The sequence below is a fragment of the Nitrospirota bacterium genome (genome assembly GCA_040757335.1).
In the GTDB taxonomy this organism is placed as follows: Bacteria; Nitrospirota; Nitrospiria; order 2-01-FULL-66-17; family 2-01-FULL-66-17; genus JBFLXB01.
The window spans coordinates 1-56,973 of sequence record JBFLXB010000019.1; the positions used below are offsets into that span (position 1 = coordinate 1).

63 protein-coding genes and 1 riboswitch (1 of these 64 only partly in view) are annotated in these 56,973 nt (G+C 62.7%); of the genes, 13 read left to right on the forward strand and 50 right to left on the reverse strand.

Annotation, left to right across the window (positions count from 1 at the left end; translation table 11 throughout):
- Positions 1-1,450 (forward strand): NAD-dependent DNA ligase LigA (gene ligA, locus AB1451_10790; GenBank protein MEW6683392.1); only part of this gene is annotated, 1,450 nt, incomplete at its 5' end.
- A 134-nt stretch (positions 1,451-1,584) separates the two neighbouring features.
- Entirely contained in the window at positions 1,585-2,634 is a 1,050-nt protein-coding gene (locus AB1451_10795) for an ABC transporter substrate-binding protein (GenBank protein MEW6683393.1), read from the forward strand.
- A gap of 10 nt (positions 2,635-2,644) precedes the next feature.
- Here AB1451_10795 and AB1451_10800 read toward each other — a convergent pair whose 3' ends face one another.
- From AB1451_10800 to AB1451_10815, 4 genes are all read right to left on the reverse strand, one after another.
- Positions 2,645-2,935 (reverse strand): hypothetical protein, encoded by a 291-nt coding sequence (locus AB1451_10800; GenBank protein MEW6683394.1) that lies wholly within the window; start codon positions 2,933-2,935, stop codon positions 2,645-2,647.
- Between the two features lie 15 nt (positions 2,936-2,950).
- Positions 2,951-3,472, reverse strand: a complete 522-nt coding sequence (locus AB1451_10805; protein MEW6683395.1) for an NUDIX hydrolase — start codon at positions 3,470-3,472, stop codon at positions 2,951-2,953.
- Between the two features lie 4 nt (positions 3,473-3,476).
- Positions 3,477-4,406, reverse strand: a complete 930-nt coding sequence (locus AB1451_10810; protein MEW6683396.1) for an aldo/keto reductase — start codon at positions 4,404-4,406, stop codon at positions 3,477-3,479.
- Positions 4,407-4,469: 63 nt separating this feature from the next.
- Positions 4,470-5,222: a hypothetical protein gene (locus tag AB1451_10815; protein ID MEW6683397.1), complete on the reverse strand. Its 753-nt coding sequence runs from the start codon at positions 5,220-5,222 to the stop codon at positions 4,470-4,472.
- Between the two features lie 116 nt (positions 5,223-5,338).
- Between AB1451_10815 and AB1451_10820 the strand changes: the two genes are divergently transcribed.
- Positions 5,339-6,223 (forward strand): DMT family transporter, encoded by an 885-nt coding sequence (locus AB1451_10820; protein MEW6683398.1) that lies wholly within the window; start codon positions 5,339-5,341, stop codon positions 6,221-6,223.
- 143 nt (positions 6,224-6,366) lie between these two features.
- On the opposite strand, the gene AB1451_10825 is transcribed toward AB1451_10820, so the two are convergent.
- The gene (locus AB1451_10825) at positions 6,367-6,702 is read right to left on the reverse strand and encodes a hypothetical protein (GenBank protein ID MEW6683399.1); all 336 of its coding nucleotides are present in this window, start codon (positions 6,700-6,702) and stop codon (positions 6,367-6,369) included.
- A 384-nt stretch (positions 6,703-7,086) separates the two neighbouring features.
- Between AB1451_10825 and AB1451_10830 the strand changes: the two genes are divergently transcribed.
- The 8 genes from AB1451_10830 to AB1451_10865 all read left to right on the forward strand — a co-directional run bounded on the left by AB1451_10830 (position 7,087) and on the right by AB1451_10865 (position 17,718).
- On the forward strand, positions 7,087-7,380 hold the full coding sequence (locus AB1451_10830; GenBank protein MEW6683400.1) for a hypothetical protein: 294 nt from the start codon (positions 7,087-7,089) through the stop codon (positions 7,378-7,380).
- 133 nt (positions 7,381-7,513) lie between these two features.
- Positions 7,514-10,975 carry a methionine synthase gene (metH, locus tag AB1451_10835; protein MEW6683401.1) on the forward strand — a complete coding sequence of 1,154 codons (3,462 nt, stop codon included), beginning with the start codon at positions 7,514-7,516 and terminating at the stop codon, positions 10,973-10,975.
- 48 nt (positions 10,976-11,023) lie between these two features.
- Positions 11,024-11,404, forward strand: a complete 381-nt coding sequence (locus tag AB1451_10840; GenBank protein MEW6683402.1) for a hypothetical protein — start codon at positions 11,024-11,026, stop codon at positions 11,402-11,404.
- Between the two features lie 110 nt (positions 11,405-11,514).
- On the forward strand, positions 11,515-12,354 hold the full coding sequence (locus tag AB1451_10845) for a hypothetical protein (GenBank protein MEW6683403.1): 840 nt from the start codon (positions 11,515-11,517) through the stop codon (positions 12,352-12,354).
- 50 nt (positions 12,355-12,404) lie between these two features.
- Positions 12,405-13,085, forward strand: a complete 681-nt coding sequence (locus AB1451_10850; protein MEW6683404.1) for a hypothetical protein — start codon at positions 12,405-12,407, stop codon at positions 13,083-13,085.
- The gene (locus AB1451_10855) at positions 13,082-13,714 is read left to right on the forward strand and encodes a hypothetical protein (GenBank protein ID MEW6683405.1); all 633 of its coding nucleotides are present in this window, start codon (positions 13,082-13,084) and stop codon (positions 13,712-13,714) included. Before AB1451_10850 ends, AB1451_10855 begins: the two co-directional genes overlap by 4 nt.
- A 14-nt stretch (positions 13,715-13,728) precedes the next feature.
- A complete protein-coding gene (locus AB1451_10860; GenBank protein ID MEW6683406.1) occupies positions 13,729-15,186 on the forward strand; it encodes a hypothetical protein in 1,458 nt (485 codons plus the stop codon).
- A gap of 111 nt (positions 15,187-15,297) precedes the next feature.
- Positions 15,298-17,718 carry an Ig-like domain-containing protein gene (locus AB1451_10865; GenBank protein ID MEW6683407.1) on the forward strand — a complete coding sequence of 807 codons (2,421 nt, stop codon included), beginning with the start codon at positions 15,298-15,300 and terminating at the stop codon, positions 17,716-17,718.
- Positions 17,719-17,890: 172 nt separating this feature from the next.
- On the opposite strand, the gene AB1451_10870 is transcribed toward AB1451_10865, so the two are convergent.
- Both AB1451_10870 and thiC read right to left on the reverse strand, forming a co-directional pair.
- Entirely contained in the window at positions 17,891-18,703 is an 813-nt protein-coding gene (locus tag AB1451_10870) for a sulfide-dependent adenosine diphosphate thiazole synthase (GenBank protein MEW6683408.1), read from the reverse strand.
- Positions 18,704-18,772: 69 nt separating this feature from the next.
- Positions 18,773-20,701, reverse strand: coding sequence for a phosphomethylpyrimidine synthase ThiC (thiC, locus tag AB1451_10875; protein ID MEW6683409.1), 1,929 nt, complete (start codon positions 20,699-20,701; stop codon positions 18,773-18,775).
- 121 nt (positions 20,702-20,822) lie between these two features.
- Positions 20,823-20,929, reverse strand: a riboswitch (TPP riboswitch).
- A 170-nt stretch (positions 20,930-21,099) separates the two neighbouring features.
- Here thiC and AB1451_10880 point away from each other — a divergent pair.
- Together AB1451_10880 and AB1451_10885 are read left to right on the forward strand one after the other, a co-directional pair.
- A complete protein-coding gene (locus AB1451_10880; protein MEW6683410.1) occupies positions 21,100-22,107 on the forward strand; it encodes a Fe(3+) ABC transporter substrate-binding protein in 1,008 nt (335 codons plus the stop codon).
- A gap of 130 nt (positions 22,108-22,237) precedes the next feature.
- On the forward strand, positions 22,238-23,893 hold the full coding sequence (locus tag AB1451_10885; GenBank protein ID MEW6683411.1) for an iron ABC transporter permease: 1,656 nt from the start codon (positions 22,238-22,240) through the stop codon (positions 23,891-23,893).
- Between the two features lie 14 nt (positions 23,894-23,907).
- Here AB1451_10885 and AB1451_10890 read toward each other — a convergent pair whose 3' ends face one another.
- The 43 genes from AB1451_10890 to nusG form a co-directional block, all read right to left on the reverse strand.
- A complete protein-coding gene (locus AB1451_10890; GenBank protein MEW6683412.1) occupies positions 23,908-25,071 on the reverse strand; it encodes a PQQ-dependent sugar dehydrogenase in 1,164 nt (387 codons plus the stop codon).
- Between the two features lie 240 nt (positions 25,072-25,311).
- Entirely contained in the window at positions 25,312-25,755 is a 444-nt protein-coding gene (rplQ, locus tag AB1451_10895) for a 50S ribosomal protein L17 (GenBank protein MEW6683413.1), read from the reverse strand.
- Between the two features lies 1 nt (position 25,756).
- Entirely contained in the window at positions 25,757-26,797 is a 1,041-nt protein-coding gene (locus AB1451_10900) for a DNA-directed RNA polymerase subunit alpha (GenBank protein ID MEW6683414.1), read from the reverse strand.
- 51 nt (positions 26,798-26,848) lie between these two features.
- Complete coding sequence (rpsD, locus tag AB1451_10905; protein MEW6683415.1) at positions 26,849-27,475, reverse strand: 30S ribosomal protein S4; 627 nt, start codon at positions 27,473-27,475, stop codon at positions 26,849-26,851.
- 12 nt (positions 27,476-27,487) lie between these two features.
- Positions 27,488-27,874: a 30S ribosomal protein S11 gene (gene rpsK / locus AB1451_10910; GenBank protein ID MEW6683416.1), complete on the reverse strand. Its 387-nt coding sequence runs from the start codon at positions 27,872-27,874 to the stop codon at positions 27,488-27,490.
- Between the two features lie 63 nt (positions 27,875-27,937).
- Complete coding sequence (rpsM, locus tag AB1451_10915) at positions 27,938-28,315, reverse strand: 30S ribosomal protein S13 (GenBank protein ID MEW6683417.1); 378 nt, start codon at positions 28,313-28,315, stop codon at positions 27,938-27,940.
- A 156-nt stretch (positions 28,316-28,471) separates the two neighbouring features.
- Positions 28,472-28,585: a 50S ribosomal protein L36 gene (gene rpmJ, locus AB1451_10920; GenBank protein MEW6683418.1), complete on the reverse strand. Its 114-nt coding sequence runs from the start codon at positions 28,583-28,585 to the stop codon at positions 28,472-28,474.
- Between the two features lie 13 nt (positions 28,586-28,598).
- Positions 28,599-28,820 carry a translation initiation factor IF-1 gene (gene infA, locus AB1451_10925; GenBank protein MEW6683419.1) on the reverse strand — a complete coding sequence of 74 codons (222 nt, stop codon included), beginning with the start codon at positions 28,818-28,820 and terminating at the stop codon, positions 28,599-28,601.
- An 8-nt stretch (positions 28,821-28,828) separates the two neighbouring features.
- The gene (gene map, locus AB1451_10930; GenBank protein ID MEW6683420.1) at positions 28,829-29,581 is read right to left on the reverse strand and encodes a type I methionyl aminopeptidase; all 753 of its coding nucleotides are present in this window, start codon (positions 29,579-29,581) and stop codon (positions 28,829-28,831) included.
- Complete coding sequence (locus tag AB1451_10935) at positions 29,578-30,234, reverse strand: adenylate kinase (protein ID MEW6683421.1); 657 nt, start codon at positions 30,232-30,234, stop codon at positions 29,578-29,580. Before AB1451_10935 ends, map begins: the two co-directional genes overlap by 4 nt.
- A gap of 2 nt (positions 30,235-30,236) precedes the next feature.
- Positions 30,237-31,550, reverse strand: a complete 1,314-nt coding sequence (gene secY / locus AB1451_10940) for a preprotein translocase subunit SecY (GenBank protein ID MEW6683422.1) — start codon at positions 31,548-31,550, stop codon at positions 30,237-30,239.
- Positions 31,551-31,564: 14 nt separating this feature from the next.
- The gene (rplO, locus tag AB1451_10945; protein ID MEW6683423.1) at positions 31,565-32,023 is read right to left on the reverse strand and encodes a 50S ribosomal protein L15; all 459 of its coding nucleotides are present in this window, start codon (positions 32,021-32,023) and stop codon (positions 31,565-31,567) included.
- Complete coding sequence (gene rpmD / locus AB1451_10950) at positions 32,023-32,262, reverse strand: 50S ribosomal protein L30 (protein ID MEW6683424.1); 240 nt, start codon at positions 32,260-32,262, stop codon at positions 32,023-32,025. Before rpmD ends, rplO begins: the two co-directional genes overlap by 1 nt.
- Entirely contained in the window at positions 32,262-32,771 is a 510-nt protein-coding gene (gene rpsE, locus AB1451_10955) for a 30S ribosomal protein S5 (protein ID MEW6683425.1), read from the reverse strand. The genes rpmD and rpsE overlap by 1 nt, the downstream gene beginning before the upstream one ends.
- 12 nt (positions 32,772-32,783) lie before the next feature.
- Entirely contained in the window at positions 32,784-33,152 is a 369-nt protein-coding gene (gene rplR / locus AB1451_10960; GenBank protein MEW6683426.1) for a 50S ribosomal protein L18, read from the reverse strand.
- A 40-nt stretch (positions 33,153-33,192) separates the two neighbouring features.
- Positions 33,193-33,729 carry a 50S ribosomal protein L6 gene (rplF, locus tag AB1451_10965; protein ID MEW6683427.1) on the reverse strand — a complete coding sequence of 179 codons (537 nt, stop codon included), beginning with the start codon at positions 33,727-33,729 and terminating at the stop codon, positions 33,193-33,195.
- A 3-nt stretch (positions 33,730-33,732) separates the two neighbouring features.
- The gene (gene rpsH, locus AB1451_10970) at positions 33,733-34,131 is read right to left on the reverse strand and encodes a 30S ribosomal protein S8 (GenBank protein ID MEW6683428.1); all 399 of its coding nucleotides are present in this window, start codon (positions 34,129-34,131) and stop codon (positions 33,733-33,735) included.
- 71 nt (positions 34,132-34,202) lie between these two features.
- The gene (locus tag AB1451_10975) at positions 34,203-34,388 is read right to left on the reverse strand and encodes a type Z 30S ribosomal protein S14 (protein ID MEW6683429.1); all 186 of its coding nucleotides are present in this window, start codon (positions 34,386-34,388) and stop codon (positions 34,203-34,205) included.
- Between the two features lie 25 nt (positions 34,389-34,413).
- Positions 34,414-34,977 carry a 50S ribosomal protein L5 gene (gene rplE / locus AB1451_10980; GenBank protein MEW6683430.1) on the reverse strand — a complete coding sequence of 188 codons (564 nt, stop codon included), beginning with the start codon at positions 34,975-34,977 and terminating at the stop codon, positions 34,414-34,416.
- Between the two features lie 2 nt (positions 34,978-34,979).
- Positions 34,980-35,339 (reverse strand): 50S ribosomal protein L24, encoded by a 360-nt coding sequence (rplX, locus tag AB1451_10985; protein MEW6683431.1) that lies wholly within the window; start codon positions 35,337-35,339, stop codon positions 34,980-34,982.
- A complete protein-coding gene (gene rplN / locus AB1451_10990; protein ID MEW6683432.1) occupies positions 35,340-35,708 on the reverse strand; it encodes a 50S ribosomal protein L14 in 369 nt (122 codons plus the stop codon).
- Complete coding sequence (rpsQ, locus tag AB1451_10995) at positions 35,705-36,019, reverse strand: 30S ribosomal protein S17 (protein ID MEW6683433.1); 315 nt, start codon at positions 36,017-36,019, stop codon at positions 35,705-35,707. Before rpsQ ends, rplN begins: the two co-directional genes overlap by 4 nt.
- Before the next feature lie 23 nt (positions 36,020-36,042).
- Positions 36,043-36,249, reverse strand: a complete 207-nt coding sequence (gene rpmC / locus AB1451_11000; protein MEW6683434.1) for a 50S ribosomal protein L29 — start codon at positions 36,247-36,249, stop codon at positions 36,043-36,045.
- 2 nt (positions 36,250-36,251) lie between these two features.
- Positions 36,252-36,668, reverse strand: a complete 417-nt coding sequence (gene rplP / locus AB1451_11005; protein ID MEW6683435.1) for a 50S ribosomal protein L16 — start codon at positions 36,666-36,668, stop codon at positions 36,252-36,254.
- Entirely contained in the window at positions 36,661-37,335 is a 675-nt protein-coding gene (gene rpsC, locus AB1451_11010; GenBank protein ID MEW6683436.1) for a 30S ribosomal protein S3, read from the reverse strand. The genes rplP and rpsC overlap by 8 nt, the downstream gene beginning before the upstream one ends.
- The gene (gene rplV / locus AB1451_11015) at positions 37,325-37,723 is read right to left on the reverse strand and encodes a 50S ribosomal protein L22 (GenBank protein MEW6683437.1); all 399 of its coding nucleotides are present in this window, start codon (positions 37,721-37,723) and stop codon (positions 37,325-37,327) included. The genes rpsC and rplV overlap by 11 nt, the downstream gene beginning before the upstream one ends.
- Positions 37,724-37,753: 30 nt before the next feature.
- Complete coding sequence (rpsS, locus tag AB1451_11020) at positions 37,754-38,041, reverse strand: 30S ribosomal protein S19 (GenBank protein ID MEW6683438.1); 288 nt, start codon at positions 38,039-38,041, stop codon at positions 37,754-37,756.
- Between the two features lie 6 nt (positions 38,042-38,047).
- The gene (rplB, locus tag AB1451_11025; GenBank protein MEW6683439.1) at positions 38,048-38,872 is read right to left on the reverse strand and encodes a 50S ribosomal protein L2; all 825 of its coding nucleotides are present in this window, start codon (positions 38,870-38,872) and stop codon (positions 38,048-38,050) included.
- A 144-nt stretch (positions 38,873-39,016) separates the two neighbouring features.
- The gene (gene rplW / locus AB1451_11030) at positions 39,017-39,367 is read right to left on the reverse strand and encodes a 50S ribosomal protein L23 (protein MEW6683440.1); all 351 of its coding nucleotides are present in this window, start codon (positions 39,365-39,367) and stop codon (positions 39,017-39,019) included.
- Positions 39,364-39,978, reverse strand: coding sequence for a 50S ribosomal protein L4 (gene rplD / locus AB1451_11035; GenBank protein ID MEW6683441.1), 615 nt, complete (start codon positions 39,976-39,978; stop codon positions 39,364-39,366). Before rplD ends, rplW begins: the two co-directional genes overlap by 4 nt.
- Before the next feature lie 260 nt (positions 39,979-40,238).
- Positions 40,239-40,877 carry a 50S ribosomal protein L3 gene (gene rplC / locus AB1451_11040; GenBank protein ID MEW6683442.1) on the reverse strand — a complete coding sequence of 213 codons (639 nt, stop codon included), beginning with the start codon at positions 40,875-40,877 and terminating at the stop codon, positions 40,239-40,241.
- Entirely contained in the window at positions 40,874-41,188 is a 315-nt protein-coding gene (rpsJ, locus tag AB1451_11045; protein ID MEW6683443.1) for a 30S ribosomal protein S10, read from the reverse strand. Before rpsJ ends, rplC begins: the two co-directional genes overlap by 4 nt.
- A 166-nt stretch (positions 41,189-41,354) precedes the next feature.
- The gene (tuf, locus tag AB1451_11050; GenBank protein MEW6683444.1) at positions 41,355-42,545 is read right to left on the reverse strand and encodes an elongation factor Tu; all 1,191 of its coding nucleotides are present in this window, start codon (positions 42,543-42,545) and stop codon (positions 41,355-41,357) included.
- Positions 42,546-42,728: 183 nt separating this feature from the next.
- Entirely contained in the window at positions 42,729-44,810 is a 2,082-nt protein-coding gene (fusA, locus tag AB1451_11055; protein ID MEW6683445.1) for an elongation factor G, read from the reverse strand.
- Between the two features lie 67 nt (positions 44,811-44,877).
- Positions 44,878-45,351 carry a 30S ribosomal protein S7 gene (rpsG, locus tag AB1451_11060; GenBank protein ID MEW6683446.1) on the reverse strand — a complete coding sequence of 158 codons (474 nt, stop codon included), beginning with the start codon at positions 45,349-45,351 and terminating at the stop codon, positions 44,878-44,880.
- A gap of 63 nt (positions 45,352-45,414) precedes the next feature.
- A complete protein-coding gene (gene rpsL / locus AB1451_11065) occupies positions 45,415-45,786 on the reverse strand; it encodes a 30S ribosomal protein S12 (GenBank protein MEW6683447.1) in 372 nt (123 codons plus the stop codon).
- A 154-nt stretch (positions 45,787-45,940) separates the two neighbouring features.
- Positions 45,941-50,092, reverse strand: coding sequence for a DNA-directed RNA polymerase subunit beta' (gene rpoC / locus AB1451_11070; GenBank protein MEW6683448.1), 4,152 nt, complete (start codon positions 50,090-50,092; stop codon positions 45,941-45,943).
- A 229-nt stretch (positions 50,093-50,321) separates the two neighbouring features.
- Positions 50,322-54,290 (reverse strand): DNA-directed RNA polymerase subunit beta, encoded by a 3,969-nt coding sequence (gene rpoB, locus AB1451_11075; protein ID MEW6683449.1) that lies wholly within the window; start codon positions 54,288-54,290, stop codon positions 50,322-50,324.
- Positions 54,291-54,390: 100 nt separating this feature from the next.
- Positions 54,391-54,780: a 50S ribosomal protein L7/L12 gene (gene rplL, locus AB1451_11080; GenBank protein ID MEW6683450.1), complete on the reverse strand. Its 390-nt coding sequence runs from the start codon at positions 54,778-54,780 to the stop codon at positions 54,391-54,393.
- Between the two features lie 30 nt (positions 54,781-54,810).
- Positions 54,811-55,341 carry a 50S ribosomal protein L10 gene (rplJ, locus tag AB1451_11085; protein ID MEW6683451.1) on the reverse strand — a complete coding sequence of 177 codons (531 nt, stop codon included), beginning with the start codon at positions 55,339-55,341 and terminating at the stop codon, positions 54,811-54,813.
- 277 nt (positions 55,342-55,618) lie between these two features.
- Positions 55,619-56,311: a 50S ribosomal protein L1 gene (rplA, locus tag AB1451_11090; GenBank protein MEW6683452.1), complete on the reverse strand. Its 693-nt coding sequence runs from the start codon at positions 56,309-56,311 to the stop codon at positions 55,619-55,621.
- Between the two features lie 19 nt (positions 56,312-56,330).
- Complete coding sequence (gene rplK / locus AB1451_11095; protein MEW6683453.1) at positions 56,331-56,756, reverse strand: 50S ribosomal protein L11; 426 nt, start codon at positions 56,754-56,756, stop codon at positions 56,331-56,333.
- Positions 56,757-56,956: 200 nt separating this feature from the next.
- Positions 56,957-56,973, reverse strand: partial view of a transcription termination/antitermination protein NusG gene (gene nusG, locus AB1451_11100; protein ID MEW6683454.1) — the end only. 517 nt of this gene lie beyond the right edge of the window; 17 of the gene's 534 nt are visible here — the last part of the coding sequence; the start codon falls outside the window, past its right edge — the gene reads right to left on this strand; its stop codon occupies positions 56,957-56,959.

The following is a 56,973-nucleotide window of genomic DNA, read 5'->3' on the forward strand; positions in this document are numbered from 1 at the left end:
TGCCGAACTCAACGAGCGGCGCCTCGCCGCGGGCGAGGCGCCGTTGGCGAACCCCCGCAACGCCGCGGCCGGCGCGGTCCGGCAGCTCGATCCCAGCGTGACTGCGGAGCGTCGGTTGAAGTTCATGCCCTACGGCGTCGGCGTGATCCAGGGGCGCGAACCACGCACCCACTGGGAAAGTTTGGAGCTCCTCAAAGCCCTGCGATTCCCGGTGAGCCCCCACAACGAGCGTTTGCCCGATTTGGACGCCGCGTGGGCGTTCTGTCAAAAATGGGAGGCGCAACGCGACGACCTGGACTACGACACCGACGGCACGGTGATCAAGGTTGACGACGTGGAGCTGCAGCGCGAATTGGGCGAGGTGTCGCGACGGCCGCGCTGGGCGATCGCGTATAAATTCCCCGCGGAGGAGGCCACCACGCGCGTGATGGACATCATCATCAACGTGGGCCGCTTCGGCGCGTTGAACCCGGTGGCGATGCTGGACCCCGTCAAGGTGGGCGGCGTCACGGTGCGCAAGGCGACCCTGCACAATGAGGACATCATCGCCAAGAAGGACATCCGGATCGGCGACTGGGTGGTGGTCCGGCGCGCCGGCGAAGTGATCCCCGAGATCGTGAAGGCGATTCCCGAACGGCGCACGGGCGAGGAACGCCCGTTCGAGCCTCCGGCCGCGTGCCCGGTGTGCGGCGGAACCGTGATCCGGCCGCCCGGCGAGGTCTCGTCCCGTTGCGTCAACGCCGCGTGCCGCGCGCAACTCGAACAGCGCGTCAAACACTTCGTGTCCAAGGGCGCCATGGACATCCGTGGCCTGGGCGAGCAATGGGCCCTGCGTCTGCTCGACGAGGGCTACATCACGGACGTGGCGGACATTTACGGCCTGACCAACGCGCACCTGTTGAAGCTCGAACGCGTGAGAGACAAGACCGCGACCAACCTCCTGGCCGCGATCAACGAGAGCCGCAACCGCCCGTTTCCGCGCGTGGTGTACGCGCTCGGCATCCAGCAAGTGGGCGAGGTCACGGCCGAGAAACTCGCGGAGACGTTTCGGACCATGGACGCCCTCATGAATGCCGGCGAGGAGGACTTGGCCCGGGTCCGGGATGTCGGCCCAGTCACCGCGCGCATCGTGCGCGCGTTCTTTGACGAGCCCAAGAATCGCGCGTTGATCGAGCGGCTGAAGGCCGTGGGCCTGCAGATGGCCTACGAATCAAAGGCGGGCCCGCTCCTCGGCAAAACGTTCGTGTTGACCGGCTCGTTGGCGTCATTGACGCGAGGCCAGGCGCAAGAAAAAATCCGCGCTGCTGGCGGCAGCGTGGCTGACGCCGTCAGTCGAAAGGTGGACTACGTAGTCGCGGGCGAGGACCCGGGATCCAAGCTGGAAAAGGCCAAGAAACTGGGGATCAGAGTCATCGACGAGACCGAGTTCCTCACCCTTCTGTCGCGGTAGCCCGGTGTGCGTGTCCGTCACCGTTCAGCAGATCGGGTTACGTGAAAGGGCATTGCGAGCGCATCCCCTGCAGCTTGCTGCGGGAGCTTCAATCCCCTCGACGGAAAACGTCTCACCTGTCACAAGGAGATCGCGTGATTGATCGTTTCGTCGTCCGAAACATCTTATTGCCCACATTGGCCATTGCGGCCACGGTCTTTCCGAGCGCGCTTCACGCCGCGTCCACCGAGCCGCCCGTCAAAATCCGGGTGGGACATTTCCCGAACATCACCCACGCCCAGCCGTTGATCGCCCAGACCAATGGGTGGTTCAGCAAAGCGCTGCAACCCGACGCCGTAGTGGAGTGGAAGATTTTCAACGCCGGTCCTGCGGTGATCCAGGCATTGTTTGCCAATGAGTTGGATCTTGCGTATATCGGACCCGGCCCCGCGACCAACGGCTACGTCAAATCCAAAGGCAAGCTCCCCATCGTGATCGCGGGCGCAGCCGACGGGGGCGCCGCGCTGGTCGTGCGGCCCGATGCGGGAATCCGTTCTCCGGCTGATTTTCGCGGAAGACGAATCGCCACCCCCCAGATCGGCAGCACGCAGGACATTGCGTTACGGGGGTGGCTCAAGCAACACGGTCTCGCCCCCAAAGAAAAAGGCGGCGAGGTCACCGTGGTGCCGTTCGCCAATCCCGATCAACTCACGCTCTTCCGACAGGGCCAGATCGACGGGGCCTGGGCCCCGGAGCCGTGGGCGGCGCGTCTTATCCACGAGGGTGGCGGAACGATCTTCCTCGATGAGCGCGAGCTGTGGAAAGACCTCACGGGCGGGAAGTTCTCGACCACGGTCCTGGTCGCTCACTCCAAATTTCTCCAAACACATCCGGAACTCGTGCGGCGATGGGTCGCGGCGCACGTGGAGCTCACGACCTGGATCAACGATCATTCCGACGAGGCCAAATCGCTCGTCAACGAGGAGCTCAAACGCATCACCGGCAAACCCCTGCCGCCGGCAGTGTTGGACGCGGCGTGGGCGCGGGTCAGATTCACGTCCGACCCGATCAAAGCATCGATCGCCCAATCCGCGCGATGGGCGTTCGAGCAAGGGCACTTGGGACGCAAGGAGCCCGATCTCTCCGGGCTCGTGGACACGCGCTGGCTGCCGGCAGAAGCACCGGCTTCTCAACCCAAGAAGTAACCGCCGAGGCTTAGGGTGGGGTGACACCGAGGCTCTCGATCACTTTGCCGGTCGTCTTACCGGGCTTAGCGACATCAGAAGGCTCCGCTAACCAGGGACCGAGCAACGCCCACACCGCGCGGTGCTTGCCGATCTCAGCGTCGCGCTGCATCAAGGTTCTGAGCCGGGCGCGCGCCGACGCCATGTCCGGATTGTGGGCGTCATCGAGCAGCAGGAGAAAGTGTTTGATCAACCCTTGGACCTCGGCGCCCTCATCTCGCAGCGAGGTCAAAAACGCGTCTACTTCGTAATTCGTGACCATAAGCGACAAACTCCTTTACGATGTCCGGTTCTTCACGTAATCCGTGAGGGCTTGTCTGGTGCTGGCAAAGGCTAAGTCATCCCACGGTAGACGATTCACGGCAAAGGTCTTGGCCTCCAACGCTTCGTCCCCCGCCATCAGGCGCCCTCCGGTGACGCGCGCGGCGTAGACGACCACCACGACCGGATATTCGCGGTACGAGTAGGCGCCGAGCAACCCGTCGGTGCTGACTTCCAGCCCGACTTCCTCCCGCGTCTCCCGTGCGGCCGCCTCTTCCAAGGTCTCCCCGCGATCCACGAACCCGCCCGGGAACACCCACTTGCCGTACCCGGGTTCGATGCCGCGTTTCAGCAACACCAGTCCGCCGTCGTGGGAGACGATGGTTCCCACCGCGACCTTGGGATCCAGATACACGACCCGCCCGCACGCCGTGCAGACCGGACGCGGCCTTTCACCCGGTCTGGGCGACTGCACCGCCAATCTGCCGCCGCAGGCCGCGCAGAACGTCACCCCGCGTTGAATCTCGTCCCACCCCACCTGGCTACCCCTCTCGTTGTACCGTAACGACGCGAGCCAGATCCCCGTCGCCGAGGTACGGCGGATCACTGGCGCGCACGAATTCTTCGATCTGTGCCGGCGTCTTGATCCCCGGGATCACCGTGGACACCAGCGGCGACGTGAGCACATAGCGCACCGCCGCCTCCGCCAGGCTCGCAATCTTGCCGCGCACCAGGAATCGGAATCCCTCGACTCGTTGAAGCAATGCAGCGAACTGCTCCGGCGTCCACCGCGTGGCGCGGTGGTCCATGGCGTGAAAATGCGCGCCGACCTTGTACTTACCCGATAGAAGGCCGTACTCGATCGGCGTCCGCACGATCACACCAATGCCTGTGCGCTCGACCATGGGGCCGATCTCGGAAAGGATATGAGGCCGCAAGAGATTGTGGACTAATTGCAGCGTGGCCGCGGTCCCTCGCGTCATCACCAGCCGCGCGGATTCCGCGTCGCTTACCGAAACACCGTAGTGGCGGACCAATCCGCGCCGCTGAAAGTCCTCCACCACTGCAAACAGCTCGTCGCCCTTCAGGAGATCGACGGAAGGATTGTGCAGCTGGTATAGATCGATGATCTCGACTTTGAGGCGCTTGAGGCTGGCTGCCACAGCGGCCTCAAGATGCTTGCGCGAGAAATCCTTGACCAGTCCCCGAGCCACGTCGTACCCGCCCTTGGTCGCGACCGCCACCTTGCCAGCCAGGCCCGACAACACTTCGCCGAACAACCGCTCACTGCGGCCGTCGCCGTACATGTCCGCGGTGTCAAAGAACGTGACGCCCAGATCCAGCGCCCGCTGAATCGCGGCCACGGATTCGCGGTCGTAGGTGGGCCCATAGTCCCGACCGCCGATGGACCAGCCGCCAAACCCGATTTCACTGACGCTCAGACCGGTCTTGCCTAGCACGCGATAACGCACGGCCATCCCTTTGCGATGCCGTACTCTAGCACGTGATTTTCAAGCGGTGCAACGAACCGACAGCTAGGGGCTGGTGATCTGGATGGTCACTTCCGACCCCGCCGCTTCAGTGCGATCAATCACCGCCACGTAGTATCGGCCGGTCTCGGTCGCGCTGAAAGCAATCAGGCCACCTGGCTCCGCTACGTCGAAGAAATCGTCGTCCACCGACGGGATGAGCGAGGCGAATGTTTCGGTCGCCCCTCGGATTGTCGTTACTCTGATGGTGTAGTCCGCGCCGCGGATCGCGTCAAACACGAATCGCGCGGTCTCGCCGGGAACCAGCGCACGCGGAACCGGGAAGTCGTTCACCAAGAGGCGGGTCGTGCCCGGGATGGGATCGAGGCGCTCGTCGTAGGACACCACGCGGACCGTGTACTCGGTGCCTCCATGATTGCCGCGGTCAGCCACCGCGATGTAGGCCACCCGGTCGGTCGCGGTGAATGCCAGGCCCGTAGATGACCCCACGTCCACCATCGCGTGCGTCACGGGATCGATGATCGGCGACAACGAGACGTAGGTATCGGCGCTCCCGGAGAACACCCGGGTCAGCACGAAGTATTGATGCCCCGGAATCGTCGTGAACCGCCACGCGTGCGCTTCATTCCGGCCAAGGTCGGCGTCGGCGGGCCGATCATTGATGAGGACCTCGCTGCCTGCCGAGAGATCCCAACACTCACCCGATGGGCACGGCACCACGAGGACGGGTTCGACGATCGCCCCGCATCCGGCCAGCACCGCCGAACCAAGGCCCACCAAAATACGCGGCACACCCATCAGCCCCTCCACAGCCATCGGTGTCGTCAGCCGATCAGACGGGCCATGCCCTGAAATATTCACGCCGGCGACGCGCTTTGACTTTGGCCCATCGGCGTACTACGATGCGCGCTCGCATGCCTGCCGACCGCGCGACACACCGACTCGGGATGGTCTTGATGCTCGCGGCCGCGGCGTGTATCGGCATCCAGGGGTTCTTCGTCAAACTCGCCGGCCGGGAGATCGACCCCGTCACGCTGGCCTTTCTGCGCTTTGCCGCGAGCTACGCGCTCACGCGCGCGGCCATGACTGCGAGTTGGGTGGAGATCCGCCCGGGCAATCTGCGCATCCTCTGGATCCGCGGGGTGCTGGGCGGCATCGGAAGCCTGCTGCTCTTTCTGGCGGTCACGCACACGCGCCTGTCTAACGCCATTGTGCTGTTTTACACCTATCCGGTGTTTTCAGCGTTGATTACCCGCGTGTTGCATGGGACCGACCTGTCGTTGGCCGTGGTGGGGGCGTTTGCCGCGTCGTTCGTGGGCGTGTATTGGATCGTCCAGCCGTCGTTCGACGCGGTTGCGGCCGGGGACGTTTTCGGGTTGCTCGCCGCGCTGACAGCGGGCGGGGCGATCGTGTCGCTCAAAGTCTCGCGATCCACGGAAACCGTGTGGACCGTGTTCCACTATTACAACATCGCGGGGATGCTGGTCACGGGCCCCCTCCTACTCTGGCATTGGACCACACCGACGCTCCAGAGCCTCCCGGTTCTGCTCGCCGTGTTGGTGTTCTCGATCTTGGGGCAACTCGGCACCACGTACGCCTACCGCTATACCACGGCGGTGGAAGGGGGAGTGCTGTCCATGTTCGGCGCCGTGGTGGGCAGCGCCCTGGGAATCGGCGTGCTACACGAGTCGGCCACCCCACACTTCGTGGCCGGGGCCCTGTTGGTGCTGCTAGCGGGGATCTATTTAACGGTCCGGGGGACCGAGGACAAGAACAGCAGAATCACGCATCACAGGTAAGACCGTATTATTCGACTCTGTGGGGGGCTGCTCAGAAAGCTCCAGCTGCAAGGCCGCAGCGAGGAGGAAACCGGAGCGTACGGGGTGGTACGTGAGGATTTCCGACGAGCGAGAACGCCGCAGATGGACTTTCTCAGCAGCCCCTAATGCTGGATCTTCATTTCGACCTTCGCATCGCCCCGCTTGATGCCGAACACCTGCCCCACGGCTTCGTCCGAGGAGTCCACGGTGGTGAGGCGCGGCTCGATGCCGCGGGAAGTCAGATCCGCTTTCAACGCATCGCCGAAGGATTTGCCGATGACCATCTTGCAGTCAGCGACCGCCTCGAGCAGGGTCTTGTCATAGTAGCGGATCGTACGAAACACGACCTCGTTGCCCCGCATGTCGTAGACGACCACCAACGGCGGAGCGTCGGCAGAGTCTGCCACGCTGCAGTCGTCATTGGCGGCGACCGCCACCTTCTGTTCGACGTCACTCATCGTCCCACCCCCGACTCACGCCAACGTTGTGTAGTAAGACCGCTGAGATAAAGCGGTTATTTACTGTGCTCCGCGCCGTCAGGCGCTGTCAATAGCGCCAAAGGCCACTCTGCACATGGCGCAGCATAGTCAATTTCACGTTGCCATGCAACCACCCGATGCATCTCCATGGCACCCCGGCCCCGGTCCGGGGCCTTCCTCCCCATTTGCGCCCACTCTTGAGGACTTTTTCCCCAACACTTTACCCTACCACGACCCCATCTCCTGATGCAGTTGGATTTTATGGGCATTTCCTGTGGACGGAAACCGGGCTTGTGCCTTGCATGAGTTCAATCAATAGCTTCACCACCCTTCACGCGTGACGCTCGTCACAGGAGTTTGCTCATGATTCGCACGGTGCTTCCCTCTGTTGTGGCGGCCATGGCCACCCTTTTCGTGGCGCTCCCGATGGCTGCCGGCGCGGCCGCTGACCCTGCTCCGCTCGCCCCCAAACGGCTGGTGGTGGATTCGGTGTCGGCTCCGGTGTTGTCCATTGACCAGGCGGCTTTGCTGGTCGACATCGTCCTGGTCCCGGACGGCGACTACCAACCAGTGCATCCCGATTCCCTGGGCAATGCGGACGAAGCCCAATCGCCCGCATTGCCCGACGCGACGGGCGAAGAGACCGACAAGCCTTAGCAGCCCGGCTCTTCCGCTGCGGCGCTGGTTTCGCTACAATCTCTCGCGGCTCCGTGCTCGCAGCGCCTTGCATCTGGCCCGTTCGCGAACAGGCTGAATAGACGCCCCGGTTCTCCTCTGTTATCATGCGGACATGACTATCCGACACTCCACTGACCAACTTCGCGAACTGCTGGCCCGCCGTATCCTCGTCTTGGATGGAGCGATGGGTACCGTGCTGCAGGGCAAGAACCTCACCGCTGCTGATTTCGGGGGGGCGGATTGCGAGGGGTGCAACGAGCACCTGAACTTGACCCGGCCCGACGTCGTCACCAGTGTGTTCGAGGCCTACCTCGACGCGGGCGCGGACATCGTTGAGACCAATACGTTCGGCGGCACGCCCATCGTGCTCGCGGAGTACGCCTTGGCCGAGAAAGCGCGCGAGATCAACCGCGCCAGCGCCGCGCTCGCGCGTCGCGCTGCGGATTCGCGGTCGACCGCCGACAAACCGCGGTTCGTGGCGGGCTCGATGGGTCCCACGACCAAAACCATCACCGTGACCGGCGGGGTGACTTTCGATCAACTCGCGGACTCGTTCGCGGTGCAGGCCCGGGGCCTGATCGAGGGCGGCGTGGATCTGCTGCTGCTCGAGACCGCGCAGGACACGCTCAACCTCAAAGCCGCAGCCATTGGCATTGCCCGCGCGCAGGAGACGCTCGGATCGCGCGTCCCGCTCATGGTCTCGGGCACCATCGAGCCCATGGGCACCATGCTGGCGGGTCAGGGCGTCGAAGCCCTCTACACCTCGCTCGAGCACCTCAACCTGTTTTCGATCGGACTGAACTGCGCAACCGGACCGGAATTCATGACCGATCACCTGCGCTCGCTCGCAGGTATGGCCACCTGTTTCGTGTCGGTCTATCCCAACGCGGGCCTGCCCGACGAGGAAGGCCGCTACGCGGAGACGCCGCAAAGCTTGGCCGCCAAACTCGCCCGCTTCGTGGACGAGGGGTGGGTGAATATGGTGGGCGGCTGTTGCGGGACGACCCCTGCGCACATCGCCGCGATCGCCGCCATGGTCCAAGCGAAGCGCCCGCGAACACCGCAACGCAGCCTGAGGCCCGCAGTGTCCGGCATCGACTTCGTGCCCATTGAGGACGACAACCGCCCGCTGATCGTGGGCGAGCGCACCAACGTGATCGGCAGCCGCAAGTTCAAGGAATTGATCATCGACGGCAAGCTCGAAGAAGCCGGGGAAATCGGCCGCAACCAGGCCAAAAACGGCGCGCAGATCTTGGACGTGTGTATGGCCAACCCGGACCGCAACGAGTTGGCCGACATGGACGCGTTCATCAGCATCCTGACCAAGAAGGTCAAACTTCCGCTGATGATCGATTCCACGGATCACGTGGTGATCGAGGCCGCGCTCAAGCGCTGCCAGGGCAAGTGCATCATCAACTCGATCAACCTTGAGGACGGCGAGGAACGGTTCGAACACGTCGTACCGCTGATCAAGCGCTACGGCGGCGCGGTGGTGGTGGGCTGCATCGACGAGGACCCGCAGCAGGGCATGGGGGTCACGCGCCAGCGCAAACTGGAGATTGCGAAGCGGTCGTACGATCTGCTGGTCAACAAGTACGGTCTGCCGCCGCGCGACATTATCTTCGACGCGCTCGTCTTCCCGGTCGGCACCGGCGACGCCAACTATATCGGTTCGGCGATCGAGACGATCGAAGGCATCAAGCTGATCAAGGCGGCGCTGCCTGAAACCAAGACCATCCTGGGAATCAGCAACGTGTCGTTCGGTTTGCCTCCGGCCGGTCGCGAGGTGCTGAACGCGGTGTATCTCTATCACAACGTCAAAGCCGGGCTCGACCTGGCGATCGTGAACGCGGAACGGTTGGAGCGCTACCCGTCTATTCCCGAAGAGGAACGTCGCCTGGCCGAAGACCTGATTTTCTGGCGTGGCGATGATCCGGTAGCCGCGTTTGCCGCGCACTTCAAAGGCAAGCAGACCAAGGTCCGGGCAACCGCCGCGGATCTGCCGTTGGACGATCGTTTGGCGCGGTACATCGTCGAGGGCTCGCGCGACGGACTGGTGGCGGATCTCGACGAGGCGCTCAAGACGCGCGCGCCCCTGGAAATCATCAACGGTCCGCTGATGACCGGGATGGACGAGGTGGGCCGGCTCTTCAACAACAACGAGCTGATCGTGGCCGAAGTGCTGCAGAGCGCTGAAGCGATGAAGGCCGCGGTGCGCCACCTGGAACAGTTCATGGAAAAGTCCGCGACCGCGTCCAAAGGCAAGATCCTGCTCGCCACGGTCAAAGGCGACGTGCACGACATCGGCAAGAACCTCGTGGAGATCATTCTGGGCAACAACGGCTACGAGATCGTGAACCTCGGGATCAAAGTGGCCCCCGAGGTGCTCATCGACGCGTACCGCCGCGAGAAGCCCGACGCGATCGGGCTCTCCGGGTTGCTGGTCAAGTCGGCCCAGCAGATGGTCATCACCGCGCAGGACCTGCGCGCCGCTGGCATCGAGGTTCCCATCCTGGTGGGCGGCGCCGCCCTGTCGAACAAGTTCACGGCCACTAAAATCGCACCCGAGTACCCCGGGATCGTCCTGTACGCCAAGGACGCCATGAGCGGACTGGATCTGGCGAACCGGCTCTCCGACGACCAGGAGCGCCAAGCGCTGATCGCGCGGATCCGGGAGGAGCAACAATCCATGGTCCGGGGGGCGAGCGTGTCCAAGCCAGCCGCCACAGTCACGACCGCAGTACCCCCGCGCTCGGCGGTCCGCCGCGACGTACCGATTCCCCCCGCGCCCGATTACGACCGCCACCTGTTGCGCAACGTGCCGCTCGGCGAGGTGTTCGCGTACATCAACCCGATCATGCTCTACGGGAAGCACCTCGGTTTGCGCGGGCAGATCGACAAATTGCTGTCCGAGAAGGACGAGAAGGCGGTCAAGCTGCATGAAACCGTCGAAGCCCTCAAAACCGAAATCCTGGAAAAGAAGTTGATGGCCGCCCACGCAGTGTGGCGGTTCTTCCCCTGCCAGGCCGATGGTGATGACCTGGTCCTGTACGATCGGGTTCGGCCCGATCGCGTACTGGAGACGTTCACCTTCCCCCGCCAGGCAGCGGGCGAACGGCTGTGCCTCGCGGACTACTGCCGCGACCGGGACTCCGGCCAGCGCGACGTGATCGCGCTCTTTGCGGTCACCTGCGGGGTCGGGATCCGGGAGCTGTCGCAGCGATGGAAAGACGCGGGCGAGTACCTTCGCTCGCACGCGCTGCAGGCCATCGCGGTGGAAGGCGCGGAAGGGTTGGCTGAGTGGCTGCACCGCAGGTTGCGGACGTCCTGGGGGTTCCCCGACCCGCCCACCACCACGATCCACGACGTGCTCAAGAACAAGTACCAGGGCGTTCGGGTGAGCTTCGGCTACCCCGCCTGCCCCAACCTGGCTGACCAGCGCAAACTGTTCGCGCTGTTGCAGCCGAAGGACATTGGCATTGAACTCACGGACGGTGATATGATGGACCCCGAGGCTTCGGTGTCCGCCCTGGTATTTCACCATCCCGAAGCCAAATACTTCCGAGCGGACTAACGGGCGACGAGCGTGCGCGGAATCGGATCAACGTCGAGGAATATCCCGGTGTTGTCGACTGTTTTCCGAGTCATGGGGTCGTGTATCCGACGAATTACCTCTCCGTTGGCCGCGCGAAGGCGCTTCCGCGCCACCGCCGCGGTCCTGCTTCTTGCCTACTTTGCGCTCGCAGGCGAGGCGATCCATTGCCAGTACTTCCCCACCGCGCACAACGAACACGCCGACCACTCGACCACGCCGGTGCCCGCCACGGACCACGCGATCCATTGTCTGGTGGCGAATCACGCGGGATCCGCCGCTGTCAACGCCGACGGGTCCGCGCCGCTCCCGACCCTAACCCCCAACGTCCGCATCCTCTCGGACGAAGGACCTTCGCTCGTCTCGCACCTGGTCCGGCTCACGCCGGTCCGCGCACCGCCCGTTAGCTAACCCTCAGACATTCTCCATTTCGTTGCCGTAGGGCTGCAGTGCTCGCATCGTTGTGCGCGAGCGGCGGTCCGTTGAATTCATACTTTTCTTGATCGGCAAAGGAGAAGCCCATGCAGGGAAGGGTGATCGGCACGGCCGCACTGGTAATTGTCCTGTCCGTGTTTGGCCAGGAGGCATTTGGCGCCCACATTCTCGAGCCATTGAACACCGAGATCGCCGCGACAACGCCGCGCGGCCGCATGTTCGGGCAGATCGTCTACGATTACGCGAAGTTCGAAAACGGAACGACCGTCAAGACTCACTTGCTCCCGGTGGAGTTTGAGGTGGGCGTTGGCGAGCGTACCCAACTGAATCTGGAAGGAGTCATCGTCCTCCGCGAGGACACCGCAGGGGTCGATGAAAGCGGGGTCGATGAACTCGCCTTCGGCGTCAAGCAGCGCTTTTGGGACGAAGGGCGTGTCGCGCCGGATATGGCGTTCGAGGCCGAATACGTCCCGTCGGCGGGGCTGACCGGCAACCACAAAGCCGTCGCCGCCACGCTGATCCTCTCAAAGAACGTGACGCCGCGATTCGTCCTGCACGTGAACGGCGGGTACGAACTGGAAACCGAGCGGGAAACTGAGATCGAAACCGCGCCCGTGGGCATCGGCGGAGAGGACGTGGTGGTTGGCATCGCAGAGGAAGCCCACAACGAAGCGATCTGGTTCTACAACGTGGCGCCCATGATCAAGGTCATCCCAGACAAGCTGATGGTGTTGGCGGAATTCAACGGCCGCACCCCGGCGTCCGGCGATACCGTGATGGTCGTCGCGCCGGAGATTATTGCGGTGCTCCAAAGCGACACGTTTCTCGCGCTTCAGAACGTCGCGTTCAAGTTCTCCGTGCCGTTCGGGCTGAATGACGAGTCGCCGGACATGGGGTTCCAATTCGGGATCTCGAAGTTGTTTTAACGCTCGCGCGGGTGGGCGCAAACGCGCCCACCCGTCAATGGAGAACAACCATGCAGATCACCACAAAAGCCGGATTGATCGCCGTCCGGTGGGCCATGTTGGCGGTCATGCTCGCGGCGACACCGGTCGCCGCCCACGAGATCGTGGGGCAGGTCACCCCCTTGATGATCCACATGAAGCGGGCGCTGCTCCTCGCTGAAAACGGCAAGGCGCAGGAGGCGGTGGCCGAAGCCCGCGCCGTGTACGAGGACTTTGCCCATGAGATGGGCATGGGGATGACGATGGAAGGCGCGGGCTTGAAGAGCACCGCCGCGCAGATCGATCGAACCTTTGGCACACGGTTGGGCGAATCCCTGGAGCAGTCCCTTCAACGGAACGACGCTGACACGTTGAAGAAGACCATCCAGGAACTCGCCCTGCTGCTGATGATAGAGAAATTCAACGCGCTCCAAGCGAGCTTCGGCAAAGACACGGTGACGCTCGACACCCAGCGGACCATGTTCTGGCTCGGCCGAAACTACTTCTCCTATCTTCTTGAACCTACGCTCGCCGCCAAGGATCCGATCGAAGAGCAGCGCCTGGACCGCATGCTGGACGTCATGTTGTATCGGCTCGAAGACGGAGAGCACCAAAGTTTTCTCGATGCCAGACGAAACTTGCTGGGAGGGATTACCACGGCGTTTCGCTTGACGCTTCCGCAACAAGCCTCGGCGGGAATTCCTCGCGGATGAAGATCACGCCGAACGATCCGCAAACCTCCGTTGATCGGACCGGAGGGCTCAAGCTCCCCTCGCCGTGGGTGATCCTCGCCTGCCTGGTCCTGTTCGGTTTCGGGGAGACCGCGGGCGCGGCGCTGGGCGGACTGCCCAAACCCATTATGGACGTTGCCCGCGCGCAAGCCGTGACCCGGCCGGAAGTCCACGGCCTGTCCGGCGTGCCGGACATCGATCGTGCCATCATCGAAGGCGTGCAGACCGAGGTGCTGGCGCGGGTCCATACGTTTCATCTTCACGGTCACGGCCTGGCCATCGTGGTGTTTCTGCTGACCTTTATCGTCACGAACACCGGCTTCACGCCTCGCGTCAAGACGCTGCTCACGACACTGACTTGCCTGGGCCTGCTCTATCCCTTTGGCTGGCTGACCATGGCCTTGGCAGTGCCGGTGGCCGGGAAGGCGGAGGCCTTCCGCATCGCGGAACGTTGGTTTTTTATCCCCTTTGGCGGGGCGTTCTTAGTCGGGGTGTGGTTCATCGTATTGGCCTACACCGTCCACTGCCTGCGACGGAATGAAAAGCCGGCCCAACCTGTCTTGGAGGGAGGTGAGACTCAACCGTTTGAAAAACCGAATAAGACTCCTTAGCGGGAGGGCCGCTTTTGTGTAATTGGAAACCCCGCGTCCTCCTGGCGAGTTGGATCGCGGTGTTCGGGTTTAGCCTACTGGCTGCGTCACGGGTGGAAGCCATTCCGGCCTTTGCCCGCAAGTACGACATGGATTGTAGCCATTGCCACGTGATGGCGCCGAAACTCAACAAAGTCGGCAACAAGTTTCACGACAACTTCACGCTTAAGGAGGCCGTTGCCGACCTCTCGGAAGAGATGCGTGATCGCATCAAGTCAGAAGACCCCGAGGATATCCACCCGGCGTACTGGCCCGTGTCGATCCGCGTGGCCGGGGGCTACCAGTACAACAAACGCGACAACCAGGCAACCGACAACGGACTGGAGACGATCACTACCCGGACGTTCGCGCTGACGCGTTTCGAAATCCTGGCCGGCGGCCTGTTTACGCCGGGAATTTCATACTATCTGACCTATTACCCGGAAGCCCTCAACGTGGGCCTGCCAGGCCAGCCGCCTGTTCACGCCCATCCGGGCGCGACCTCCGGAACAGCACAGGTGGGGGCCCTGGGGTTCGCATGGGTGCGGTTTGCCGACATCTTCGGCCAATTCAGCGAAGCCGAGGATCACCCGCATGACGACGCGGCCGCCGATGAACATCCCCACGACGCCGAGGCCGAGCAGAAACACGAACACGGTCAGGATTTGATCTTCGGCAGCCACGAGCTGCACCTGACGCTCTCCGGCCATCATCGGCTCACCAATGCTCCCTACCTCGCCTATCGGTATGACCCACGCTTCTCCCTAAACTCCTCCGAGGGATTCCAGCTCGATGCGCCGCAACTGGGCGCGTCGCTGGACGGCGCGACCCCGTGGTTCGGCTACGCGGTCTCGGTGTACAACGGCACCACCAGCTCAGCCGACGACAACCGCGCGCTGGATGTCTTTGCCACCGTGACCCAGGAATTCGGCGATCAGCGCTTTGGCGTCTTCGGCGTGCGGGGGATGGCCCCGACGAGCTTCGTGACCACCGGGGGCGGGACCACTCCGATTGCCGGGACCGGCAAGGATAACGCGGCGTTCTATCGCTTCGGAGCCGACGCCGATCTCAACTTCGGCCCGTTCAATCTGATGCTATTTGCGTTGTACGGGCAGGACGACAAGGATCTGTTCGGCACATCGTCCGCCACGCAGGACGCGAAGTACTACAGCGGATTCATCGAGGGTGACTACATGCTCGAGTCGACCCGGACGATCGTGCTCGGACGCTACGACCTGATCCGCAACCTCGAACAGGGCATCAGCACCAACCCCAAGCAGCGCGGGGACGCCGATGCCCTCACCCTGGCCGTGCGGCGCGATCTCGTCCTGACGAGCCGCGTCAACCTTCAGTTCCAGTTGGAGGCGAACACCATGCGCACGAAGGCCACGGCCCTGGGTGACAACGATCAGACCTCGAACACGGTATTTGCCGGGTTGGATTGGTCGTTTTGATGAGTCTGTTGCCGCAAAACACGAAATATTTCACCATTGGGTGATCGCTAAGCCCAAGGATATTAAGGAGTTTTGACGATGGCGCGATTGTTGCTGTGTGGAGTGCCTGGAATGACCAGAGCACGGTGGCAGAGCTCAGCAGTCGCGGTCTTGGGCGCGCTACTCGCGGCGTGCGCAACAGACAGCGCACCCGTTGGAACGCTTTCCGGAAGCAGCGGGCTGGTCACCTCGGGAGCCAGCACGCTCAACGGGACTGTCGGGGTCCAATACCCCAACGTCACGTTCTCGGTCGAGGACAGCACCCCTGGCGCTCTCTTTTATTGGACGGTCTCGGGATCGTTGCCTCCCGGCCTCACGGTGACACCGGCCAACAATGCCACGCTTTCGAACACGTTGGTCCTCTCCGGCACACCCACGACCGCGGGTCAGTTTCCGTTTCAGATTACAGTACACACGTCTGATCATAGCCTGCTGATCTCCGCAGCTTCCCAGGTGGTGACCATTGCGGGCGCGGGTGGATCGCCGGTCGTGATCGCGTTACCGTTTACCTGGATCGTCAATGTGGCCGACGAGGAGATCCTGGGTGTGATCGGGGGACAGCCGCTCTACACCTGGTCTGCGACAAACTTGCCGCCCGGCGTGACGCTGAATCAAACCGAGGGGAAGCTCTCCGGAACCGTGACGTCGGTAGGTTCGTATCCGATCAACGTCACGGTGACAGACTCGGCAGGTAATCAGGGCAACGGAACGGTGACGCTCACGGTGATCTCCCTTGCCACGTACCAAGGAACGTGGACCGGAATTGTCCAGGGCGGCCCGTTTACCGAACAGCGGCTGAGCCTGTTGCTCAATCAAAGCGGTCTGGCCGCGCAAGCCACACTCGACGGGCTGATCCTCGCCAGCCCCAGCCAACCGCTCCAGTTTACCTATGACACCACGCCGGGGTTCGTGGGAATCAACAAGTTTATTAGCCAGATCAACTGGCACCTGGTGTGTCTCTTAAACGATGCCACTGGGGATCTTGACTGCGCCGTGCATGATGGTTTGGGTGGCAATTCAGTCAATGCCACCGCAGTGCTCAAGAACGTGAGCCAAGCCAGTCAAGACACCACGGTCCCTACGGTCGCGAGTACGACCCCCGCGAATGGAGCAACGGGCGTCACGGCGAGCCAGGTCACCGTGGTGTTCAACGAACTGATGTCTGGAACCGGAGGAACCGCGATCACCTTGAGCGGTGGGTCCGGAACCGTAGGAATCCCAAGCTACGCTGACACGACCACTGATCCGGCCTCGCGCACGCTGAGGATCCCGCTTTCGGGACTTCAGGACAACACGTCGTACACCGTCACATTGAACCCTTCGGGTCAAACGGGATTCTTCGATCTCGCGGGAAATCCGCTGGCCACAACTTCGATCTCGTTCACGACCGCGGCGGTTGTCGCGAACAATCCGCCGACCGCAAACCCAGACAGCTACACGACGCTCCTCGGCGCTCCACTGCAGATCACGCTCGAAGGGTCCGATCCCGAAGGGGGAGCGCTCACGTATACGGTTGTGAACCCGCCAGCGACAGGCACTCTGACACCAAGCGGCACGACCACAACCGGGGACCGGACGTACACGCCCGCCGTGGCCGGCCCGGTCAGCTTTACGTTTATTGTGACCGATCCCCTTGGCAGCCAGTCGTCGCCGGCGACAATCAACATTACCGTCCAACAGCCCCCAGTCGCCCAAGCTCAGGGGCTCGCCATTATGCAGAATACGTCGGCGGCGATCACCTTGGAAGGCACAGCGGAACCAGGCGCCACGATCACGGCTTACACGATCGTGCCTGGAAGCGGCCCCACCAACGGCACGCTCGTGCCGGGGGGAAGCGGCAGCTCGCACACCTATACGCCCAACACCTCGTTCATCGGGACCGACCGCTTCACGTTCACCGTGACGGACTCGAGGGGTCTGGTCTCGGCGCCGGCCACGGTCACCATCGTCGTCAGCCTGACCGAGCCGCCGGTCGCATTCGACCAGACGATCATTATTGGGCGACGCACGGGCACTGTTGCGGCCCAATGGGCCATCTTTCTGAGTGGCAGCTCATCGGCGGTGCGGTTCAAGATCGTCAGGTGGCCCACGTACCAGGACTACAACTACGTGGGAATATGCGGCACCACTACTGACCCCACCATCCCTCAGGATGGGCCCTGTTCTGTCATGGATTATGTGGGGGGCCGGACCTACCAAACCGGCTGGACTGCCATCGACGGCGGGACAAGGAAGCCCACCGTGACGCCCGAAGTCGGCACATCGTCAGTAGTGGACCTTCAGCTTGCAAGCGGACTGCCGTCGCCGCAATCCACAGGCAACATCACCGTCACGGGATCGCCCTATGCCGTCGTGTATACCGCCACGATCTGTCACTTCCAGGACTTCTCTCAGGATTCTTTTGATTTTGTCGCCATTGACGCAAATGGCGTGGAATCCGCACCGGCAACTGTGACGATTCTTCCCCGAAACCAATGCGTCGGCACCCACTAATATGCGAATGCCTGCCAACTAGATCGTAGTTGAAGCGACCAGGTTCCACCGAAAGGCCGCCTAACGGATTGTGAATAACGATTGTTTCCGACGATTACGCGACGACCGATTCGCACGTGCGCGAAGGCCGGTGGGCAACACGCTTCATTCCGGAAGTGACGGGCGGGCGATGTTATCCGCGGCTGGTGGCTGGCTGGGCCGCCAGTTTGGCTGAGATTTGACCGGCGCCTTTGCGTCCTGATAACAGCATGGCGCCGAAAGCCGGTCCCATGCGAGGCGTGCCGTAGACCGCCGCGACTGACAGGCCCACGAGAAACAGGTTGGGATACACCTCGCCGGTTTTTTCGATCACGATTTCTTCGGACTGATCCACCCACATCGCGCCGTTCCCCGGGATCGGTTGATGCAGACCCCGCTTGGCCAGCATCTGCACCGCCACCGCGTCGTGCCCCGTGGCGTCCACTACCGCGCGGGATTCAAGGGCGATCGGATCCACGTGCGCCACGTCGTGCCCCACCATCTCCAACGGCGTCCAGTTGACCACCACGCCTTCGAGGCGGTCCGCGCGGTAAACCAAGTCCACGACTTTTGTAAAATTGAGGACCTTCACCCCTGCGTCATAGGCCGCACCGATCAGCTTGGCCACCGCGTGGGGAGGATCGACAAGATACATGTCGGGGCCGGCGTCCTGGCACGGCACGCCGACTTCCTCGAGAATCGTTTGGGCCGGTGAAGCGATCGTCGCCTTGTTCATGAGGTACCCGCCGTTCCAGAACCCTCCGCCCAAGTGGTTCATCTGCTCGACGATTACGACCTTGAAGCCCGCGAGAGCCAGATCGCGGGCGCACACCAGCCCCGAGGGACCGGACCCGATAATCAGCGCGTCGGACTCGACCAGGTCGTCGAACTGCCGGAAGTGTTCGCGGGCGATGGCCCGGGTAATGTCCCGTTCTCGGGTGGAAGCGATGGCGCGTGTCTGGTTCATGTTGTCACCTGTAATGGGTCCCTTCTCCTTGCCTCCTCCCCCCTTGCGGGGGAGGGCAGGGTGGGGGTCCTACCGATAGATTTCCAATCCCGTCTTTTTGAACTCTTCCGCCTTTTCGTGTAAGCCCGATTCCAGCGCGGTCGCCTCGTCCAGGGCCTTCTGGGCGGCGTAGTCTCGGACGTCCTGCGTGATCTTCATCGAACAGAACTTCGGCCCGCACATCGAACAGAAATGCGCGACCTTGGCGCCCTCGGTGGGCAGGGTCTCGTCGTGGTAGGCCTTTGCGGTGTCCGGGTCCAGCGACAGGTTGAACTGGTCCTCCCAGCGGAACTCGAACCGCGCCTTGGACAATGCGTTGTCGCGCCGCTGAGCGCCCGGGTGCCCCTTGGCCAGGTCCGCGGCGTGCGCCGCGATCTTGTACGCGATCACTCCCTGCTTGACGTCCTCCTTAGTCGGCAATCCCAGGTGCTCCTTGGGCGTGACGTAGCAAAGCATCGCGCAGCCGTACCACCCGATCATGGCCGCGCCGATCCCGGAGGTGATGTGGTCGTACCCCGGCGCGATGTCGGTGGTCAACGGCCCCAGGGTGTAGAACGGCGCCTCGTGGCAGACCGCGAGTTGTTTGGTCATGTTCTCGTGAATCAGGTGCATGGGCACGTGCCCCGGCCCCTCGATCATGACCTGCACGTCGTGCTTCCACGCGATTTGCGTGAGTTCACCCAGCGTCTCCAACTCGCCGAACTGGGCTTCGTCATTGGCGTCGGCCACTGCGCCGGGCCGCAGGCCGTCGCCCAGCGAGAAGGACACGTCGTACGCCTTCATGATCTCGCAGATCTCTTCGAAGTGGGTGTACAGGAAGTTTTCCTTGTGGTGCGCCAGGCACCACTTGGCCAGAATCGAGCCGCCGCGAGACACGATCCCCGCGGCGCGCGAGGCCGTCAGCGGCACGTAGCGCAGCAACACGCCCGCGTGGATGGTGAAGTAGTCCACCCCTTGCTCGGCTTGTTCGATCAGCGTGTCGCGGAAAAGCTCCCAGGTGAGTTCTTCGACTTGCCCCTCGACCTTTTCCAGGGCCTGGTAGATCGGCACGGTCCCGATCGGCACCGGCGCGTTGCGGATGATCCACTCGCGGGTTTCGTGGATGTTCTTGCCGGTGGACAGGTCCATCACCGTGTCCGACCCCCACCGGATCGCCCAGATCATCTTCTCGACTTCTTCCTCGATCGACGACGCCACCGCGGAGTTGCCGATGTTCGCGTTGATCTTGACCAGGAAGTTGCGGCCGATGATCATGGGCTCGGACTCGGGATGGTTGATGTTGGCGGGGATGATCGCCCGGCCGCGCGCCACCTCGTCGCGGACGAATTCCGGCGTGATGACCGCGGGGATACTTGCCCCCCAACTCTGGCCCGGATGTTGGTGCGCGAGGTGGCTCCGCGCGGCGCGCCCCGGGTGCTCCATCACCTCCATCAACCGCTCGCGGAGCTGGTTCTCGCGGATCGCGATGTACTCCATCTCGGGCGTGACGATGCCTTGCCGCGCGTAGTGCATCTGCGTCACGTTCATGCCCGGTTTGGCGCGCAACGGCTTGCGCAGGTTCGGGAAGCGGACATTGTCCAGGCGCACATCCTCCTCGCGCCGACGGCCGTACTCGGAGGAGACGCGAGACAACTCCTCGACGTCGCCGCGCCGCAGCACCCATGTCCGGCGCAGCGGCTCCAGCCCCCGGCGAATGTCGATGGTCGCGTGGGGGTCGGTGTAAGGCCCGGAAGGGTCGTAGACGACGATCGGCTCGTTGTGCTCGAGCGCGCCGTCCTTGGCGTGCCGGGTCGGAGATACCTGAATTTCGCGCATGGCCACGCGCACTCCGCCGAGCGATCCCTCGACGTACACCTTGCGCGACGCCGGAAACGGCGTGAGCGTCAGTCCGTTGGTCGTCACGCGCTCCGTGGCCACCGCAGCGCGACCGTTACCTGATCCGTTGTCATGGGTATTCATAGTCACCTCATCCCTGGAAGATCGACCGTGTTCGGACGGCGCGGCGCGGAACGCCGACGCCTCAGTGTCCCCGAGCGCTTCGTGCAACAAAAAAGCCGCACCAGCGATGGTGCGGCTTCGAAATACCGGTAGCCCGCTTCCCTTCGCTGGTATGATCCAGATCAGGTTCAAAGGGTTGTCCGTCAAAGACGGACTCTCAGCCCGGTCCGGGCTCCCCTAGCGCAATCGAAGCGAATTGTACGGTTGCCGGTTCGGTGAAGTCAACGGCGCCCGGTCCGGCGATTGCGGGCCAGAGTCATTCACGTCCCCATCCACGCCTTTCATCCAGATCATCCGGTGATATTGAAAACCCTTTTCAGTTGTTGTACAGTTACCCTGTCTCTCATCCGGAGAACCGTATGCCTTTGATCGCTCGACTCGTTCCCACCGTGACCCTCGTCATCGGCCTTGCCCACGCCATCGCCTCGGCGGCCGACGAGGTGGTGGTCTACAGTTCGAGGAACGAACAACTCATCAAACCCCTCTTCGACGCTTACACCAAGGAAACCGGCGTCCACGTACGGTTCATCACCGACAAGGAAGGCCCCCTCATCGAGCGCCTCAAGGCCGAGGGCTCCAACACCCCGGCGGACCTCCTGATCACGGTCGACGCGGGCAATTTGTGGTTCGCAGGCGACGAAGGCCTGCTGCGGGCGGTGGAATCCCACGCGCTGCGCGCCAACATTCCCGAGGCGTGGCGCGATCCCGACAACCGGTGGTTCGGGCTCACGGTCCGCGCGCGGACCATCGTGTACAACACGAAACGCGTCAAACCGACTGACTTGTCCTCCTACGAAGACCTCGGGACCGCCAAATGGAAGAAACGGCTCTGCTTACGCACGTCGAAAAAAGTTTATAACCAATCGCTGGTCGCGATGATGATCGCGGAGCTGGGTGAAGCCAAAACCGAGGCGATCGTCCGTTCGTGGGTCGCCAATCTCGCCACCGACGTGTTTTCCGACGACACGGCGATGATCGAGGCAATTGCCGCGGGCCAATGTGACGTCGGCATCGCCAACACCTACTACTTCGGACGGTTCAAGAGCAAACACCCCGACGCTCCTGTTGCCTTGTTCTGGCCCAATCAGGGCGATCGCGGCGTCCACGTGAACGTCTCCGGAGGCGGCGTGACCCGCCACAGCAAACGCGCCGCCGCGGCGGTTCGTCTGCTGGAATGGCTCTCGTCCCCGTCGGCGCAGAAGATCTTTACCGAGATCGACTTCGAATATCCCGCAAATCCCTCTGTCGCGCCGTCCCCGACCGTGGCGGCGTGGGGCACGTTTCGATCCGATCCCATCAATGTGTCGAAGGCCGGAGAGTTGCAGCGCGCGGCGGTGATGTTGATGGACCGGGCAGGCTACCGGTAAAGATGAGCCTGACCATCAAGGGCCATCTGCGGCGTTGCCGCTGCGCTTCCGGTGCTCACGTACGCAACCAGTACGCTGCGCTCCGGTGCTCGCGGCGCCTAGCATCTGGCCCGTTGGTGGTCAGTCTGACATGATCAACCCCCAAGACACTGTACTCACGCTGCATCAGAGACGTCCTCTGGACAAATGGCGGCTGGCGGCCTTTGCCATCGCGGCGTTGGTGACGTTTCCGCTGGTGGTGGTGTTGTCTTCCGTATTCGCGCCGGCGGACGAGGTGTGGCGCCATTTGGCGACGACCGTGTTGAGCGATTTGCTGATCAACACGGTCTGGCTCGTGGCGGGCGTTGCGGCCGGGACTGCGGTGTTGGGCGTGGGGCTGGCGTGGCTCACCGCGGTCTGCGAGTTTCCTGGGCGGCGGTTCTTTGATTGGGCGCTGATGCTGCCGCTGGCGATCCCGGCGTACGTGACCGCGTTCGTCGCAGTGGCGCTGCTGGATTACGCCGGCCCGCTCCAGACCCTCTTGCGCGCGGCGCTGCCGGAGGGCTGGGCGGTGCTGCCCCCAATCAGATCACGCGGCGGAGTCATCGTGGTCATGAGCCTGGCGCTGTATCCCTACGTGTACTTGTTGGCCCGCCAGGCGTTTCTCACCCAGGGCCGACGCGCCATGGAAGCGGCGCAAGCGCTGGGACACGGGCGCTGGGCTGGCTTTTTCCGTCTCGCCGTGCCCATGGCGAGGCCGTGGATCGTGGGTGGACTCGGGTTGGTGGTGATGGAAACGCTCGCGGACTTCGGGACGGTCTCGGTCTTCAACTACGACACCTTTACCACGGCCATCTACAAAGCGTGGTTCGGACTCTTCTCACTCACCGCCGCGGCGCAACTGGCCTCGGTGTTGATCGTCATCGTCTTCGCGGTCCTGGCCCTGGAGCAGACCTGGCGCGGCCATGCCCGGTACGCAACCGGGGCAAAGCACGACCAGCCCGCCGAGCGAATTGCGCTCTCCGGAGCCGCGGCGTGGTTGGCGTGTGTCGCCTGCGCCGGTGTGCTTGCGCTGGCGTTCGCCTTCCCGGTCGCCCGGCTCGCGACCTGGGGCGTTGCGAGGATTGCCGAGGATCTCGACGGCCGCGCCATCGGGTTTCTGTGGCACTCGGCCTTCTTGGGCACGGTGGCCGCTGCCCTCACGTGCGCCTGCGCATTGGTCCTGACCTACGCAAAACGCCACGGCAACGGGCTCGTCGCGGTGGCGACGCGCGTCGCTACGCTCGGCTATGCCCTGCCCGGTTCGGTGCTGGCGGTCGGCATTTTCATCCCCCTGGCGTGGCTCGATCGGCAGGTCGCAGTGGAATTTCAGGCCGTCCACCAGGAGTTGGGCCTGGTCATCCTCGGAACGCCGCTGGCCATGATCCTCGCCTACGTGGCGAGATTCCTGGCCGCGGGCTTCGGCCCCATCGAAAGCGCCATGCACCGCGTGACGCCAAACCTGGAAGAGGCGGCTCGCGGGCTGGGGGTCGGCGGGCGCCGGTTGCTGCAACGAGTCCACCTCCCCATCATCCGGAGCGGCGTGCTCACCGCCGCCACGCTCGTGTTCGTGGACGTGATCAAGGAAATGCCGGCCACGCTGATGACCAGGCCGTTCGGGTGGGACACGCTCTCGGTGCGCATCTTCGAGCTGACCTCGGAAGGTCAGTGGGAACAGGCCGCGCTCCCCGCGCTGGCCTTGGTCTTGGCCGGGCTACTGCCGGTGATGCTGCTCACCAGGCACGGGGCTCAAGCCTCATCGGAGTGAGCGGGGTCTAGAGCTTAAGGGGCCGGGATAATCTGGTAGACTGTACCGTTCGCCGATAAGATATATAACTCGCCGTCCGCGCCTTCGCCGAACGAGAGAATACTTCCGAGGCTTCCGAAGGCCCATTCCCGCTGTTCCGTGGCGGCGCCGTTCGCGTAGCGAAAGCTGCGCACCCACCCGTCACAGTAGTCCGCGTAGAAATACGTTCCCTGTAGCGACGGGATGGCCGCGCCGCGGTAGACAAAGCCGCCCGTGATTGAACAGCCCTCGGCATGCCCGTACTCGATAACGGGAAGCGTGAGCCCGCTCTGATCGCAGCCGCTCGACGGCTCGTAGCAGTGAAATCCCTCCATGATGTCCCACCCGTAGTTCGCGCCCGCAGTGGTGGCAGACACCACGTTGACCTCTTCCCACGCGCTCTGTCCGACGTCCGCGATATACAGACGCCCAGCGGTCCGATCAAAGGCCCAGCGCCACGGGTTTCGCAGCCCGAGCGCCCAGATCTCCCCCCGCGCCCCTGGCGTCCCCACAAACGGATTGTCGGGAGGGATCGCATACGGATCCCCGGCATCCACGTCGAGGCGCAGCAGCTTGCCGAGCAGCGTGTTCGGGTTCTGACCATTCTCGTCCGGATCGCCCCCACCGCCCCCGTCTCCGGTTCCGATGTAGAGCTTGCCATCGGTCCCGAACGCGAGCATGCCGCCGTTGTGGTTCGTTTGCGTGGAGTGCGCAACGGACAGAATCAGGTGGGCTGATCCCTCATTCGCCAGGTTCGGATCCGCGCTCACCGTGTACCGCTCGACCGTGATGTCTCCGTTCGGAGCCGTGTAGTACACGTAAAAGAAGCCATTCGCCGCGTAGGATGGGTGAAAGGCCAGCCCCAGCAACCCGCGCTCCCCGCCGCTACTGATCTGACCGACCAGATCGAGAAACGAAGTGGGAAGCAGCGCGCCGTTTTCAACGATACGAATGCGGCCGGGTTGCTCGACGATGAACAGTCTCGGGTCGAACGCCGGAGCCGTCAGGAGTAGGGGGTTGGACAAGCCGGAGACAACGGGTTCGACCCGGAGGGCAATTGGCGACTGGGTACCAGTCCCCGAGTCGTTGGGACAGGCCGTGAGCAGAAGCGCAAGACCACACACGACGCAGAGCAGAGAGCCGGATCGGCGTGGCTGCATGTTAACGTAACTTTTAACAAGCGAGGACGACTAGGTCAAGCCGATGCACTAGTCACTGCTTGGAGGGTCGCAGTCACCTCAGCCCCTGCCGAATCAAACGCGCAGGGCCTTCGCGGATAACAAATGCACGCGGTCGCGGACCGTGTAAAGACTTTAAAAGAACGTACCGATCAAAATAAAGCGAAGGGGCACCGCCAACTAGGCGGGGCCCCTTCGGCAACTGACTCTGGTTGAGATAGGCTACTCTGCTTTGGCCTTCGCCGCCTCAGCCTTTTCCTTCTTCGCGCCCTTGCCCTTCTTCTCCGGCCCGGCCGTGGTGACCTTGGGCTTCATTTCGGTCAGCTCGATCACGGCCATGGCGGCGCCGTCGCCGAGGCGTCGGCGGGATTGGAGCACGCGGGTGTAGCCGCCGGCGCGGTTCGTGAAGCGCGGGCCGATGTCGGAGAACAAAGTGCGGACTACGGATTCTTTCTGGATGAAGGCCAGCGCGCGTCGCCGAGAGGCCAGGTCGCCGCGTTTGGCCAGCGTGATCATTTTGTCGGTGAACGACCGGATCTCCTTGGCTTTCGGAACCGTGGTTTCGATCCGCTCGTGCTCCAATAGCGAGGTCACCAGCGAGCGATACAGGGCGCGCCGATGGCCGCTGTTTCGGCCCAAGGCTCGGCCGGCTTTGCGATGGCGCATGTCAGGCCACCCCCTCGGGCTTGGCTTCGGTCTCCACTCTGATCTCGGCTTCGGTGCCCTCCGGCGGAATCAAGTCTTTGATGTTCATGCCGAAGGACAGCCCCATCTCGTGGAGCAGCTCCTTGATCTCGTTGAGCGACTTGCGGCCGAAGTTCTTGGTCTTGAGCATCTCATGTTCGGTCTTTTGCACGAGGTCCGCGATGGTCTTGATGTTCGCGTTCTTGAGGCAGTTGGCCGCCCGCACCGAGAGCTCCAGCTCGTTCACGCCGCGAAACAGGTTGCGGTTCAAGTCCTTGCGCGTCTCCTCGGTCACCGGGACGGCGACCGCGTCGCCCTCGTCGAAGTTGATGAAGATTTGCATGTGATCTTTGACGATCTTGGCCGCGTGCGCCAGCGCGTCTTCCGGCGTGATGCTGCCGTCGGTCCAGATTTCCATGACCAGGCGATCGTAGTCCGTGATCCGCCCGACGCGAGCGGGCTCGACCACGAAGTTCACGCGTTTGACCGGCGGGAAGATGGCGTCGATGGGGATGGTGCCGATCGGCATGCCTTCTTCTTTGTTGCGATCGGCCGGCACGTACCCGCGCCCGAGCTTGACGGTCAACTCGGCCTTCACGTTCGCGTCTTTGTCGAGCGTCGCGATGTGGATGTCCGGCGTGAGAATCTCCACGTCGGCGTCGTGCACGATGTCTTCCCCCGTCAGTTCGCCGGGCCCGCGTTTGTTGATCGTGACCACCTTCGGCTTGTCGCCGTGCAGTTTCACGCGCAGGCGCTTGAGGTTCAAGACGACGTCGGTAACGTCCTCTTTCACGCCGGGAATCGTGGCGAACTCGTGCAACACGCCCTCGATTTTGATCGAGGTGACGGCGGCCCCGACGATGGACGACAGCAGCACGCGCCGCAGGGCGTTGCCGATCGTGGTGCCGAACCCGCGCTCGAACGGCTCCGCGGTGAACTTGCCGTACGTGTCGGTCAAGCTCTCCTTGTCGCATTCCATTTTTCGCGGCGCCTGAAAATCACTCGTTCTGATCAATGTTGTCATAGCATCATCTCCACCCTAGCCTGCATTCGCCACCGCGTCCTGCGGCTCGATCTATCGCGAGTACAGCTCGACTACGAGCTGCTCGTTGACCGGCAGGGCGATCTCTTCCTTGGTCGGGAGCTCCTTGACTCGACCGGTACAGTGGGTCTTGTCCACCTCCAGCCACGATGGAACACCGCGCCCGTCCACGCCTTCGAGCGCCTTTTGGACCGGTAACATCGACCGCGACGACTCGTGGACCGACACGGTCGCACCCGGCACGACCAGAAACGAGGGAATGTCCACCTTCTTCCCGTTGACCTGAAAATGGCCGTGCCGGACCAACTGCCTGGCCTCCCGACGCGACGACGCGAATCCCAACCGATAGACCACGTTGTCCAACCGGCGCTCGAGCAAGACCAACAGGTTCTCGCCGGTAATACCCTTCATACGCTCCGCCCGGTGAAAATACCCGCGGAACTGGCGTTCCAGCAGCCCGTAGATCCGCTTGAGCTTTTGTTTCTCGCGGAGCTGGAGGCTGTACTCGGACGTCCGCATCCGACCCTGCCCGTGTTGACCCGGGGGGTAACTCCGACGGTCCACCGCGCACTTGTCCGAGTAACAGCGCGTTCCCTTGAGAAACAACTTCGTGCCCTCGCGACGGCACAGCCGGCACACCGGCCCTAAATATCGTCCCACTTGGTCTTCTCCTTAAACTCGGCGGCGTTTCGGCGGCCGACACCCATTATGCGGGATCGGCGTCACGTCCCGAATAAGATTGATCTTGAGGCCGGCCACCTGCAACGCCCGGATCGCGGATTCGCGACCCGATCCCGGCCCCTTGACGTACACGTCCACTTGCCGCATCCCGTGTTCCATGGCTTTTTTGGCGGCCGCGTCCGCGGCCCGCTGCGCGGCGAACGGGGTGCTCTTGCGAGACCCCTTAAACCCCTGGTTGCCCGCGCTGGCCCAGACCACCACGTTGCCGGCCAGATCGGTCAGGGTGACGATCGTATTGTTGAACGAAGCCTGCACGTGCGCCACGCCCGTTTGCACGTGTTTGCGTTCCTTCTTTTTGCCGACTTTCTTATTGACCATACTCCCCCTCGCATCCTCGCTCGCGCACCGTCTCGTCACGGACGGGCGTACAGCCGTACGCCCCTACTTTTCTTTTTTCTTCGCGCCGATCCCGCGTCGGTTCGGTCCCTTCCGGGTCTTGGCGTTGGTGTGCGTTCGCTGACCCCGAACCGGGAGGCCGCGGCGGTGACGCAGCCCACGATAACACCCGATGTCCATCAGACGCTTGATGTTCATCGCCGTCTCGCGGCGGAGATCCCCCTCCACCTTGTACTCGCGGTCGACGATGTCCCTCAGGCGGACCACCTCGCCTTCCTGGAGGGCCTTGACCCGCGTGGCGGGATCCACGTTCGCCTGCCGCAAAATCTTGAGCGCCGAGGACCGACCGATGCCGTAGATCGCGGTCAACCCGATCTCGACCCGCTTGTCCCGCGGCAAATCAATTCCAGCGATACGCGCCATATCTTCTCCTAAATACTAGTCTCGAAATCCATCAGCCTGTTCAGGAACGCGCCAGATGCAAGGCGGAGTGAGCACCGCACCGCAGCGTACTCGGTATGTACGTGAGGAGCGGATGCGCAGCGACAACGCCGCAGATGGCCGTTCATGGACAGGCTCCTACCCTTGTCGCTGTTTGTGCCGCGGGTTCTCGCAAATTACGCGAACGACTCCGCGACGCTTGATGATCTTGCACTTCGCACAAATCGTTTTAATCGATGATCGCACTTTCATGCCGGTTCCCCCACTACTTGCTGAAACGGTACGTGATGCGTCCCCTGGTCAGATCGTACTGCGACAATTCGACCGTGACCTTGTCCCCGGGGAGGATCTTGATATAGTGCATCCGCATCTTCCCGGAAATATGCGCCAACACCTTGTGGCCGTTCTCCAGCGCCACCCGGAACATGGCGTTGGGGAGGGGTTCGACAATCGTCCCCTGCACTTCGATTGTATCTTCCTTCGCCATCGTCTCCGTTACGCCGCGCGCGTCAGCACTTTCGGGCCTTCGGCGGTCAGGGCGATGGTGTGCTCGAAGTGCGCCGACAGCTTCCGGTCTCTGGTCACCACGGTCCACCGATCGGCCAACACCTCCACTTCGCTCCCACCGACGTTGACCATCGGCTCGATCGCCAACACCAATCCCTGTTTGAGCCGAGGCCCCTCCCCGGGTTTTCCGAAGTTCGGCACCTGCGGATCCTCGTGGAGACTCCGGCCGATGCCGTGGCCCACGAAATCAGTCACCACGGAGTACCCTTCACGCTCGGCCACCGACTGGATCGCGTGCGAGACATCGGACAACCGATTGCCCACGTTCACCTGCGCCAACCCGGCGTCCAAGGCATCTTCCGTGACGCGGATGAGCCGAGCCGCCTCCTCCGAAATCTGGCCGACCGGCAAGGTCACCGCCGCGTCGCCGTGATACCCTTCGACAATCGCGCCCACGTCCACGCCGATAATGTCGCCTTCCTCGAGCCGTTTCTGCGGCGACGGGATGCCGTGCACCACCTCTTCGTTCACCGAGGTGCACAACGTCGCCGGGAATCCCCGGTACCCCTTGAACGCGGGCCGTGCGCCCTCACGCACGATGAAATCCTCGGCCCAGCGATCCAGTTCGGCGGTGGTGACGCCGGGCTTGACCCGTTCACGGAGGAACGCGATGGTCGATGCCACGACCCGACTGGCTTGGGCGATCAGTTCGATCTCCTGCGGTGTCTTCAAGATGATCATACCGCCCGCGGCGAGAGCAGCGCCGCCTCAACGCGCGCCGCGACCTGCTCGATCGGCGCCGAGCCGTCGATCATCGTCAACAGGCCGCGCGCTTGATAATACGCCAGGAGCGGCGCGGTTTCACGCTCGTACACCGCCAATCGTTTCCGTATCGTCTCCTCGCGGTCGTCGTCACGCTGGATGAGTTCGGTTCCGCACGCCCCACATCGGGTCCCTTGCGGCGACGGGTCGTATTTCACGTGATACACCCTCCCGCATTTCGGACACCCGCGTCGGCCGGACAGACGATCCACGATCAGGTCGGCCCCCGCTTGAAACGCGACCGCGCGGTCCAGCCGTTCGCCGCGCGACGCGAGCATCGCGTCCAGCGCTTCCGCCTGGGGAATCGTCCGCGGAAATCCGTCCAAGAGATACCCCGGCTTGGTGTCGTCGGCTTTCAGGCGCTCGGCCAGCATCCCGATCACGACTTCATCGGGCACCAATGCGCCAGCCTCCATAAACGTCTTGGCCTGACGGCCCAACGGCGTATTGTTGCGCACCGCTTCCCGCAGCACGTCGCCGGTGGAGATCTTCGCGATCCCCTGCGCCGCGGCCAACCGTTGCGCCTGCGTGCCCTTGCCCACCCCCGGGGGGCCGATAAAGACCACCCTCACCGCTACCCGCTGCGGCCCTTGAGCCGCCCCTTCCGCATAAAGCCTTCGTAGTTTCTGGTGATCATGTGGGTCTCGATCTGCTGCGCGGTGTCGAGGCCCACTCCAACGACGATCAGCAGCGACGTGCCGCCGAAGAAGAACGGCAGCCCGGCTTGATAGATCAACAACTCCGGAATCACGCAGACGACGGCGAGGTAAATCGACCCGGCAAACGTCACGCGGGTCAGCACCCGGTAAATGTAGTCCGACGTCTTCTGCCCCGGTCTGATCCCGGGAATGAACCCGCCGTACTTTTTCATGTTGTCCGCCATGTCCACCGGATTCAAGACCACCGCGGTGTAAAAGAACGCGAAAAAGATGATCAACCCGACGTACAACACCGTGTACAACGCCGAACCCGGCGCCAGTTGCTGCGAGAGGCTCTGCACCCACGCGATCTGGATGAACCCCGCGATCGTGGCCGGAAACGCGATCAGGCTCGACGCGAAGATCGGCGGGATCACGCCCGCGGTATTGATCTTGAGCGGAATGTGCGTGTTCTGTCCCCCATAGACCCGACGTCCCACCACCCGTTTGGCGTACTGCACCGGCACCTTTCGCCGCCCGCTTTCCAGGAACACGATCGCCGCGGTCACGCCCACCATCATGACGGCCAGCGCGATCAGGAACACGCTGCTCAACTGCCCCGTGTCCCACAGGTTATAGGTGTTGATGAGCGCGCTGGGAATGTTCGCCACGATCCCCGCGAAGATGATCAACGAAATCCCGTTCCCGATGCCGCGTTCGGTGATCTGCTCTCCGAGCCACATGAGAAAGGCCGTGCCCGCCGTGATGGTGATCATGGTCATCAGGCGGAACGACCAGCCCGGTTGCTGTACGAACACCCCGCCGTTCATCTTCTCCAACCCCACGGCGATGCCGAACGATTGAATAAGGCCGATGCCGATGGTCCCGTACCGCGTGTACTGGATGATCTTCTTGCGCCCCCGCTCCCCCTCCTTCGCCAACTTGGTCAGGGCCGGCACCACCACCGTCAACAACTGCAGGATGATGGAGGCCGAAATGTACGGCATGATCCCCAGGGCCACGATGGTGACTCTGGCCAGCGCGCCGCCGGAGAACATGTCCAGAAAACCCATCAGGGCGCCGCCTTCCTGATGGAGGAACTTGCTCAGTTCTTCGCCGTTGATACCCGGGGTCGGCACGTGCGCCGCGACGCGGTACACGGCCAGCATCGCCAACGTGAAGAAAATCCGCTGGCGCAGCTCCGGAATCTTGAAGACGTTCTGGAGATTCGTGACGAGCCGTTCGAACACGCGGTCGTCCCTTCTCAGTGCCGCGGCAAGGCTTCGATAACCACCGCCTTTCCACCAGCCGCTTCGATCTTCTCCTTTGCGCGCCGGCTGAACGCGTGCGCCTGGATCGTCAGCGGAGCGGCCAGCGTCCCGTCTCCGAGAATCTTGACCGTCGCGGCCGACGCCTTGATCACGCCGGCGGCCTTCAGTCGTTCGGGCGTGACCGCGTCGGTCGCGTCGAAGCCCGCCAGTCGATCAAGGTTCACGACCGACGGCGCCTCGCGAAAAATATTCACGAACCCGCGCTTCGGCGCGCGGCGGATCATCGGATTCTGGCCGCCTTCGAATCCCGGAGCCTTCGTCCCGCCGGAACGGGCGCCCTGCCCCTTGTGGCCCTTGGTCGAGGTCTTGCCGTGACCGGAACCGATGCCGCGGCCGATCCGCTTTTCTTTCTTCTTCGCGCCCCGCGCAGGAGCGAGCTGATCCAGCCGAATCATGACCGTCCTTCGGTGTGGGGTTCGACCAGGACCATATGCGAGATCGCGGCCACCATCCCCCGAATGGCCGGATTGTCCGGTCGGATCACCGTCTGTTGCAGCTTACGAAATCCCAACCCCTTGACGATGGCTTTGTGCTTCGCCGGGCGGCCGATCGGGCTTCTCACCAGAGTGATGGCCAGGCGGGAACCCGTTGGTGTCGTCGCCGGCGTTGCGCTCGGAGTTTGCGGACCCATCACGCTCCCACCTCGGCCGGCTCGACCGCCCGCACGCCCCGCATCCTCGTGAGCGTGTCCGGGTCGCGCAGCGCCGTCAGACCGTTGAGCGTGGCCTTGACCACGTTGTAGGGATTCCCGCTCCCCAACGACTTGCAGAGGATATTCCGAATCCCGGAGATCTCCATTACCGAACGCACGGCGCCGCCCGCGATAATTCCCGTTCCCTCCGCGGCGGGCTTCATCATGATCCGTTCGGCCCCGCACCGCCCGACGATCTCGTACGGGATGGTATCGTCTTTGATCGGCACTCGCACCAGGCTTTTCTTGGCGTGCTCGACGGCCTTGCGGATCGCCTCAGGGACTTCCGCGGCCTTGCCTTTGCCCACACCGACGTACCCCTGGCCGTCGCCGACCACAACGATCGCCGCAAAACTGAACCGCTTGCCGCCCTTCACCACCTTGGCCACACGGTTGATATACACGACCTTGTCCTTTAAGGTCAGCTCATCCGGATTGACACGTTCCAACCGTCAGCCCTCCTAGAATTGCAATCCCGCTTCACGCGCGGCGTCCGCAAGCGCTTTGAGCCTGCCGTGATACAGGTAGCCCCCGCGATCAAAAACCACCGCCACCACGTTCGCCGCCTTGGCGCGCTCAGCCACCGCCGCACCCAGGGCCTTCGCCGCCTCGATCGAGTTGTGTTTCACCCGCTCGCGAATCGAGGGTTCCAGCGTGGAGGCCGAGACCACGGTCCGCCCATCGAGGTCGTCGATGATTTGACAGTACAGATAGCGATTGCTTCGGAACACCGACAACCGCAGACGGCTCTTGGTGCCGATCACCCGCTTCCGCACGCGACGGTGTCTGCGCTGGCGGGCCTCGACTTTATCTTTGGCATTTGTGCTCATCGTTCGATCATCTCAGGACGCCCTCCGGCGCCGACAGGTCCTACTTGCCGGTCTTTCCTTCCTTGCGGATGATGTGTTCGCCCGCGTACTTGACGCCCTTGCCCTTGTAGGGCTCGGGCTTTCGCATCGCCCGAATCTTGGCCGCGGCCTGGCCGAGCACGTACTTGTCGATTCCCTTCAGCGTGACTGTGGTCTGTTTGTCGACCGCCGCGTCGATCCCCGCTGGCAACGGAAACTCGATCTGGTGCGTGTGCCCCAGGCTCAGGAGCAGCTTCTTGCCCTGCAGTTGGGCGCGGTACCCCACGCCGCTGATCTCCAGCACCCGTTCATACCCCTGGGTCACGCCCTCGACCATGTTCTTGATCTCGTTCCTGACCGTGCCGTGGAGGGAGCGGTCGGTCTTCTCGTCGGTGGAGCGGCCTACTCGGATCTGGCCGTTCTCCACCTGAACCGACACCCGCGGGTGGATCGTCTTGGAAAGCTCGCCCTTCGGGCCTTTCACCCGGACGAGGCCTCCCGCGACCTTCACGTCGACCCCCTTGGGAACCGCCAACTCTTTACGCCCGATCCTCGACATGGCTCACCACACGTAACACAATACCTCTCCGCCGACCTTGGCCTGCCGAGATTGCTTGTCGGTCAGGACCCCACGGTTGGTGGAGAGGACCGCGATCCCGTAACCGCCTTTGACCTGCGGGATGCGGTCGTAACCCACGTACACGCGCCGACCGGGGGTGCTCACGCGTTCGATCCCCGCGATCACCGGCTCTTCTTCGTTGAGGTATTTCAGCTCGATCTTGAGCGCCTGTCGCCCCTCGTGAGACACCAAACGCGCATCGCGAACAAAGCCTTCCTCTTTGAGCAGGCGGGCGATCTCGCGTTTGATCCGAGACGCCGGGATGAGGACGGACTCGTGACGTCGCATCATCGCGTTGCGAATACGCGTCAACATGTCGGCGATGGGATCGGTCATACTCATCGAAACATTACTCCTTCGTTTTTCCGTTCCCCGATTCCCCGATTCGCCGGTTTACCGGTTCTGGTCTTCATCTACCAGCTCGCCTTCACCACGCCGGGGATATCCCCCCGCAGGCTGAAGTTGCGGAAGCAGATCCGGCAGAGGGCGAATTTTCTCATGTAGCCCCGCACGCGGCCGCAGGACCGGCAGCGATGGTACTGGCGAACCGCGAATTTTTGCGGCTGGAGGGATTTATGGATGATTGCCTTGCGTGCCATGGGTCTCCTTCGATCAGCTCTGCGGTCAGTTCCTGAACGGCATGCCGAGGTGTTTGAGCAGGGCCTTGGCTTCCGCATCGGTCTTGGCGGTGGTTACGATCGTCACATCCATGCCGTGAATCGCGCTGATCTCGTCGTATTTGATCTCGGGGAAAATCAGCTGCTCCTTGACACCCAGCGTGTAGTTGCCCCGCCCGTCGAACGATCGCCCCAGCACGCCGCGAAAATCGCGGATGCGCGGGAGCGCCACGTGCAGCAGGCGCTCGAGGAACTCCCACATGCGCTGGCCCCGCATCGTCACCTTGCACCCGATGGACATGCCCTGGCGCAGCTTGAACCCGGCGATGGATTTGCGCGCCTTGGTGATCATGGGACGTTGTCCCGTGATTTGGGCCACCTCGCCCATCGCGGCTTCCAGCAGCTTACCGTTGGAGGTGGCCTCGCCCATCCCGACGTTGAGCACGACCTTTTCCAGTCGCGGCACCTGCATCGGGTTCTTGTAGGCGAATTCCTTCATCAGCAGCGGCACCACTTCTTCTTGGTAACGCGTGCGAAGGGGCGGTACTTCGGTGGTCGAGGTCTTTGCCATCGCTAGCCCTTATCCACGATCTCTCCGCACCGCTTGCAGCGGCGGAGCCGTCGCCCACCATCGAGCAGCGCGACCCCGAGCCTGGCGGGTTTGGCGCAGTGTGGACACACCACCATCACCTTCGCGAGCGCGAGCGCGCCTTCCTTTTCCACGATGCCGCCCTTGCTCGAGCGGCCGGGCTTGGTGTGGCGTTTGATCAGGTTGAGTTTTTCCACCACCACCTTGGACTGGGCCGGCATCACGTGCAGGACCTTGCCCTGCTTCCCGCGTTCTTTGCCGGCCAGGATCACCACGGTGTCGCCCTTCTTGATCCGCGCCTTCGTGGGCATTGCTTCAATCGACTTGAGTGTCGTCCCGATCATCTACAACACCTCGGGCGCCAACGAAATGATCTTCATGAACTTCTTCCATCTCAATTCTCGGGCGACCGGCCCGAAGATTCGGGTGCCGATCGGTTCGCCCTGGGCGTTGATCAGCACCGCGGCGTTGCGGTCGAATTTGATGTAGGAACCGTCCTCCCGACGCACGCCTTTGACGGTACGAACCACCACCGCCTTCACCACCTCCCCCTTCTTGACGCTGCCCTGGGGAATGGCTTCTTTGACCGTGACCGTGATCACGTCGCCGATCGTGGCGTACCGGCGCTTGGACCCGCCGAAGACGTGAAAACACATCACCTTCTTCGCGCCCGAATTGTCGGCGACATCGAGCATGGTGTAAATCTGGATCATGACGCCGTCGGCTCCTGGGCGGCCTTCCCGATTTCCACGGCCCGTTCGAGGATCGAAACCACCCGCCAGCGCTTGCGCTTGGACAACGGACGCGTCTCCGATAGTCGGACCAGGTCCCCCACGCCGCAGTTCCGGTCGTCGTGAGCCATGTAACGGGTGCTCCGTCGGACCACCTTCTTATACTGCGGGTGAACGATCGTCCACTCGACCGCGACCACCACGGTCTTCTGCATCTTATTGCTCACGACCCGCCCCACCACCGATTTGGGTGTGTTGGAGCGATCCTTCGTGGGCTCCGCGCGGGGCCTCATGGTTTCGGCGTTCTTGGCCATGGTCATTTGGCGCCCGTGCGGCCCAACTCGCGGGCAATGGTTTTCACCCGCGCGACCTCGCGCCGGACGGCCTTGAACCGAGCCGGGCTCTCCACCCGGCCGGTCGCGTTCTGCACGCGCAGATGGAACAATTCTTTCTTGAGATCCCGCACCTTCTGCGCGAGTTCTTCGCTTGTCAGGCCTCGGAGGTCCTTCACGTCGGTCGCCATCGCTACACCTCCGCTCCGCGCTCGATGAACCTGGTCGCGATCGGGAGCTTGAACGCGGCGAGCCGGAACGCGGCCTTGGCCACGTCTTGCGTCACCCCTTCCATCTCATAGAGGATCCGGCCCGGCTTGACCACGCAAACCCACAGCTCGGGATTGCCCTTGCCTTTTCCCATCCGGGTTTCCGCGGGCTTCTTGCTGATGGGCTTGTCGGGGAAAACGCGGATCCAGATCCGTCCGCCGCGCTTGACGTACCGGGTCATGGCGATGCGCGCCGCCTCGATTTGCCGCGCGGTGACCCATCCCGGTTCCATCGCCTTGAGGCCGAAGTCCCCGAACGCCAGCGCTGCGCCGCGATAGGCCTTGCCGTTCATGCGGCCCTTTTGCATCTTGCGGTATTTGACTTTCTTGGGGCTAAGCATGGGCCTTCATCCCCCGCTCATCAGCGACCGCGAGCGCGGCTCCCGGCGCCAGTTCGCCCCGGTAAATCCAGACTTTCACGCCGATCTGACCGTAGGTGGTTTTGGCCTCGGCCAGGCCGTAGTCGATATCGGCGCGCAGGGTGTGCAGGGGAACCCGCCCCTCGCGGTACCACTCCGTCCGTGCGATTTCGCCGCCGCCCAATCGACCCGCACACGCGACCCTGATGCCCTTGGCGCCCAAACGGAGCGCGGAGACCACCGCCTTCTTCATCGCGCGACGAAAGGCGATGCGCTTCTCCAATTGAAGGGCGATATTCTCGGCCACCAGTTGCGCGTCCACTTCGGGTTTCTTGATCTCCCGGATGTTGATCGCCACCTGGCGTTTGGTCAGCGCTTCGATCTCCGCCTTGAGCTTGTCCACCTCGGCCCCTTTTCGTCCGATGATGATCCCGGGTCTTGAGGTGTGCAGGTTGATCCGGAGTTGGTTGCCCGACCGCTCGATTTCGATCCGCGAGATCCCGGCGTGGTACAGCTTGCCTTTGACGATCTTGCGGACCTTGAGGTCTTCGTGCAAGAGCGCGGCGAACTCCTTGCCCGCGAACCAACGCGAGTTCCACGACTTGATGTAACCCAATCGGAAACCGATCGGGTGGACCTTATGCCCCACGGTGCTCCGCTCCCTTCGCTGTGCCGGTCGCCGCCGCGCGCCGCGCGGGACGCGGTTTCGGCGTGACGACGACGGTGATGTGGCTCATCCGTTTGTGGATCGCGTGCGCGCGTCCCTGCGGCGCCGGCTGGATCCGCTTGAGCGTCGGACCCTGATCAACCACCGCGTGGCTCACCACCAAGTCGTCCACGTCGCCGATGTCCCGATTTTCCGCGTTCGCGATGGCTGACCGCAGCACCTTTTCGACCACGCGAGCCGCGCCCCTCGAGGTGAACTTCAGCACCGAGAGCGCGTCTCCCGCGCGCTTGCCGCGGATCAGATCGATCACGCTTCGCGCCTTGCGGGGGGCGATCCGTACGAACTTGAGGACCGCTTTTGCCTCTGCCATGGTATCCGCCGTTCCTCTCTTCGCCGCGCGCTACTTCGGCGCCGTCGCCTTCTCCGTCTTGGCCGCGCCGTGGCCTTTGAAGAGCCGCGTGGGCGCGAACTCCCCGAGCTTGTGCCCGACCAGATTCTCGGTCACGTACACCGGGATGAACTTCTTGCCGTTGTGAACCGCCAAGGTGTGTCCCAACATCTCCGGCACGATGGTCGACCGGCGCGACCACGTTTTGATGATCTTTTTGTCCCTGGCCTGGTTGAGTTTTTCGATCTTGGCCATCAAGCTGGCGTCGACGAACGGGCCTTTCTTGACTGATCTCGGCATAGCTCGCTACGTCCTCTTCTTGATGATGAACCGCGTCGTGTCCTTCCGGCGCCTGGTCTTGAACCCCTTGGCGAGCTGACCCCAGGGGGACACCGGATGGGGATTGCCTTGCCCGGCCTTCCCCTCGCCGCCGCCGTGCGGGTGGTCAACGGGGTTCATCGCCACCCCCCGGACCGTCGGACGACGCCCCAACCATCGGGAGCGTCCGGCCTTGCCGATCGACACGTTTTCGTGATCGAGATTGCCGACCTGACCGACCGTGGCCATACACGCGGCGCTGATCAATCGAACCTCTCCGGAGCCCAACCGCACCTGGGCATACCGCTCATCCCTGGCCATCAACTGCGCCACCGTGCCCGCGCTACGGGCCAGTTGGCCGCCTTTGCCCGGCCGCATTTCGATGTTGTGGATCTGCGTCCCCACCGTGATCTTGGACAGCGGGAGCGCGTTGCCCACTCGGATCTCGGCGTTCGGACCCGACATCACGGTACTCCCCACGGTCAGGCCGAGCGGCGCCAAGATGTAGCGCTTCTCCCCGTCGCGGTAGTTCAGCAGCGCGATCCGGGCGGAACGATTCGGATCGTACTCGATGGACGCCACCGTCGCCGGAATGTCCGGCTTATCCCGCTTGAAGTCGATGAGCCGGAACGCACGTTTGTGACCGCCGCCCCGGTGCCGCACCGTCATCTTCCCGACGTTGTTGCGTCCGCCCGACGGGGAACGCGACACCACCAGCGATTTTTCCGGACGCCGTTTGGTGAGCTCTTCGAACGTCGAACACGTCATCGCGCGTCGCCCCGGGGAGGTGGGCTTGTATCCCTTTATCGCCATAATGACACCGTTTCTGTCTGTGAGCCCGCGCAGGAAGGGTCAGATGCAAGGCGGAGCGAGCACCGGAGCGGAGCGTACTGGGTGCGTACGTGAGCACCGGGTGCGCAGCGACAACGCAGCAGATGACCCTTCATCCGCGGGCTCCTATCCTCCCTCGAACAGGTCGAGCTTCTGACCCGGCTTCAACGTCACGATCCCCTTCTTCCACGACGGTTCTCGCCCTTCGAATCGCCCGAGCCGCTTGGTTTTGCCCCGCACGTTGACGATGTTGACCGACGCCACCTTGACCTTCAGCGCTTCTTCGACCGCCTTCTTCACTTCCGACTTGTTGGCCCGAGACGAGACCATGAACGAGATCTGGTTGTGCTCTTCGCGCAAGCGCGTGCTTTTTTCCGTCAGGAGCGGAGCAATCAAAATATCGTGGGGATCGACCCGCAAACCCGGGGCGTTTCCGGTCGCGGCCTTGGGCGTCGCCTTTCGCGGCGCCGCGCTCATGACCACGCCTCCGCCAAACGGCCGAGATCAGGTTGCATCAGCACCACGTGGTGATGCGCCAGCACATCGTAGACGTTGAGTCCCGGGACGTCGACCACGGTGACGCGGCCCAGGTTCGCGCTGGCCCGCCGGATCCATCCATCGGCGTCGCGGTGAACGATCAACACCCGGCCGTCCAACCCCAAGGCCTCGAGTAGTCCCGCCATCAGCTTGGTCTTGGGCTCGGCCAACGCCAACTGGTCGAGCACCACCACCTGGTCCTGCACCACCTTGGCACTCATCGCTCCTGCCAGCGCGGCGCGCGCTTTCTTGCGCGGAAACGCATAACCATAGTCTCTGGGCGTGGGACCGAACACGGTGCCGCCCTTTCGCCACAGCGGCGAGCGGATCGACCCCGCACGCGCCCGGCCCGTCCCCTTTTGTTTCCACGGCTTGCGCCCGGTTCCGCTCACTTCACCGCGCTCTTTGGTATCAGCGGTTCCCTGTCGGCGCGAGGCCAACTGCATGGTCACCGCCTCGTGGAGCAGCGCGCGATTGGGCTCCGAGGTAAACAACCGCCCCGTCAGCTCGATGCGCCCGACAGTCTCGTTCTTCGCGTTCAAGACCGACACGACTCGTGCACCCGAGGCCGAAATCTCGACCGCCGGCCTGGTGACGGGAACAGCGACCTTCGGGGCCTTCGGGGCCGCCGGAGGTGCGGTTTGCTTCTTGGATGGCTCGCGTGGCGCGACGCGGGTCGGACGCGCGGCGGCTTTGGGCTTTGCAGCCGCCTTGGCAATGGGTTTGCGTGCCTTGGTCGCTGGCGGCTTGGAACGCGCCGAGGACGCGGGCTTCGCCTTCCCGGCCCTCCCCTTGCTTCCCTTGCTCGGCGTCATGCCCCCCCTCCGGCAGACGCGACGCGCCGAATCTCCACCACCGAGCCGGTTGGACCGGGGATCGCGCCCCGCAACAACACGAGGTTCTCCTCGGCCCGCACGTCGATCACCTCGAGGCCCTTGACGGTGACGCGCTCCGCGCCCATGTGGCCGGGCAGCCGCTTGCCCTTGAACACACGCGACGGAAACGAACTCGCCCCGATGGATCCGGGTTGCCGATGAAACATCGAGCCGTGAGTCGCGGGACCGCCTGAAAAGTGGTGGCGCTTCATGACGCCGGCAAATCCCTTGCCTTTCGAAATCCCGCTGACCGAAACCCACTCGCCCTTTTGCAGCGCCTCCGCGCTGACGGTCTGGCCCACTTCGACGCCCTGGCCATCGGTCGGGAACTCGCGAAGGTGATACGCCGGCGGCACATTGGCCTTCTTGTAGTGACCGCGCAGCGGTTGATTCGCCCGACTTTCTTTCTTCGGATCAAACGAGAGCTGCACCGCCCGGTACCCATCGGTCTCAGGAGTCTTGACCTGTACGACTCGACACGGGCCGGCCTGGACCACGGTCACGGGAATCAACCGCCCGTTCTCCCCGAACACCTGGGTCATGCCGAGTTTGCGACCGAGCAATCCGCCAATCACAACTTGATCTCCACGTGGACACCGGCCGCGAGGTTGAGCTTCATCAGCGCGTCCACGGTTTCCGGCGACGGTTCCATGATTTCGATCAACCGCTTGTGCGTGCGGATCTCGAATTGTTCGCGCGACTTTTTGTCCACGTGCGGCGAACGGAGCACCGTGTACCGGTTGATCCGGGTCGGCAACGGCACCGGGCCTGAAATCTTCGCGCCCGTGCGCTTGGCCGTCTCCACGATCTCCACCACGGATTGATCGAGCACGCGATAGTCATATCCCTTCAGCCTGATCCGAATTTTTTGATTTGCGACAACCATGTCGTCTTGTTCTTTCTTTCCCCGGAGCCTGTTCAGGAATGCGTCAGATGCAAGGCGCCGCGAGACCCGGATCCTGTAGGGGCGTATTGCAATACGCCCCTACGAATGACGCGAGGACCGGAAGCGCAGCGGCAACGACGCAGATGACCGCTCATGGACAGGCGCCTCACGCGATGATCCCGGTGATGACGCCGGCGCCCACGGTCCGGCCGCCCTCCCGGATCGCAAAGCGCAACCCCTCTTCCATCGCGATCGGCGTGATCAGCTCCACGTCCATCCGCACGTTGTCCCCCGGCATCACCATCTCCACGCCTTCCGGCAGCTTTGCCACCCCCGTCACGTCCGTGGTCCGAAAGTAGAACTGCGGCCGGTACCCGTTGAAGAACGGCGTGTGCCGCCCCCCTTCTTCTTTGGTCAAGATGTACGCTTCGGCCTTGAATTTGGTGTGCGGCGTGATGCTCCCCGGCTTGGCCAACACCATCCCCCGCTCCACTTCTTCTTTCTTGGTCCCCCGCAAGAGGATCCCCACGTTGTCGCCCGCTTGCCCCTGGTCGAGCACTTTGCGGAACATCTCCACGCCCGTGACCACGGTCTTCTGCGTGGCTTTGATCCCCACGATCTCGATCTCATCGCCCACTTTGACGACGCCCCGCTCGATCCGCCCCGTCACCACGGTGCCCCGCCCCGAGATCGAGAAGACGTCTTCCACGCTCATCTGGAAGGGCTTGTCGATGTCGCGTTTGGGCGTCGGGATGTAGGTGTCCACGTTCTCCATCAATTTGAGGATCGCCGGCGCGCCCAGCGGCCCTTGGTCCCCTTCCAATGCTTTGAGCGCGCTGCCCGCCACGAACGGGATCTGATCCCCCGGAAATTCGTATTTTTTGAGCAGCTCGCGCACTTCCAGCTCGACCAGGTCCAACAGCTCTTTGTCGTCGACCATGTCGGCTTTGTTTAAAAACACGACGATGTAGGGCACGCCCACTTGCCGCGCCAACAGGATGTGCTCGCGCGTTTGCGGCATCGGCCCGTCCGCCGCGCTGACCACCAGGATCGCGCCGTCCATCTGCGCCGCCCCGGTGATCATGTTCTTGACGTAGTCCGCGTGCCCCGGGCAGTCCACGTGCGCGTAGTGCCGGTTGTCGGTCTGGTATTCTACGTGCGCGATCGCGATGGTGATCCCCCGCTCTTTCTCTTCCGGCGCTTTGTCGATCTGGTCGTACGCCATGAATTCCGCCAGCTTCTTCTCCGCCAGCACTTTGGTGATCGCCGCCGTCAACGTCGTCTTCCCGTGGTCCACGTGCCCGATCGTCCCGATGTTCAGGTGCGGCTTCGTCCGCTCAAATTTCGCTTTCGCCATGTGCGTCTCCCTTAACCCCGGTTCTCATTCAAGCGGGGCTTACTGAATGCTTCGGCCAGTTGAGCCCGTTCAGGGATGGCCAGATGCCAGGCGGAGCGAGCACCGGAGCGCAGCGTACTGGGTGCGTACGTGAGCACCGAAGCGCAGCGACAACGCCGCAGATGGCCATTCATGGACGGGCTCCTACCCACCCTGCACCTTCGCAACGATCTGATCGGCAATCGGTTTCGGCACCATGTCGTAGTGCGCGAACTGCATGGTAAAGGTGCCGCGACCCTGGGTCTTGGACCGCAGATCGGTGGCGTAGCCGAACATCTCGGCCAGCGGCACCTCGGCGGTGATGACCTGCGCCGACCCCCTCGCCTTCATCCCTTGAATCTTGCCGCGCCGCGAGTTGAGATCACCGATCACGTCCCCCATATAATCCTCGGGCACGATCACTTCCAGCGACATGATCGGCTCCAGCAACACGGGATTCGCCTTTTTCGCGGCCTCCTTGAAACCCATCGAGCCCGCGATCTTGAACGCCATTTCCGACGAGTCCACGTCGTGGTACGAGCCGTCGACGATCCTCACCTTGATGTCCACCATGGGATAGCCCGCGACCACGCCGTTTTCCATGGCCTCGCGCACCCCTTTTTCCACGGCGGGAATATACTCCCTAGGGACTCTTCCGCCCACGATCTTGTTTTCGAACTCAAAGCCCTTGCCAGGTTCCTGGGGCTCGATCTCCAAGACCACGTGCCCATACTGCCCGCGCCCGCCGGTCTGCCGGATATATTTGCCTTCCGCCCCCGACGCCGTTCGGATCGTCTCCCGGAACGCCACCTGGGGTTTGCCGACGTTGGTTTCGACCTTGAACTCCCGCTTCAGACGATCGACGATGATCTCCAGATGCAACTCCCCCATCCCGGCGATGAGCGTTTGCATGGTCTCTTCGTCGGTCGAAACCCGCAGCGAGGGATCCTCTTGCGCGAGCTTCTGGAGGGCGAGCCCCATCTTTTCTTGATCCGGTTTGGTCTTGGGCTCGATCGCCATCTGGATCACCGGTTCGGGGAACTTCATCACTTCGAGCAGAACCGGATGATCCTCGTCGCAGAGCGTGTCACCGGTGGTGGCGCCCTTGAGTCCCACCGCCGCGCCGATCTCTCCGGCGTACATCTCCTTGACCTCTTCGCGTTTGTTGGCGTGCATCTTGAGAATGCGCCCGATCCGTTCCTTGCTGTCCTTGGTCGCGTTGTAGATGTACGAGCCCGATTTCAAGATGCCCGAGTAGACGCGGAAAAAGGTGAGCTGCCCCACGAACGGATCGGTCATGATCTTAAAAGCCAGTGCCGAAAATTTTTCGTTGTCGTCGGGACGACGCGTGACCTCCTGCTGGGTCTTCATGTCGACCCCGGTCACCGGCGGAATGTCCAAGGGCGACGGCAAGTAGTCCACCACGGCATCCAAGAGCAACTGCACGCCCTTATTCTTAAATGAGGCGCCGCAGAGGACCGGGACGACCTTCATATCAAGCACGCCCTTGCGGATCGCGGCCTTCAGTTCCTCAACCGTCGGCGACTCGCCGGCGAGATACCGCTCCATCACGGTCTCATCGCAATCCGCGAGCGCCTCGATCATCTTCTCCCGATACTCGTGCGCTTGGTCTTTGAGATCCCCCGGGATCTCGTCCACGACGAACTTCGCTCCGAGCGTTTCGTCGTCGAAAAAGACCCCTTTCATAGTGAGCAGGTCGACCGGGCCTCGGAACGTGCTCTCCTTTCCAATGGGGAGCTGAAGGCAGACCGGGCGAACTCCCAGCCGGTCCACCAACGACTGCACGCTCGCGAAGAAATCAGCCCCGATCCGGTCCATCTTGTTCATGAACGCGATGCGGGGCACGCGATACTTGTCCGCCTGTCGCCAGACGGTTTCGGACTGCGGCTCCACCCCTTGCACCGAGTCGAACACCGCAACCGCGCCGTCCAACACCCGCAGGGAGCGCTCGACTTCGATCGTGAAGTCCACGTGCCCCGGGGTGTCGATGATGTTGATCCGATAGTCCCTCCAGAAACAGGTCGTGGCGGCGGCCGTGATCGTGATCCCGCGCTCGCGTTCCTGCTCCATCCAATCCATGGTGGCCGAGCCCTCGTCCACCTCGCCGATCCGATGGGTCACGCCGGTGTAATACAAGATGCGCTCGGTGGTCGTGGTTTTGCCCGCGTCGATATGCGCCATGATCCCGATGTTGCGGGTCCGCTCTAATGGGTACTGACGAGGCACTTGTGTTCCTTCTTACCCCAACCGACTGATTGTGAAACCCGACGCTACAGGAGAACCCGGAAGGCCGTTACCACCGATAGTGGGCAAATGCCTTGTTCGCCTCCGCCATCTTGTGCGTGTCTTCCCGCTTCTTGACGGCCCCACCGGTGTTGTTCGAGGCGTCGAGCATTTCCGCAGCCAACTTCTCCTCCATGGAGCGGCCGCTTCGCTGCTTGGCATAGGTCACCAGCCACCGCAGCGCCAACGAAATCCGACGCTCCGGCCGAACCTCCACCGGGACCTGATACGATGCGCCACCCACGCGACGGGATTTGACCTCCAACACCGGCTTGATGTTATCCACCGCAGCTCTGAAGAACTTGAGCGGGTCCCCGCCATTGGTCTTGGTCTTGACCAGGTCGAACGCGTCGTAGCACACCGACTCCGCCACGCTTTTTTCGCCTTTATGCATCAGCGTGTTGATGAACTTCCCAACCAACCGATCGTGGTACCGGGAGTCCGGCGCCGATTCACGTTTGACGGGCACTCTACGCCGCGGCATGGCTGCCTCCCATCGTTGCCGTCGCTGCCCGATTCTGCCCGGTCACCATCAGTCCGTTCCGCGCTACTTAGGGGTCTTCGCCCCGTACTTCGAGCGACCCTGCTTGCGGTTCTGCACCCCTTGGGTGTCCAGCGTCCCGCGCACGATGTGGTAACGAACGCCGGGAAGATCTTTGACGCGACCGCCTCGAACCAACACGATCGAGTGTTCCTGAAGGTTGTGCCCCACGCCCGGAATGTACGTCGTGACCTCCATCCCATTGGTCAAACGCACCCTGGCCACTTTCCGGAGCGCGGAGTTCGGCTTCTTGGGCGTCGTCGTGTAGACGCGGACACAGACGCCTCGACGCTGCGGAGCGCCTTTCAACGCAGGAGACTTGGTCTTCCCGCGCGCTTGAAAACGCCCTTGCTTCACCAATTGATTGATCGTCGGCACGCTGATCCTTGTGGCCGCACCCGCCCCGAACGCCCCGTTTTAGGCCTCGATGGGAGATGCTGGCGAAAAACTTTGGAAGTATATGGAAACACACGGGCCATGTCAAGCGTTTTTGCGCTCGCGCATGGCCCGATCCGAATCATCCCGAATCGGACTACATGGCCCGTTCCAATTCGGTGGTCTCCGCCGCGGCCTCCCCGGTTCCTTCGGACGGCTGGCCGTCCTCGGGCGCCTCGAATCCCGCCGGCATCTCGACAAACGTGTCGCGGTAGTCCACCAAGCCACTCCCCGCCGGGATGAGTCGTCCCACGATGACGTTTTCCTTCAACCCCAAGAGGTCATCCACCTTACCGGTGATCGCGGCTTCGGTCAGCACCCGCGTGGTTTCCTGGAACGACGCCGCGGAAATGAAACTGTCGGTCGACAGGGACGCCTTGGTGATGCCCAACAGAATCGGCTTGCCGACCGCCGGCGCTCCACCTTTGGCCAAGACGCGCTCGTTTTCTTCGGCAAAGGCCATCTTATCGACCTGGCTTCCGATCAAAAAGTCGGTGTCGCCGGGATCTTCGACCTTCACTTTGCGGAGCATCTGGCGCACGATCACCTCGATATGCTTGTCGTTGATGGATACGCCCTGCAAGCGATACACCTCCTGCACCTCGTCGACCAGGTACTTCTGCAATTCTTTGGGGCCGAGAATGTCGAGAATATCGTGCGGGTTGGCGGAGCCGTCCATGAGCGGCTCGCCCGCGTGGACCCAATCCCCTTCGTGCACGTTGACGTGTTTGCCTTTGGGAATGAGGTACTCGCGCACGTCGCCCATTTCGTTCTTCACCAGCACCTTGCGCATCCCTTTGACGTATCCGGCGTACTCCACCACCCCGTCGATTTCGCTGATGACGGCCTGTTCTTTCGGCTTTCGCGCTTCGAAGAGTTCGGCCACGCGGGGCAGACCACCGGTGATGTCCTTGGTCTTGGTCGTTTCCCGCGGAATCTTGGCCAACACATCCCCGGGCGAGATCGTCTGATTCTTCTCGACGAGGATGTGTGCGCCCGCCGACAAGGGGTAGCGTGCGACTGTGTTCGGCCCAAGCTTGGAGGTCTTGCCCGTTTCGTCTTTGATCGAGATGCGCGGCCGCAGAGCCGAATTGGGCGAATCGATCACCACTCGTCGCGACAACCCGGTGACCTCGTCCACTTCCTCGCGGACGGTCACCCCCTCGATGATGTCGCCGAAGGCGACCTTCCCGCCCACCTCGGTCAACACGGGAAACGAGTAGGGATCCCACTCGACCAGTTTTTGATTTGTCTCAACGCGCCCCCCGTCTTTGACCTTGATCTTGGCGCCGTACACCACCGAATACTTCTCCTTTTCGCGTCCGGTGTCGTCGTAGATCGCGATCTTCCCGTTGCGGTTCATCACGACCATGTCGCCGTGTTTGTCCTTCACCGTGTTGAGGTTGAGATATTTCAACACGCCGGCGTTCTTCGCCTCCAAGACCGTCTGCTCGATCACTTTACTCGCGGTGCCGCCGATGTGGAAGGTCCGCATCGTGAGCTGGGTCCCGGGTTCGCCGATCGACTGCGCGGCGATGACTCCGACCGCTTCGCCGCGCTCGACCAGCTTTCCGCGAGCGAGGTCGCGACCGTAACACTTCGCGCAGACCCCCCGGCGCGCTTGACACGTCAGCACGGACCGGATCTTGACGCGGTCGATCCCGGCCTCGACGATCGCTTTGACGCCCGTTTCGTCGAGCTCCTCGGCGACATTGACGATGACTTCGCCGGTCAGGGGGTCGGTGATGGTCTCGGAGGCGACGCGGCCCAGAATACGTTCATCCAACGGCTCGATGATCTCGCCGCCCTCGACCAACGCGGTCACGAAAATCCCGTCGGTCGATTGGCAGTCCAGCTCGCTGACGATCACGTCCTGGGAGATGTCCACCAAACGCCTGGTGAGGTAGCCGGAGTTCGCGGTTTTGAGTGCGGTGTCCGCCAGACCTTTCCGCGCCCCGTGCGTCGAGATGAAGTACTGGAGGACCGTCAACCCTTCGCGGAAGTTCGCCGTGATCGGAGTTTCGATGATCTCCCCCGACGGCTTGGCCATCAAACCGCGCATCCCTCCGAGCTGGCGGATCTGCTGCGCGCTGCCGCGAGCCCCGGAATCAGCCATCATGAAGATCGAGTTGAAGTCCTGCCGGTGCTTCGCGGTCCCCTTCTTGATGCTCTCCTCTTCCGATCCCAGCTCCTTCATCATTTCGCTGGCCACCTGCTCGGTGGTGTGCGCCCAGATGTCGACGACTTTGTTGTAGCGCTCGCCGTTGGTGATCAACCCCTCGGCGTATTGCTTCTCGATCTCGGCGACCTCGCGCTTGGCCCGCTCGATCATGGTCGCTTTCTGGGTCGGGATGTGCATATCGTCGATGCAAATCGAGATCCCGGCACGGGTCGCGTAGAAGTACCCGATGTCCTTGATCCGATCGAGCAACACCACGGTTTCGCGGTGCCCGGCCTCGCGGTAGCAGAGGTCGATGAGCTTCATCATCTCCTTCTTGGTCATTTCCCGGTTGACCGCGGCGAACGGCAACTCGGCCGGAAGGATTTCGCTCAGGATGACCCGGCCCACCGTGGTGTCCACAAGCGACCCGTTCATCCGTACTTTGATCCGCGCGTGTTCCTCCACCTCGCCCGCGTCGTACGCCATCCGTACGTCCTCGGCGCCGTAGAACTTCCGGCCCTCTCCCTTGGCCCCCGCCTGCTCTTTGGTCAGCCAGTAGCAGCCGAGCACCATGTCCTGCGAGGGCGTCATGATGGGCTTCCCGTTGGCCGGCGACAAAATGTTGTTGATGGACATCATCAACACGCGGGCCTCGATCTGCGCCTCGACCGACAGCGGCACGTGGACGGCCATCTGGTCGCCGTCAAAGTCGGCGTTGAACGCCGCGCACACCAGCGGATGGAGCTGGATCGCCTTGCCCTCGATCAGGATCGGGTCGAAGGCCTGAATGCCCAGACGGTGCAGCGTGGGCGCTCGGTTCAGGAGGATCGGGTGCTCTTTGATCACCTCGTCCAACACGTCCCACACTTCGGGCCGCTCACGCTCGACCATTTTCTTGGCGCTCTTGATCGTCGTGACGTAGCCGCGTTGCTCCAGCTTCTGGAAGATGAACGGTTTGAAGAGCTCGAGCGCCATTTTCTTGGGCAACCCGCATTGGTGCAAGCGGAGCTCCGGCCCGACCACGATCACCGACCGCCCGGAGTAGTCGACGCGCTTGCCGAGCAGATTCTGGCGGAAGCGCCCTTGTTTGCCCTTGAGCATATCGGACAGGGATTTGAGCGGACGCTTGTTCGGCCCGCGAATCGCGCGACCGCGCCGTCCGTTGTCGAACAACGCGTCCACCGCTTCTTGGAGCATCCGCTTCTCGTTGCGGATGATCACGGCGGGCGCTTTGAGCTCGAGCAGCCGCTTCAGCCGGTTGTTGCGGTTGATCACGCGCCGGTACAGGTCGTTCAAGTCCGACGTCGCAAACCGTCCGCCGTCCAAGGGCACCAGCGGCCGCAACTCCGGCGGCAGCACCGGAATCACGTCCATGATCATCCATTCCGGCTTGTTCCCCGACTTGCGGAAGGCTTCGATGACTTTGAGGCGTTTGGTCAGCTTCTTCTTCACCGCGGCGGAGCTGGCCAGCCCGATTCTCGCCTGGAGGTCGGCGTACTGGCCCTCCAGGTCGATCTTGGCCAGGATCTCTCGGATCGCCTCCGCGCCCATTTCGGCGCGGAACGAGTCGCCGTGTTCCTGAACGAGTTGCCGGTACCGCTCTTCGGTCAGGAGTTCCTTCTCTTTGACCGGAGCATCGCCCGGCTCAATGACCACGTAGCTCTCGAAGTACAAGATCCGCTCGAGGTGTTTGAGCGTCATGTCGAGCAGGGTCCCGATCCGACTCGGCACGCCCTTGAGAAACCAGATGTGCGCCACCGGGGAGGCCAGTTCGATGTGCCCCATGCGCTCGCGCCGGACTTTGGACTGGATCACTTCCACGCCGCACTTGTCGCACACGATCCCGCGGTGTTTCATCCGCTTGTACTTCCCGCAGTTGCATTCCCAGTCCTTGATCGGCCCGAAGATCTTGGCGCAGAACAGCCCGTCACGCTCCGGTTTGAACGAGCGGTAGTTGATCGTCTCGGGCTTCTTCACCTCCCCGTACGACCACGACCTGATCTTTTCCGGAGACGCGACCCGGATGCGAATGGCATCGAACGAGATCGCGTCTTTGGGCTTTTCGAAAAAGTTGTAGATTCCTTCCACGGGCATCCCCCTTTAGTGAGCGGTCAGCCGGGCCTGTTCAGGAACGCGCCAGATGCAAGGCGGAGCGAGAACCGGAGCTGTAGGGGCGTATTGCAATACGCCCCTACGAGGACGTGAGCACCGGAAGCGCAGCGACAACGCCGCAGATGGCCGTTGCTTCGCCACCTGCAGGGTGCTTGCGATCTGTTTAACATTCGCGCCCTTGGCGCGCGCAGGTTCATGGACAGGCCTAGTCCTTTTCCTTCTTGATCAACTCCACGTCCAGCCCGAGACTCTGCAGTTCCTTGATCAGCACGTTGAACGATTCGGGAAGACCCGGCTCCAGGAAGTTCTCCCCTTTGACGATCGCTTCGTAGATCCGAGACCGGCCCGGCACGTCATCCGACTTCACGGTCAGGAACTCTTGGAGGGTGGAGGCCGCGCCGTATGCCTGGAGCGCCCACACCTCCATTTCCCCGAGCCGTTGACCGCCGAACTGGGCCTTGCCGCCCAGCGGCTGCTGGGTGACCAGCGAATAGGGCCCGATCGATCGCGCGTGGATCTTGTCGTCGACCAGGTGGTGCAGCTTCATCATGTACATGTAGCCGACGGTCACCGGTCGCTTAAACGGCTCGCCGCTCCGGCCGTCGTGCAGCACGGTCTGGCCCGAGGACGGCAGATTCGCTTCGGCCAGCAGGTCCTTGATCTCTTTCTCGGTGGCGCCGTCGAACACCGGACAACTCACGTGAAGACCGAGCGCCCGAGCGGCCCACCCGAGGTGGATCTCCAGGATCTGCCCGACGTTCATACGAGACGGGACGCCCAACGGGTTGAGCACGATTTCGATCGGGGTCCCATCCGGCAGGTACGGCATGTCTTCGACCGGCAACACCCGCGCCACCACGCCCTTGTTGCCGTGACGGCCCGCCATCTTGTCGCCCACCTGCAGCTTGCGCTTCATCGCGACGTAGACCTTCACGAGCTTGATGACGCCGGGCGGCAGTTCGTCGCCCTTCTTCAATCGGCCCACCTTCTCGTCGTACACCATCTGCAGCGTGTCGATCTGTTCCTTGGCCGTTCGCTGCAGCTCTTCGATCCGGTCCTGTTCGCTGGATTCGCTGAGGACGATGTTCCGCAGGTCGTCGTCGCTCAGGGTATCGAGCACTTCTTTGGTGATCGTCTTCTTCTTCTTGAGAATCACCTCGCCGCTCTCGCGGTCGACGAGATCCTTCGCCACGCTCTTGCCGACCAGGTAGCGCCGGATCTTCTTGATCGTCTCTTCTTCGAGGATGCGGATCTCGTCTTGATGCACCCGCTGGAGGCGGTGGATGTCCTCGCTCTCGATCGTTTTGGCGCGTTCGTCCTTATCCACGCCCTTTCGAGAGAAAATCTTCACGTCGACGATGACGCCTTCGATGCCCGGAGGCACATAGAGCGACGCGTCTTTGACGTCGCCGGCCTTCTCGCCGAAGATCGCGCGTAAGAGCTTTTCCTCGGGCGTCAGCTGGGTCTCTCCTTTGGGCGTCACCTTGCCCACCAGGATGTCGCCGGGCCGCACCTCGGCGCCGATGCGGATGATCCCGCTTTCATCGAGGTTGCGCAGCGCTTCTTCGCTGACGTTGGGGATGTCCCGCGTGATCTCTTCCTTCCCCAACTTGGTGTCGCGCGATTCCAGCTCGAACTCTTCGATGTGAATCGAGGTAAACCGGTCCTCGCGAACCAGCGCTTCGCTCACCAAGATCGCGTCCTCGAAGTTGTAGCCGCCCCACGGCATGAACGCGAGCAGGATGTTGCGTCCAAGCGCCAGCTCGCCGCGGTCGATCGCCGGACCGTCGGCCAACACCGCCCCCTTCTTCACGCGCTGGCCCACCCGCACCACCGGCTTCTGATTGATACAGGTGTTTTGGTTGGAGCGCTGACATTTGATGAGGCGATACACGTCCGCTCCGGCGTCGCCGTCTTCTTCTTCCGCCGCCTTCTTGCCGGCGTCGGTCCGGACCACGATGCGGGTGGCGTCCACGCTCTCGACCACGCCCGAGCGCTGCGCCAGAATGACGTAGCCCGAGTCACGCGCCACCGCCCCTTCCATTCCGGTACCGACCAGCGGCGCCTCCGTGTCGATCAAGGGCACGGCTTGGCGCTGCATGTTGGAGCCCATCAGCGCGCGGTTGGCGTCGTCGTTCTCCAGAAAGGGAATCAAGGCGGTCGCGACGCTCACGATCTGCTTGGGCGACACGTCCATATATTCGATCTTCTCGGGCGACACCATGATGAAGTCGCCGGCGGCGCGCGCCGAGACCGTGTCCGCGGTGATCCGGCCGCGGCCGTCCACCTTGGTGTTGGCCTGCGCCACCATGTATTTGTCGCCGTCGATGGCTGAGATGAACTCCACGTGGTCGGTCACCCGGCCATTGTCGACTTTGCGGTACGGCGACTCGATAAACCCGAACTGGTTGACCTGGGCGTATGTGGCCAACGAGGTGATCAAGCCGATGTTGGGGCCTTCAGGGGTCTCGATGGGACAGATGCGCCCGTAGTGCGACGGATGGACGTCGCGGACCTCGAAGCCGGCCCGCTCACGGGTCAAGCCGCCGGGCCCCAGCGCCGACAGCCGTCGCTTATGCGTGATCTCGGCCAGCGGATTGGTCTGATCCATGAACTGCGAGAGCTGGCTCGACCCGAAGAATTCCTTGATCACGGCGATGACCGGTTTCGCGTTGATGAGGTCGTGGGGCAACACGGTCTCGATGTCGAGGAGGTTCATACGCTCCTTGATGGTCCGTTCCATTCGGACGAGACCGATCCGAAGCTGATTCTCCAGCAGTTCACCCACCGACCGCACGCGTCGGTTGCCGAGGTGGTCGATGTCGTCGATGTCGCCTTTTCCGGTCTTCAACCCGATGAGATAGCGCACGGTCTCGACGATGTCCTGGGCCGTCAGCGTCCGTTTATCCAACGGCACGTCGAGGCCCAACTTCTTGTTGAGCTTCAAGCGACCCACCGGAGACAAGTCGTACCGCTTGGCGTTGAAGAACAGGTTGTCGAAGAGCGATCGCGCGGTATCGACCGTGGGCGTTTCCCCGGGCCGCAAGCGACGGTAGATCTCCACCATGCCCTCGTCGGGAGACCCGACCTTCTCGAGGGCCATGGTATCCCGGATCACGGGCAGCACCTGGATGTTGTCGATGAAGAGGAGTTGGAACTCCGAAATAGCGGCCGCAGCGATCTTGTCGATAATGGCCTCGGTCAATTCCTGATTTCGCTCGATCAACACCTCTCCGGTCGCGGGATCAACGATGTCGTTGAACACCGCACGCCCGACCAGGTCGGCCTTGGCGATCGGCATCTCTTTGACCCCGACGCCCTTCAGTTTCTTGAGCGTGGCTCGGGTGAGCTTTGCGCCCTCCTTGACGATGACTTCTTTCGCCTTCTTGTCGACCAAGTCCACGGAGGCTTTCAGGCCGTGATGGATCTCGTCCAGCTTGCGAACGAACTGTCCGCCCGATACCGCGATCTCCTCGATGGGGTAGTAGGTTTTGAGCAGGTCTTCGACCGAATACCCGAAGGCCTTCAGCAGAACGGTGGCGGGAATCTTGCGTCGCCGATCGATGCGGACGTACAGGATGTCCTTGGCGTCGAACTCGAAATCCAGCCATGATCCGCGGTACGGAATGATGCGCGCCGAATACAGGACCTTCCCGCTGGCGTGCGTCTTGCCTTTGTCGTGCGTGAAGATCACGCCGGGAGAGCGCTGCAGCTGGCTGACCACGACCCGCTCGGTGCCGTTGATGATGAACGTCCCGTTTTCGGTCATCAGCGGCAGCTCGCCGACGTACACCTCCTGCTCCCGCACGTCGCGGACCTTCTTGGTTCCGGCCTTCTCATCCTTGTCCCACACGATCAGCCGCGCGCGGATCTTGAGCGGAGCGGCAAAGGTCATCCCGCGTTCCAGGCACTCGCGCACGTCGTACTTGGCGGCGCCGACGGTGTAATCGAGGAACTCGATCATCGCGGTCTCGTTGTAGTCCACGATCGGGAAGACCGACGTGAACGCAGCCTGCAAGCCGACGTCCCCGCGTTCCTCCGGCCTGACGTCCCTCTGGAGAAACCGATCGTATGACCGCCGCTGGATCTCGATCAGGTTCGGAATCTCCACGCTCGCCTGAATCTTGGCGAAGTCTTTGCGATCCCTCACGCCTTCAATCGTCGATACCGCCATTACGCCTCCCATCCGAGCTTGCTGTCCGCACCGCAGGCGCAGAGCGTCGCGCCTGGGCTGCGAGAGGTTGACGAGCCTTCACCACGTCCGGCTGGTCCGGCTACTTGATCTCGACCTTTGCGCCGACCTCTTCCAGTTTCTTCTTCATGGTTTCGGATTCTTCCTTGGCCACACCCGCTTTCACCGGCTTGGGCACGCCTTCGACCAAGTCTTTGGCTTCTTTGAGGCCCAGGTTGGTCAGTTCGCGCACCACCTTGATGACCTGGATCTTCTTGTCAGCGGGAACCGTGGTCAGGATCACGTCGAAAGCGGTCTTCTCCTCGACGGCCGCCGCGCCGCCCGCCGCCGCACCGGGCGCCGCCATCATGGCCACCGGCGCCGCGGCCGTCACGCCGAACTTCTCCTCCAGCGCTTTGACCAGCTCCGAGAGCTGGAGCACCGGCATCGCTTCAACCGCTTTGATGATGTCGTCATTCGTCAATGTTGCCATTTCGAAATCTCCTTCCCAACAGTCAATGGTTTATCCCGCTTCGGCCGCGCGTTTCTTGGCTACCGCGTCCAAGGTCGACACCGCTTTTCGCACGATCCCTTGAAGACTTCCCACCAACCCCGAGACCGGCGCCTGCATCCGGCCCACCAGTCGGCCCAGCAACTCCTGGCGCGAGGGGAGCGAGGCTACCCGGGTGAGCCCCGCGACGTCCAACACGCGGCCTTCCAACCAACCCATGCGCAGCTTGAGCTTGTCTTGTTGGCCCGCGAAGTCCTTCAGGGCTTTCGCCAGGGGTGCCGGATCGCCGTACCCCAGCGCCACGCCGACGGGACCGTCGAAGTAGTCCCGCAAACCCACCAGCGTCGTCCCTTCGGCCGCCCGCCGAGCCAGGGTGTTCTTGACCACCTTGAACTCCGCACCGACGGCGCGCAGCTTTCCTCTCAGCACCCGCATCTCTTCGACCTCGAGACCCCGATACTCCGCCACGACCGCCATTTGGGCTTTGGCGAATCGCTCGTGGATCTCGTCGATCAGGACCGCCTTTTCTGCCTTGCCTTTCACTGGTTCATCTCCCTCCTTTCAATCGTCGCGGAAGACTCTTCTCGGATGCCATCCCCGAGACGACTGGGAGGTTGACCACGAGCAACGCGCAGGGTGAACACTGCCGTTGCGAGGAATCGATCCCATTTCGTCTCGGTAGGACGCCCGGAACGCTTCTCGCTCCGTCGTTTACGCCAACCGGCTCCTACGGTCTTAGACGAACACCGCCGGCCCCAACGCCTGCAGGACCAGCGGCCCGTTGGTGTTGCGCTCTATCTGGTGAGTTGTTCCTTTACGACTACGACGCCGGCCGTTCGATGCTGGCCGCGTCCACTTTGATCCCCGGCCCCATGGTCGCTGACACCGACACCGAGCGCAAATACGTGCCTTTGGCCGCCGCCGGCTTCGCTTTGATGATGGAGTCCAGAATCGACTGGGCGTTGTCGTGCAGCTTGGCCACCTCGAACGAGGCTTTGCCCACCGGAACATGCACGATGCCCGCTTTTTCCACCTTGTACTCGACCTTTCCCTGGCGAATCTCGCGGATCGCACGCGCAACGTCGAAGGTCACGGTTCCGGTCTTGGGATTCGGCATCAGGCCGCGGGGACCCAGAATCTTCCCCAGTCGGCCGACCAATCCCATCAAGTCCGGCGTGGCCACGACTCGGTCGAACTCCATCCACCCCTTGGTGATTTTGTCGGCCAGGTCCTCCGCGCCGACGTGGTCGGCCCCGGCTTCACGCGCCTCGCGCTCTTTGTCGCCCTTGGCGAACACAACGATGGTGACGGTCTTGCCCATCCCGTGCGGGAGCACCACCGACCCGCGAACCATCTGATCGGAGTGCTTGGGATCGACTCCCAGTCGAACTGCGAGGTCAACCGAGGCGTCGAACTTCACCACGCTCGTGGCTTTCGCCAGCTCCAGTGCTTCCCGCAACGGATACGATGGCGATTGGACCCGTTGTTTGGCCGCTTGATATTTCTTCCCCATGATCTCAATTCCCCTCGGGCTATTTGACGACTTGCAGACCCATGCTTCGAGCCGTGCCTTCAATGATCTTGATCGCACCTGGGAGGTCGACCGCGTTGAGATCGGGCAACTTGGTCTTGGCGATCTCCTGGATCTGCGTCGACGTGACTTTCCCCACTTTGTCCTTGTGCGGAACTGCCGACCCCTTGACGACACCGGCGGCCTTCTTTAACAGGTCTGAGGCGGGCGGGGTCTTCGTGATGAACGTGAACGTGCGATCGGCATAGACCGTAATCACCACCGGGATGATGGAATCGCCGAGCGCTTGGGTTCTCGCGTTAAACGTCTTGCAGAATTCCATGATGTTGACGCCGTGTTGCCCCAAGGCCGGTCCCACCGGTGGTGCGGGATTCGCCTTTCCCGCCGGAATCTGCAATTTGACCATCGCCGTCACGACCTTTGCCATACGCGTCCTTTCCTACTTGTCCAACTTGAACGGTTTCAACAACGCCCTAAAGCCTGTCCGAGTTACCGCGAGAGCGGAGCCTGTTCAGGAAAGGCCAGATGCAAGGCGCCGCAGAGCACCGGAGCGGAGCGTACTGAGTGCGTACGTGAGCACCGGAGCGCAAGCGGTAACGCGGCAGATGGCTTTTCATGGACAGGCTCCTAGACCTTCTCGACCT

Bases quoted from the DNA above. Each gene is read 5' to 3' on its own strand.
- rpsS (MEW6683438.1), bottom strand. From the start codon at position 38,041: ATGCCGAGATCAGTCAAGAAAGGCCCGTTCGTCGACGCCAGCTTGATG.
- AB1451_10855 (MEW6683405.1), top strand. From the start codon at position 13,082: ATGAAGATCACGCCGAACGATCCGCAAACCTCCGTTGATCGGACCGGA.
- rplV (MEW6683437.1), bottom strand. From the start codon at position 37,723: ATGGCAGAGGCAAAAGCGGTCCTCAAGTTCGTACGGATCGCCCCCCGC.
- AB1451_10850 (MEW6683404.1), top strand. From the start codon at position 12,405: ATGCAGATCACCACAAAAGCCGGATTGATCGCCGTCCGGTGGGCCATG.
- rplP (MEW6683435.1), bottom strand. From the start codon at position 36,668: ATGCTTAGCCCCAAGAAAGTCAAATACCGCAAGATGCAAAAGGGCCGC.
- rpsK (MEW6683416.1), bottom strand. From the start codon at position 27,874: ATGGTCAATAAGAAAGTCGGCAAAAAGAAGGAACGCAAACACGTGCAA.
- rplQ (MEW6683413.1), bottom strand. From the start codon at position 25,755: ATGCGCCATCGCAAAGCCGGCCGAGCCTTGGGCCGAAACAGCGGCCAT.
- AB1451_10825 (MEW6683399.1), bottom strand. From the start codon at position 6,702: ATGAGTGACGTCGAACAGAAGGTGGCGGTCGCCGCCAATGACGACTGC.
- tuf (MEW6683444.1), bottom strand. From the start codon at position 42,545: ATGGCGAAAGCGAAATTTGAGCGGACGAAGCCGCACCTGAACATCGGG.
- rpsH (MEW6683428.1), bottom strand. From the start codon at position 34,131: ATGAGTATGACCGATCCCATCGCCGACATGTTGACGCGTATTCGCAAC.
- rplK (MEW6683453.1), bottom strand. From the start codon at position 56,756: ATGGCAAAGGTCGTGACGGCGATGGTCAAATTGCAGATTCCGGCGGGA.
- rpsG (MEW6683446.1), bottom strand. From the start codon at position 45,351: ATGCCGCGGCGTAGAGTGCCCGTCAAACGTGAATCGGCGCCGGACTCC.
- rplN (MEW6683432.1), bottom strand. From the start codon at position 35,708: ATGATCCAGATTTACACCATGCTCGATGTCGCCGACAATTCGGGCGCG.
- AB1451_10900 (MEW6683414.1), bottom strand. From the start codon at position 26,797: ATGACAACATTGATCAGAACGAGTGATTTTCAGGCGCCGCGAAAAATG.
- rpsJ (MEW6683443.1), bottom strand. From the start codon at position 41,188: ATGGTTGTCGCAAATCAAAAAATTCGGATCAGGCTGAAGGGATATGAC.
- rpsM (MEW6683417.1), bottom strand. From the start codon at position 28,315: ATGGCGCGTATCGCTGGAATTGATTTGCCGCGGGACAAGCGGGTCGAG.
- AB1451_10820 (MEW6683398.1), top strand. From the start codon at position 5,339: ATGCCTGCCGACCGCGCGACACACCGACTCGGGATGGTCTTGATGCTC.
- metH (MEW6683401.1), top strand. From the start codon at position 7,514: ATGACTATCCGACACTCCACTGACCAACTTCGCGAACTGCTGGCCCGC.
- AB1451_10880 (MEW6683410.1), top strand. From the start codon at position 21,100: ATGCCTTTGATCGCTCGACTCGTTCCCACCGTGACCCTCGTCATCGGC.
- AB1451_10845 (MEW6683403.1), top strand. From the start codon at position 11,515: ATGCAGGGAAGGGTGATCGGCACGGCCGCACTGGTAATTGTCCTGTCC.
- AB1451_10865 (MEW6683407.1), top strand. From the start codon at position 15,298: ATGACCAGAGCACGGTGGCAGAGCTCAGCAGTCGCGGTCTTGGGCGCG.
- rplB (MEW6683439.1), bottom strand. From the start codon at position 38,872: ATGGCGATAAAGGGATACAAGCCCACCTCCCCGGGGCGACGCGCGATG.
- map (MEW6683420.1), bottom strand. From the start codon at position 29,581: ATGATCATCTTGAAGACACCGCAGGAGATCGAACTGATCGCCCAAGCC.
- rplR (MEW6683426.1), bottom strand. From the start codon at position 33,152: ATGAGCACAAATGCCAAAGATAAAGTCGAGGCCCGCCAGCGCAGACAC.
- AB1451_10830 (MEW6683400.1), top strand. From the start codon at position 7,087: ATGATTCGCACGGTGCTTCCCTCTGTTGTGGCGGCCATGGCCACCCTT.
- rplX (MEW6683431.1), bottom strand. From the start codon at position 35,339: ATGATCGGGACGACACTCAAGTCGATTGAAGCAATGCCCACGAAGGCG.
- AB1451_10815 (MEW6683397.1), bottom strand. From the start codon at position 5,222: ATGGGTGTGCCGCGTATTTTGGTGGGCCTTGGTTCGGCGGTGCTGGCC.
- rpsQ (MEW6683433.1), bottom strand. From the start codon at position 36,019: ATGAGGCCCCGCGCGGAGCCCACGAAGGATCGCTCCAACACACCCAAA.
- rplE (MEW6683430.1), bottom strand. From the start codon at position 34,977: ATGGCAAAGACCTCGACCACCGAAGTACCGCCCCTTCGCACGCGTTAC.
- infA (MEW6683419.1), bottom strand. From the start codon at position 28,820: ATGGCGAAGGAAGATACAATCGAAGTGCAGGGGACGATTGTCGAACCC.
- thiC (MEW6683409.1), bottom strand. From the start codon at position 20,701: ATGAATACCCATGACAACGGATCAGGTAACGGTCGCGCTGCGGTGGCC.
- rpmC (MEW6683434.1), bottom strand. From the start codon at position 36,249: ATGGCGACCGACGTGAAGGACCTCCGAGGCCTGACAAGCGAAGAACTC.
- rplL (MEW6683450.1), bottom strand. From the start codon at position 54,780: ATGGCAACATTGACGAATGACGACATCATCAAAGCGGTTGAAGCGATG.
- rpmD (MEW6683424.1), bottom strand. From the start codon at position 32,262: ATGGGTCCGCAAACTCCGAGCGCAACGCCGGCGACGACACCAACGGGT.
- AB1451_10975 (MEW6683429.1), bottom strand. From the start codon at position 34,388: ATGGCACGCAAGGCAATCATCCATAAATCCCTCCAGCCGCAAAAATTC.
- rplW (MEW6683440.1), bottom strand. From the start codon at position 39,367: ATGAGCGCGGCGCCGCGAAAGGCGACGCCCAAGGCCGCGACCGGAAAC.
- AB1451_10800 (MEW6683394.1), bottom strand. From the start codon at position 2,935: ATGGTCACGAATTACGAAGTAGACGCGTTTTTGACCTCGCTGCGAGAT.
- AB1451_10885 (MEW6683411.1), top strand. From the start codon at position 22,238: ATGATCAACCCCCAAGACACTGTACTCACGCTGCATCAGAGACGTCCT.
- rplA (MEW6683452.1), bottom strand. From the start codon at position 56,311: ATGGGGAAGAAATATCAAGCGGCCAAACAACGGGTCCAATCGCCATCG.
- rplF (MEW6683427.1), bottom strand. From the start codon at position 33,729: ATGTCGAGGATCGGGCGTAAAGAGTTGGCGGTTCCCAAGGGGGTCGAC.
- rpoB (MEW6683449.1), bottom strand. From the start codon at position 54,290: ATGGCGGTATCGACGATTGAAGGCGTGAGGGATCGCAAAGACTTCGCC.
- AB1451_10870 (MEW6683408.1), bottom strand. From the start codon at position 18,703: ATGAACCAGACACGCGCCATCGCTTCCACCCGAGAACGGGACATTACC.
- rpmJ (MEW6683418.1), bottom strand. From the start codon at position 28,585: ATGAAAGTGCGATCATCGATTAAAACGATTTGTGCGAAGTGCAAGATC.
- AB1451_10890 (MEW6683412.1), bottom strand. From the start codon at position 25,071: ATGCAGCCACGCCGATCCGGCTCTCTGCTCTGCGTCGTGTGTGGTCTT.